Here is a 52,870-nt window from a genome sequence, read left to right as displayed (position 1 = left end):
CTCAAAATACGCCATCTCCGGCGCATAGCCCGCCTCCACCAGAGTCTCAAAGCCAGCCGTTACCAGTGCGGAAACCCCGCCACAGAGCACCGCCTGCTCACCAAAGAGATCGGTCTCCGTCTCTTCGCGGAAATTGGTTTCAATAATACCCGAGCGCCCGCCCCCATTGGCCGAGGCGTAAGACAGCGCCAGGTCTTTTGCCTTGCCTGTCGCATCTTGATAAACCGCAATCAAGGTGGGTACGCCGCCGCCCTCTAGGTAGGTCGATCGAACGGTGTGGCCGGGCCCTTTGGGGGCAATCATAATCACATCCACATCCGCAGGCGGCTCAATCAATTCGAAGTGCACATTAAAACCGTGGGCGAAAGCCAGGGCCGCACCCGACTTCAAATTTGGAGCGACCTGCTCCTTATAAATATTCGCCTGGTATTCATCCGGGGCGAGAATCATCACCACATCGGCATCTTTTACCGCATCGACGACTTCAGCCACCTTCAGGCCCGCAGCTTCGGCCTTCGCCCGGGAGGCCGATCCCTCGCGCAAACCGACAACAACATTCGCTACACCAGAGTCTTTCAGGTTATTGGCATGGGCATGACCTTGAGATCCATAACCAATAATGGCGACTGTTTTTCCCTGAATTAAAGAGAGGTCACAATCTTTGTCGTAATAAACTTGCATCGCTCAATTCCTGCTTTTTGCTCTATACACTTAATACTTTTTCACCGCGGGCAATTCCGGAAACCCCGGATCGCACCACTTCCATAATTGTGTGCTCCCCCAATGCCTGGAGGAACGCATCGAGTTTTTCACCGGTTCCAGCCACCTGTACCGTGTACATGCTGCTGGTCACATCGACGATCTGCCCGCGAAAAATATCGACACTGCGCTTCACTTCATCGCGCTGGGCACCATTGGCTCGCACTTTCACCAACAGCAATTCCCGCTCGATATGGGAGCCCTCCGTGAGGTCCACCAATTTCACAACATCGATAAGCTTGTTTAGGTTTTTGGTAATTTGTTCAATCTTGTGGTCATCGCCAATTGTCACCAAAGTAAGACGCGATAGCGTCGCATCCTCCGTGGGCGCCACAGTAAGGCTCTCAATGTTGTAGCCGCGCTGGGAAAATAAGCCGACAACCCGGGACAGGGCTCCGGGTTCATTTTCCATCAGAACCGAAATTATTCTACGCATCGCCTCCCCCTTTAAGTTCGCTCAGTTTTGCTCAGCCACATGTCACGCATAGAGCCGTTCGGCATCACCTGCATGGGATAAACGTGCTCAGATGGATCGACGTAAACATCGATAAATACTGTGCGATCTTTAATGGCAAAAGCCTCTTGCAACTTATTGTGAAGCTCTTCACGGCGCTCGATTTTCACTCCGACATGACCGTAGGCCTCGGCGAGCTTCACAAAGTCGGGCAGCGACTCCTCGTAAACACTGTTGGACAACCTCCCCTCGTACTGCATCTCCTGCCACTGTTTCACCATGCCCAGGGCCTGGTTGTTGAGACAGAGAATTTTTACTGGCAAGTGGTATTGGGTGGCCGTAGAGAGTTCCTGAATACACATCTGGATACTGCCCTCACCGGTTACGCACACAACCTCTTTATCGGGGTGGGCTATTTTCACCCCCAGTGCAGCTGGCAGACCAAATCCCATGGTTCCCAGGCCGCCGGAGTTAATCCAGCGACGCGGCTTGTCAAAGAGGTAGTACTGCGCAGCAAACATCTGGTGCTGCCCTACATCAGAGGTGACAAATGCATCACCTTCGGTAATGTCATACACCGCCTTGATAACATCCTGCGGCATAATCAGAGCACCATCGGTCTGATAACGGGGGGCGGCATACAGGCCGTGGCGCTCGCGCCAATCATCGATTTGACGCCACCAATCGACAATCGCGGAGTGATCCGGCTGTTCATCGCTGGCTTTCAGCGCTTCGAGCATCTCCCCGAGAACAGACTGAACTGTTCCAACAATCGGGATATCGGCCACTATCGTTTTAGAAATCGAAGCCGGATCGACATCGATATGAATAATTTTGGCACCGGGACAAAATTTGCTCGGGGTATTAGTGACCCGGTCATCAAAGCGCGCCCCCACTGCCAAAATCACATCGGCATGGTGCATGGCCGTATTCGCCTCAAAGGTGCCGTGCATACCGAGCATACCGAGAAAGCGCCGGTCGCTACCGGGAAATGCCCCGAGCCCCATTAAAGTATTCGTCACGGGGTAATTCAGTTGTTTGGCCAGTGCAGTGAGCAGCTCGGCCCCCTCCCCCTGCACCACCCCACCACCGGCATAAATGACCGGGCGGCGAGCAGAGAGCAGCATGGCAACGGCTTTGCGTATTTGACCGCTGTGCCCTTTACCTGCGGGGGTGTAGGAGCGCATGCGCAGCTTTTCGGGATAGCGGTAGGGAAAACGCTCTGCCGGGTTGGTGACATCTTTCGGGATATCGATCACAACGGGACCGGGGCGGCCGGTATTGGCAATAAAAAATGCCTTTTTAACTACCGTGGGAATATCCTCAGCACTCTTGACTAAGAAACTGTGCTTTACGATCGGGCGCGAGCAACCGACCATATCCGTTTCCTGGAAGGCATCCTCACCGATCTTATCCCGGGGTACCTGGCCGGAGATCACCACCATCGGAATAGAATCCATATACGCCGTTGCGATACCGGTAATTGCGTTTGTCGCGCCGGGACCCGATGTCACCAGTACGACGCCCGCCTTTCCTGTGGATCGCGCATAGCCATCGGCAGCATGGGTCGCCCCCTGCTCGTGGCGCACGAGAATATGCTTCATCGACTTCTGCCGAAAAATAGCATCGTAGATATGTAACGCTGAGCCGCCCGGGTATCCAAAAATCAGATCCACCCCTTCATCCTGCAGCGCGCGAACCAACATATCGCCGCCGGAAAGTAATTCCACTTGAGTCTCCTCAATTTTCCTGTTTTGTAGGATAGCCATCACCAGAGAACGTATAAAACACCGAATAGCAAGAATGCCAAACGGCAATTATAGGGGAAAATGGTGACAAATATCAGCCTGTTGCGTGTTTAACTGCCGATTTTTAGGATGAACTGATCGCACATAAACACCTAACCCAAAATGAAGCCGCACGGGTTCACAGTCGGGCTAGCAGGCCTCCAGGGGTGAGGAGGACCACTCAGTGGAATTTCGATGGGGGGTGTCCCACCGGGGTAGACTCAAAACCACGGGTGTGCGGTGAAATCTAGTCACTGAGTAAACCCCCGATTTTGCCAACTGAGCCCTAGCTGTCAATAGGTGTCGGTGAAAGTGTTAAGACAGTTACAGGAAAAGCTGCCAGTATCGGTACAATGGGGAAACGGAAGGAATACCAACACAAGGGGTAACCACCATGCGCATCCTGCTGGCACTATTGATCGCAGTAACAACAACCGCCGCTCACGCCGATGGTATCTATAAATGGGTAGATGAGGATGGCGTTGTCCATTTTGGCGAGCAGCCGCCGGGCAATACTTCGGTGGACGTTATCCAGAAACCCAAGTCTGAGCGCTATAAAAAGTGGGAAGCCGAACAGGAGGCGATCACCGCACACAGCACAAAGGCGCATATCTCTCCAGTAGCTCCACAAGCCGAGCGGTCCAGTGCCGAAGAGCAGCAGCGGCAGCAGCAAGAGGCCAAGGCTAAAGCCGAGGCCGCCGCAAAACGGGCCGAACTCTGTAGTGCCTACCAAAAGAACCTTAAGAGTCTGACCACGCACGCACGAGTGCGCGAAAAAGATAAAGAGGGAAATTATCGCAGACTCGGAGAAGATGAGCGCCAGGAGCGCATAGCCAAGGCCCGCGAACAGATCAAAAAGAACTGCTAGTTCTCCTTCCGGCGCTCGCAGGCCACTCCCCCTACAACTCCCGGTAGGGGGTATCGGTAAATTGATCCAGGCTATAGCGCTCGGTGTAATAGCCGGGCGCAAAGGCGGCATCCCTGGCCATCGGCACCGTCACCCGGGCGATACTCAATTGTTTCACCAGGTAGGGGCCATCCTGCCCAGCGTCGCGAATTAACAGCCCGTAAAACTCCAGCGGAATCCAGTGACGCCCCACCGCCAGCTCTGCGGCATGCTGGGTAGTACCGATCGGAGATTGCTCATCGTTATACAGGGAGCCCTGAAAATAGTAGCGCCCCTCTCTGCTGATCTCGACTTCCGCCTCAACCAGCAGGTTGCCATCGGCGGTAACGGAGTCCCGCAGAGCCCCGGTATAGCTTCCCGTATCCTCAGAGAGGGTAAAGGCTGCCGCATCCCGCAGACCGTCGATATCCGTATCCACAATGACCTTAAAGATACCCGCTTCCAGCACCTGACCATTAAAGGAGCCCGCCTCCATCAGCGCCTCGTAGACCAAGTCTCCATCTGAGTCGCTAAAGGTCAGGGTACCCACAACCTGCTGATCCTCGTAAACCAGCAGCGCTGTCAGGTCAGCATTTACCCGATCTCCATCGCTGTCGGCCTGATAAGCAAAAACCCGGACTGTATCGCCGCGCAAATAAAATTTTTCATCCGTCCAGAGAGTCAGTGAGTCCCCTTCCTCGCTGTGGGTGGTTCTTTCATCCACAGCAAAGGTCTGGGTAATCGGGTCCTGCTCTGGGGTCTTAATCGCCCGATTTTTCGGCGGATAGCGATGGAAGCGGGCCAGATCTGAGAGCATAGACTGGTGTAACTCGGTCTTGTTGGGCAAGGCCTCGATGCCCTTCCAGAGTTTGACCGACTGCTCTTCTTGCGGCTCCGCCTCCAACACCTCAACAGTGTCGGACTTATGGGTCCGGATAGATCTCACTTCCGCCTTAGCTTTGGCAACGACCGCAGGTGCCACCTCCCGATCATCGGACAGGGCCCAGTAGCCCACAATCCCGACAGTAACAGCTAAAACACCCCAGGCTGCCAGCTGAGCCTTTGAGCGACCTTTATTGGATGTGGACATCAACACCTCCGAAGCCTTTTATTTATTGTTAGTTAATTTGTGCAGGCTGAAATTCTTCCCGCGCTATTCTTCCCAGAGCCACAGTCCAACCCATCGGGAATTGAGTCGTAGTCGGGGGATAAAATACCACCGTTGCGCTGCGCATCGTGGTCCGTATGGATACTGGCCAAGTTGTAGGATCGAGCCGTACCCTTGTTGTCGTTGTCACAAGAAAATATCGCACTGTCGTAAGCTACGCCTAGCAGGGTTTCATATTCTTTCAGGTTTGACCACAGGCTGCGCTTGGCAGATCCGGAACAGTTCATTTGCGAGGCCAAATTGATATAGCCGTCATCCTCACCATTTAGCAGCAGAGAAGTTGCACTTTCCAGGCCCGGGAAAGCCGCATAGCCGCCAATGGTATATACCGGCGCAGCGAGATTGTCCCCGATATAATTTCTTACCGTATAGACATCATTAGTCTGCATATAGCGAACTGCCGAGCACTCACGCCCTAAAAAAAGCTCATTGGCCAAATCGTCATACCAACTACCATTACATATCCGGTCAACGCCCTCTGTACCGGTAATTGCGCCCCCGGTAGTAAAGATTGCGGCAACACCACTGATAGCCGAGTCAAAATCTACACCGACTGCGTAACGCTCATTAAGTCCGGCAACTTGAACCTCCTCCTCAACGGTTTCACAGAGCGTACTGCCATACCAAGTTGTAGAGCAGGTCTCAACTTGTTGAATTTCTGTGTTGCTATCAAATTGACTGTAGGCGCGATTGTAGTACGGAGAACCCTCAACAGCGTTGCCGGCGATATACACCATTTGAGCGGCGCCCTGACTGTGGGAAATAACCCAGAAAGTATCGCCCGCTGAGCACTGGTTATCGTGCTCAAAACGATCCCCCCGACCTGCGCGGATCTCTATAATCTGACGAGCAATTTCCCCGGCGGTCTCATCGTGCCAATAGGGGTATTCGCCTTCATCGGTTGAGTTATACCCGACAACACCATAGTTACCGCCATCAACCAGTAACTGCTCAATAAAATCACTGTTTGAATATTCGTCGAAAACCGCCTCACTCCAATAATCCAGTGCCGGCTGCACCAGACTCCCATCACTGTCCACACTCACTGTGTGCCCTTCGACTCCATGTCCATGAACCAGGATATAGCAATTTTCTGCTACCGCTGGTGAAGCGCCAATTATCCCTGAGAAAAAAATTGACAGGCTTAAACCCAGCCGCTTAGACAGAGCCATTGTTGTTTTCCTTAATTGCTTTCGCCAGTAGCAACTCTTGTGACCGAAGAGTTTTGACAATCTAAATAACGCGATGTCGCGCAAACTCAGAAAACTTATCCTCTAGACTCTGTTTTAGAATAGGATTAATGGCGCCATAAGGGGGTCATATCCGCCACGCGAAGCGACCAATTCGTCATATACTGCAAATTGTATTCGTGGTTTAAGGCGCCTTTGCTATGATGCCGACAACGCCACCCGGACGGCCGTAAGTCATGAGAGACCAAAATAAAAATATGTCCGGCCATGCCGGCGTGCCCAAAATTTTTGCCCCCTACTTTGTGGTAGCCGCAGCTAGGCTGGGCATCCCAGCAGAGAGGCTCATCGAGCAATTACCATTCTCATTTAGCTGGCATCCAGAGGAGAGCGAATGGCTCAATTACAGTGAATTCAATGCGCTAATTGAAAGCATCCTGGCCCTGTCCCCCGTGACTTCACCGGGACTTAGCTTTAGTCGCTTTCCCATTATGCTCTGGCTGGAAGAGACCATTATCGAAGCTCAGCCCTCTTTGAGGCGGCCGAGGGAGATTTTTCGCCCCGCTGAAATCGTACTCTCACAGACCCTGGCACCCTTTCTGCGCTTTCAAACTTACCAGCAAGCGGATGCAGAGGTGCTCACTCTCAGCTGGCAGCAAGAGTTATTTAGTGCTCGCGTGAATCACTTTATCGCCGAGATGCTGATGAGCCGTGCCGTCGATCTGTTGCGCACCCTGAACCCGAGGTTTCCCGAGGTACAGGGATTAAAACTGCGCGGTGAAAAGCCAGAGGATGACTCTATCCACCAGAGAATATTTCAGTGTCCGATTGAATTTTCTGCGGATGAAAATGCGGTTATCCTGGCGCCTCAGACCCTGGATTTCCCCATCCCCAGCTACCATAAACTTTTGCGCAACCAGAGCCGAAATATTTTAAAGGCCGTCTTACACAATACATTAAGCAGTTATAATCTGGCCGCCAGCTTGCGCGCCTGGCTCGAAAAGCATCTGCTCGATGAGGAAATCACGATCAAACAGGCCGCTGCACACTTCCGTACCAGTGGCCGCACTTTACAGCGCAGGCTGAGAGAACAGGGGGTCACCTTTCAGCAGCTTAAAGACAGTGTGACCCTCTCGCTCACCAAACAACTACTTCTTTCGACCAAGGATTCTGTCGAAAGCATCGCCGTACAACTTCACTTTGCCGAACGGGCGGTATTTACACGCTTTTTTAAAAAACATGAAGGCGTCACCCCCTCTGAGTTTCGCCGCAGTAATGTCGGCAGGGACGCTTTCGAAGCGTAAACCCCGATAAAAAACTAAGGGCGGGCAAGCCCGTCGGCAAAATCCCGCCCCAGATAGACATACATCACCGGTACGACAAATAAAGTAAACAGGGTTCCTACTGTCATGCCGGTCGCCACTACCAAGCCCATAGCAAATCTCGCCCCACCTCCCGGCCCCGAAGCGATAAGCAAGGGAACCATGGCCAGCACCAGGGATACCGTAGTCATCAGTATCGGCCGCAGGCGAATTGAGGTGGCCTGCTCTATCGCTAAGCGTTTATCCAGTCCTGAAATTTGCAGCTTATTCGCAAACTCCACAATCAGAATGCCGTGTTTGGAGATGACGCCAATTAAAGTCACCAGCCCCACCTGTGTGTAAATATTCAGGGTGGTCAACCCCAGACTGACAAAGATCATTGCACCGCAAACACTCATCGGTACAGTAACCAACATAATCAGCGGATCGCGCCAGGATTCAAATTGCGCCGCCAGGACCAGGTAAATGACGACTAGGGCAAAGAAAAAAGTCACGGTCAACTCAGACCCTTCCGTTTTAAATTGCCGCGACTGCCCCGAATAATCTATAGAGTATTCGATTGGCAAAACTTCTTTGGCCGCATCTTCCAACACCTGTAACGCTTCACCGAGTGTAATACCCGGGCGCGGCACACCGGAAATAGTCACTGAGTTTAACTGCTGGAATCGTTTTAACTGCTGCGGCTCTACCGTTTCTGTAAGTCTCACCAGTGTACTGACAGGGATCAGCTGGTTATTTGCCGCTCGAATATAATATTGGTCCAGCTGTGCTGGCGTAAGGCGCTCTACTCTCTCAACCTGGGGGATCACTTTATAGCTGCGATTATCCAGAGAAAAGCGGTTAACGTAGGCCCCGGATAACATAGCGCCCAGGTCTCGACTCAAGTCCACCATTTTTACCCCCATACTGGCGGCCTTCTCTCGATCAATTTCTATGACAATTTTTGGTTTATCAATTTTTAAATCCGAATCGAGAAAAATAAACTTTCGACTCTCCAGGGCCCGGGACATAATATCGTTCGCTACCAGTGCCAGATTTTCCATAGGCTCTGTAGCACCGACAACAAACTCAACCGGCAACTGTCCCCCCGCTGTCGGCAAGCTCGGGGGGACAACCACAGCTATTTTTAACCCCGCTATTTGCTCGACCTCCTTACTTATCAACTCCTGCATCTCTTCTGTATCGCGATTTCTATCTTGCCAAGGTGCCAGAACAAAACCGGCCACTGCATTGTTAGTGCTACTGCTGAAAGTACCCACGCCATTGAGCAGAAAAATATTCTCGACTTCTGCATATCTATCCGCAATCACTGTGAGCTCGCCACTGTACTGCTCAACATAATCCAATGTTGCATAGGCATCGGCCGTAGAAATGGTCAGAACGAGCCCCCGATCCTCTGTAGGTTCAAGCTCTTGCGGAGATGTTACAAATAGAAAATAACAGCTTATCAACACGATCAAGCCGAAAACCAATATCACCGGGCGCTCATCAAGGGATGCGTGCAGCGACCTCTCAAACTGCATCTGCAAGCGGGAGAATTGACGCTCCAACCAAATCTCAAAGCGCCCCCCACCCCCATCGCGGGATTTTAGAATTTTAGAAGCCATCATCGGTGACAGGGTAAGGGCGACAACCCCTGACAGCAGCACAGCTGCGGCTAAAGAAAACGCAAACTCGATAAATAGTGTGCCGGTTAAACCACCGAGAAAACCAATGGGAATATAAACTGCAATCAGTGTTGTAGTCATAGCAACGACCGGCCATGCCAGCTCGCGCGCCCCAACTATCGCAGCGTCTTTTGGCGACATTCCCCCCTCAATATGCCGATGGACGTTTTCCAGCACAATAATGGCATCATCAACGACAATACCAATTGCCAATACCATACTTAACAGCGTGAGCAAGTTGATGGAAAACCCCATCAGCAACATCAAAAAAAACGCTCCAACCAGAGAGAGAGGCAGTGCGATCGCGGGAATCAGTACACTGCGAATAGAACCGAGAAACAGGTAAATTACCAGAATCACAATCACTACAGCTTCGAGAATTGTCTCCACCACCTCTTTGATAGAGTCCTGAATATATTCAGTACTGTCGTAGGGAATCTCTCCGAGCATTCCCTGCGGCAGCTGGGGAAAAATCTTTTTCTCCAGCTCTTCGCGAACTTTCGTAATAACCTCCAGAGAATTGGCGTCGGGCGCCACTTCAACGGCGATAAAGGTCGCGGACTGTCCGTTAAAGGTAACCGAACTATCATAGGATTCAGCCCCCAGCTCTATCTCCGCAACATCCTCCAAACGCACAAGCCGATCTCCATCAGCTCGAACGATAAGCTGACGAAAATCCAACTGGCGGGCGATATCGGTGTCTGCACGTATTTCCAGTGCCACACGGGTGCCCTTGGTCGCCCCCACCGCCGACAGAATGTTATTCTCTGTCAGCGCGTCGGCAACATCCGCCGGTGTTACTTCCAGGGCCGCCATTTCCGCCGGTTTTAACCAAACTCTCATTGCAAAGGTACTATCGCCCAATAAACGCGCCCGCTGCACACCGGCTATAGTCGCCAGCTTAGGTTGGACCACGCGGGTTAAATAATCTGTAATTTGGTTATTCGCGAGGATATTGGAGGAAAAGGAGAGGTACATGGCAGCCGTGGTTTCTCCCAGCTGCATCTCCACACTGGAATCTTCCGATTCATCGGGCAACTCACTGCGCAATTTGTTAACCTTGGCTACTACCTGGGTTAGCACTTCGTTGGGGTTGTAATCAAAGCGCACGTAAACACTAATCGTCGAGAGCCCCTGCACACTGGTGGACACCATATAATCGATACCATCAGCCGTAGCAATCTCCTGCTCTAATGGCGTTGTTATAAAGCCCTGTACCAAATCAGAATCTGCCCCGACGTACACAGTAGTGACAGTGATTACTGCGTTTTCAAGCTTGGGATATTGCCGTACATTTAATTCGCCGAGCGACCTCAATCCCAATAAAAAAATAAACAAACTGACCACAGAAGCCAAAACCGGTTTGCGAATAAAGATTTCTGTGAAGTTCACAACCTACGGATTCCAACCTCAGCTATTTTCCGGTTTCGGGTTTATATTTTCTGGCGGCTGATTTTGATTGTTAATAATAGCCTTCTCACCGTTACGGAGTTTTAATAGACCACTACTGGCAACCGTATCACCCTCAAGTAATCCCTGGATAATTTCCACCAAATCCCCACGCTCTTCCCCCGTTTTCACAAAGCGCTTAACGGCCAGCATTTGCTTGTCATTTTCACCTGCCTCCAGTACAAACACGGCAACGCCGTAAGGCGCAAAAATTAATGCCGTTCTGGGAACAACAAGCACTCTCCTCTTTCTATCAATTTGTACGGACACCTCAGCAAACATACCTGGCCGCAAATGTCGCTTGGAATTTTTTAGGGTTGCCCGGACCAGAAAGTTTCGACTTGTATTATCGACCTGCGGCTCAACGGCTGTAATTTCCCCCGGGTAAGCGTTTTCAGGAAATGCATCTGTCGTCACGCTAACTGGCAGGTCCAACTCAACACTGGCGTAATTTTTTTCGGGCAAAGAGAAATCAACAAAGATCGGGGCGAGCTGCTGTAGGGAAACCACGTCATCACCAGGACTCACATTCTGTCCCAGGTCAACCTGTCGAATCCCCAGCACTCCACTAAAGGGCGCCACTATGACCCGCTGATTAATCGTAGCCCGCTGCACCTCAATATTTGCCAGGACCTGATCTAAAGTACTGCGTGCAGTATCCAAATCCGCATCAGTTGTCACGCCCTCATTATGTAACATCTTTGTACGAGCATAATTACGGCGAGCCAAACGCAGCTCAGCATCTAACACTTGCAGCTGTGCCCTCTCTGGCTCGGCAAATAGTTCCGCCAGTAAATCCCCTTTTTGTACGTACTGCCCGGACTTGAAGTGAATAGCGCTAACCACACCCTCGGCTTCGGTGGTTACCGCCACACCATTAATGGCCCGTATTGTACCGATCCCGCGTAGATCCTCCTGCCAGTATTGAACCTCCGCAGTCGCCGAAGTTACAGTGGCTGCTGGCACTGGCATATCGTCAAGAAATTGATTCAGCATATGCCTGCCCAATAGCTTAAAAGTGAAAACTCCACCGAAGAGCAAAAGGCACCCCAACAGCATTAGCCACATACGCTTACTGATATACGCCCCCCGTAAGAAGTTATTAATGATGAATTGAAACCGCTGTGAAATGGGAATCTCACTAGAACAACAGTGGCCACAGAGAAATCCATTGCCAACGGATCGGCGCACTTGTGAGTATAGAGGTGGGGAGATGGGTGACAGGACGGCCACAAGGGGTGCAAATAGTTTGCACCCCTTGGCAGTTATTTAGCGGAATACGGCTTTATCACCTTCAACCTCGGCATAAATTGTTGCTCCGGGAGCAAATTTGCCGGCGAGGACATCCTGGGCTAAGGGATTCTCCAGCCAAACCTGTATCGCGCGTTTTAGCGGGCGGGCGCCGTAGACGGGGTCAAATCCCACCTCTGCCAATTTATCCAGCAGATTTTGCGAAACGTCTAACTTCAAATCCCTCTCTGCCAGGCGTCTACAGAGTTGCTGCAATTGAATCTCTGCAATTGAGCGCACTTCCGCCTTATCCAGCGGATGGAAAACGACGACTTCATCGATGCGGTTGATAAACTCAGGCCTAAAGTGATTACCGACAACCTCCATTACCGCGCTTTTCATCTGTCGATAGTGGATTTCGGTATCCAAATCATCGCCATCTTCTACTGTCGCATACTTTTGAATTAAGTCAGAGCCCAAGTTGGAGGTCATCACCACGACCGTATTGCGAAAGTCTACCGTGCGCCCCTGGCCATCGGTCAGGCGGCCATCATCCAGAACCTGGAGAAGAATATTAAAGACATCGGGGTGCGCCTTTTCCACCTCATCCAGAAGCACCACAGAATAGGGCTTGCGCCGCACTGCCTCGGTTAAATAACCGCCCTCTTCATAACCGACATAGCCGGGAGGCGCGCCGATCAGGCGAGCGACGGAGTGCTTTTCCATAAACTCTGACATATCAATCCGCACCATGGCATCTTCCGTGTCAAAGAGGAATTGCGCCAAAGCCTTACAGAGTTCCGTTTTGCCTACACCGGTCGGACCGAGGAACAAAAACGAGCCGTTGGGTCGGTTGGGATCAGCCAGCCCGGCCCTGGAGCGGCGCACCGCATTGGCCACAGCTTCTACAGCCTCTCCCTGGCCAATCACGCGCTTGTGCAGTTCGTCCTCCATCCTGAGTAATTTTTCCCGCTCGCCTTCCAGCATTTTAGACACGGGAATACCCGTCCAGCGGGATACGACTTCGGCCACCTCTTCATCGCCGACCCGGTTGCGCAACAGGCGCGGCTCCTCAGAGACCTCTGCACTGGCGGCACTTTTAAGCTGCTGTTCCAGCTGCGGAATAACGCCGTACTGCAATTCTGACATTCTGGTAAGATCACCGGCGCGGCGGGCGGATTCCATATCGAGCTTGGCCTGCTCAAGCTTTTCCTTGAGATCGTGGCTGCCGGCGAGCTGCGCTTTCTCCGCTTTCCAGACCTCTTCGAGATCGGAGTATTCCCGTTCCAACTGCAAAATTTCATCTTCCAGTTTCGACAGGCGCTTTTTAGTGGCCTCATCACCGGTATCTTTTTTGACGGCCTCCCGCTCAATTTTTAATTGAATTAAACGGCGCTCCAGCTTATCCATAGACTCCGGCTTGGAATCGATTTCCATGCGTATTCGACTGGCAGCCTCATCGATAAGATCGATGGCCTTATCGGGCAATTGCCGATCGGTAATATAGCGCTGTGATAATTTAGTCGCGGCAATAATTGCAGAATCGGTGATATCGACACCGTGATGCACTTCGTAGCGCTCTTTTAAGCCGCGCAGAATCGCAATCGTATCCTCTTCTGTGGGCTCATCCACCAATACTTTTTGGAAGCGCCGTTCGAGCGCCGCATCTTTCTCTATATATTGCCGATATTCATCCAGAGTGGTGGCGCCGACACAGTGTAATTCACCGCGTGCCAGCGCGGGTTTGAGCATATTACCCGCGTCCATTGCCCCCTCAGCTTTACCGGCCCCCACCATGGTATGGAGTTCATCGATAAAGAGAATTATGCGCCCTTCCTGTTTGGATAATTCGTTGAGCACAGCTTTCAAGCGCTCTTCAAATTCTCCACGAAATTTTGCCCCGGCCAACAACGCTCCCAGGTCCAGGGAGAGGAGCCGTTTGTCCTTCAGTCCCTCCGGTACCTCGCCGTTGACAATACGCTGGGCGAGACCTTCGACAATGGCGGTTTTACCAACCCCCGGCTCACCAATCAGTACAGGGTTGTTCTTAGTGCGCCGTTGCAAGACCTGGATCGTCCGCCGTATTTCGTCATCGCGGCCAATCACCGGATCAAGTTTGCCCGCCAGGGCGCGCTCGGTCAGATCCAGCGTGTATTTATCCAGAGCCTGACGCGCTTCTTCCGCATTGGGGTCATCTACTTTTTCGTCACCGCGCACTTTTTTAATCGCTGCCTCTAACTGTTGAATATCGCCATTGGAACTTAAGATTTTAGAAATCTCTCCCGCTGCGGAATCGAATGCCGCCAATAGCACGGTTTCACTGGAAATAAAGCTGTCGCCATTTTTCTGGGCTCGCTTGTCCGTGAGATTCATTAGGCGCATTAATTCCTGCGACATTCCCACGTCGCCGGTGGGAGCCGTGACCCTGGGCAGGCTATCCAATCGCTTGGCCAGATCGTTGCGCAGCCCGTTGAGATTAAATCCGGCCTGGGACAGGAATGCGGGCACACTGCCATTGCTCTGATTGAGCAGGGCCAGAATCAGGTGTTCGGGATAAATTTGATTGTGGTCGCGCCCAACCGCCAGGGATTGCGCATCGGCAAATGCCGCCTGTAGCGGGTTTGTCATTCGGTCAATTCGCATGAACGAAACCTCTTTTACTCGGTTTTTTTGAAGCGCTGTAAAAGTGACGTCGATTTGCCCTTTACATTTGCGCTGCTGTTGAGAAGTAAAATAGGGACGCGGAACCGGTTTTCAATGATTTAAATCAATCGCGGCATTTATTCGATAAAAATTATTTTTGCGGCAATAGAATTGTTATATTTTGGACTGTTTAGTGGGGCGCGGGTCTTGCAATCCCCCACTCGCCCCCCAATAACTACTGGTGGCTTAGCGGATTCGCCCCAGCCACCAGAGCACTCTGCTTAGGGCCCCTCCCGCCAAATGAGCGATGCCATACGGCCGGTTACGCCCTCCCTGCGGTAGGAGAAAAACCGCTCCGATTCCGACAGGGTACAAAAATCGCCCCCGTACACATCAGCCACCCCCATCTCTGCCAGCTCCGCACGCGCCAGGGCATAAATATCCGTTAAAAAGTGCAGCGGTTTCTTTGCGTGCGGACGGAAACAACTGGCGATAGTTTCGGTGTGCCGACTGCTTAAGGCGTTTTCAAAGAATGCCTCAAGGACATCAATTCCGGTCTCAAAAGCCTCTGGGCCTATTGCTGGCCCCAGCCAAACCATCAGTTCCCCCGGATCGCATTCCATTGCCCTGACCGTATTGCGCAATATGCCAGCCGCCAACCCACGCCACCCTGCGTGGGCCGCAGCAACACGGCGACCACGCTTATCGCACAACAGAACCGGCAAACAGTCAGCCGTTAACACCGCGCAGACAATATCCTTTTGCACACTAAAACAGGCATCGGCTGTGCGAACCAAAGCATCATCACTCGCTTCGACCACCCTGTCGCTGTGGATTTGCTCCAGCCACTGCGGCTCCGATGGCAGCTTGAGCTCCTCTCTCAACTGCTGGCGATTGGCGACAACCGCCTGCTCTTTATCTCCCACGTGGGTTGCGAGGTTAAAAGAGGAGTAGTGGCCAGCACTGTGCCCCCCCGTGCGCAGTGTCACCGCCGCCCGCACCCCTGCGGGTGCGGGCCAATTCGGTATCAGGTAATGGTTGCTTGGCATTGAGATATCTTGCGTTACGAAATATTTCCTTTGGGCAACCCGCTATCGGTCCCCAGGCGAATTAAAGGTGCACCTCAGGACTCATCGGTGCGCAGCTGCTCCAGCAGCAGCTGCATATCAGTGGGCATTGGCGCACACCAATGCATGTCCTGTCCACTAGTCGGGTGCACGAGCGCGAGTTCCGCAGCGTGGAGGGCCTGCCGCGGGAAAGAGCGGAGGGCATCGACAAGATCCGCCGAAGCCTCGCGCGGCAGTTTCGGGCGGCCGCCGTACAGTGGATCTCCCACTAGTGGGTGCCGGATATGGGCCATATGTACCCGAATCTGATGGGTGCGGCCGGTTTCCAGTTTGCAGCGTAAGAGAGTGTAAGCGCTGTAGCGCTCCTGTACGCGATAATGGGTAATGGCCTCTTTGCCACCAAAGTCCAAAACGGCCATCTTGAGACGATTTTGGCGATGCCGGCCGATAGGCGCATCCACACGGCCGGCAGCGGTGATATATCCTTGGACCAGCGCATCATATTGTCGACTAACCGTTCTCTGCTTTAATTGGTCCACGAGGTGGGCCTGGGCAGCCAGGGTCTTAGCCACCACCATCAGACCGCTCGTGTCTTTATCCAGGCGGTGCACAATACCGGCGCGGGGGATCAGCTCCTGAGCGGGGTTGTGGTGGAGCAGGCCATTGAGCAAGGTGCCATCGGGGTTGCCGGCAGCGGGGTGGACGACTAAGCCCGCAGGCTTATTGACCACCAGCAGGCAGTCATCTTCGTACAGGATGTCCAGGTCGAGGTCCTGGGCCGCCCAGCTCCCCTGGGGCTCCAGCTCTGCGCGCAGCTGGATCAGCTCGCCGCCAAAGAGCTTTTCTTTGGCCTTGGCCGCCGCACCGTTGAGAGTGAGCTGGCCGCCTTTGATCCACGATTGCAGGCGCGCGCGCGAGAATTCGGGAATTAATTCGGCTGCGGCCTGGTCTAAGCGTCGACCGGCCATACTGGCAGGCACTTGGATATCTAATTTTAGGTGTTCAATCATTAATCAATTGCAAATACTTTGGGCAGCTCCGCGACTGTGGTTAAATGTCCGACGCGCCAGGTTAATACTGGTGGGTAGTTTAATAAGGTAGAGTGTAAGAATGATAGAGCGAGGGGCTATGCAGACTTGGAAAATGCTGTGGCTGGCCTTGGTGTCCGCAATACTGGTTGCCTGCGCCAACACAGATGATTCAGAAGTGGGCTTGCCCACCGGTGCTCGTACAGAGCAGGCCTACTACGAGATGGCCCAGCGACAGCTGCGAACCAGCCAATGGGATCTTGCGATCCGAAACCTGCGGGCCCTGGAGGATAACTTCCCGTTCGGCAACTATGCCGAGCAAGCTCAGCTCGAGCTGATCTATGCCTACTACCGCAACTATGAAAACGACGCTGCCATTGCCGCTGCGGACCGCTTTATCCGCCTGCACCCCCAGCACCGCAATGTCGACTACGCCTACTACATGAAAGGTCTATCCTCCTTCACTGAAGGCACAGGCCTGTTCGAGCGCTTTATGCCAACTGACTTGACCAGCCGCGACCCGGGTTCGGCGCGCGAGTCATTCGCTTATTTCTCCCAGCTGATGGCCCGCTACCCGGAAAGCCGCTACGCCTCCGATGCGCAAAAGCGCATGATCCATCTGCGCAATCTGCTGGCCCGCTACGAAGTCCACGTCGCCAACTACTACTTTAAGCGCGGCGCCTATCTGGCGGCGGCCAATCGCGGCCGCTACATCGTAGAAAACTTCCAGCAGACGCCCGCGATACCGGATGCCCTGGCAGTCATGGTTCAGGGTTACCACCTGATGGAGATGTCTGATCTCGAGGCCAATGCCCTGGACGTGCTGCGCAACAACTACCCCGAACACCCCGCCTTCAATAAAGACGGCACCTTTAACTACAAATTTTACAAGGGCCCCAGCGGTCGCAGCCTGGTACACCGAGCCACCCTGGGTCTGTTTGAGAAGTCCGACCCGCGCGGCTTTGACAGCCGAGAGCTCTACAACCCCGAGTACAACCGCAGTGAGACGCCGCTGCCCCCAGAGCTTCTGTAACCTTTCTATTTCAGCAGAAACGGCGCCACTCGGCGCCGTTTCTAGTTTTAAGCGGGCTAGTCGCCCAGTTTCCAACCATTGGTGATTGGATAGCGGCGGTCCCGTCCAAATCCTCGCTCAGAAATACGCACGCCGACAGCCGCTTGGCGCCGCTTGTACTCATTGCGCCCCACCAACCTGACCACACGTTCCACATCCTGCCTGCGAAAACCCCGATGAATAATCTCCTCGGCACTGCGATCCTGATCCACGTACAGATTGAGGATTTGATCCAGAATTTCATAGGGCGGCAAGCTGTCGGAGTCCACCTGGTCCGGGGCCAGTTCAGCACTGGGCGGGCGGGTAATTACCGTCTCGGGAATCACTTCGGAAATGGTGTTGCGGTAACGCGCCAACTCGAACACCAGTACCTTGGGAACATCTTTCAGGGCATTGAACCCGCCGACCATATCGCCGTATAGAGTGGCATAGCCAACCGCCATCTCGCTCTTGTTACCGGTCGTCAGGACCATAGCGCCCTTTTTATTGGAGATGGCCATCAAAAGCACTCCTCGGGAGCGGGCCTGGAGATTCTCTTCGGTGGTATCTCTCTCGCAACCGGAAAACTCCTCGGCCAGCGCCCCCATAAACGAATCAAAAATGGGCTCGATACTAATTTCCCGGTAGTGAACCCCCATTCTTTCGGCCTGATCGGCGGCATCGCCTTTACTGAGGTCTGAGGTGTAGCGAAATGGCATCATGACCGCTTCGACCCGCTCCTTGCCCAGCGCATCCACTGCAACCGCCAGGGTCAGTGCCGAGTCAATACCACCGGACAGGCCCAGTACGACACCATTGAAACCATTCTTATTCACATAGTCTCGTACACCAAGTACCAGGGCCTGGTACACGGAAGCCAAGTCGCTCAACGGAGAAGCCATCTCCGCTGGAAGTACGGTCAAAGCTTGATCCTGTGGAGAGACAGAAACGGACAATAACTGCTGTGCAAACTCCTCAGCCCTGGCACAGAGCTGGCCCTCGGCATCGACCACAATCGAGCCGCCATCAAACACCAGCTCATCCTGGCCGCCACACCAGTTCACATAGGCAATGGGAACCCCAGCCGCCCTAGCCTGCCTGGAGAGCAGCTCCAATCTCTGCTGGGCCTTGCCCCGGTGGAATGGTGAGGCATTGATATTGAGGATCAGCTGAGCTCCTGCATCCACTGACTGCTGGATCGGCTCTGGATACCAGATATCCTCGCAGACACTGAGCCCTACAGAAATTCCCTTGATCTCTACAACACAGGGGGTTGCGCCGGGCTTAAAATAACGTTTTTCATCGAATACCTGGTAGTTGGGCAACTTCTGCTTGGCATACTCTGCGACCAGCTCTCCCGCAACGATAACCCCCGCCATATTGAACATGCTGCCATCGAGCAATTTCGGGTAGCCCACAACAATGGCACAGGGCAAATCTGCTGCTTTGAGCTGCTCCAATGCCGCATCGATACGAATCTGCATGCTGGGTCGCAACAGGAGGTCTTCGGGCGAGTATCCACACAGGGTCAATTCTGGAAAGAGCACCAAATCAGCGCCTAACTCGCGGTGCGCCCGGCGCGCAGTTTCTATCACCTGTTGGGTGTTGCCGGGAATATCTCCAACCAGGGAATTGATTTGTGCCAGCACTAGCTGCAAAGTAGACATCGTTGAACCTCGGACATGACAGGCCGCTATTGTAACCCTATCGAAGTCACAACCGCAGCGGCTCACCACTACAAGAATACCGGGCACCTACAGTGAGCAGTTCCCAGACATCCCCCTTACAGCACCACGAACTCCTGCGAATTAGCGCAATATACCGGGTCGCAATAGCCCTGGTTTTATTGGGTGTGTTTTTCTCAGATATCGGGGAGGGCTCCCTCGGTGAGCAGTTACCCACCCTGTTTGTCTATACGACATCCGCCTATGCCCTACTCAATACCGGCTGGCTACTGTTTCTGCGCCAAAAAGCCTACCAGACCAATAGCGGTCAGGTCGGCATCATTTTGGGCTGCGATACCCTGGTCTTCCTATTACTCATTGAGGCCAGCGGGGGGCTGAACTCCGGCCTGGGCTACCTGCTTTTGATCAGCTGCTGTATCGGTGCCATTCTACTGGATAGGCGCCTGAGCGTATTTTTTGCCGCTATGGCCAGCCTGGGGGTCATTACCCTCCAGCTCTATCACCTCCTATCCGGCTCCGGCTCCAGTCAGGATATCGTTTCTGCGGGAGGACTGGGCTTACTGATGTTTGTAACCGTCAGTGCGATCCAATATTTGTCCGAGCGCATCCGCAAAGCCAACCTTCGCGCAGATCAACAGAGCCGGCAGGCGGCACACCTTCAGCGTCTCGCCCAGCAAATTATTGAGCGGATGAGCACCGGTGTCCTTGTTATAGGCCCCTCCTACAAGCCGGAATTGATCAACCAAGCTGCGAAGCGCTTGCTAGACAACCAATTAGATACCCCCCACAACCCCCATCGCGAGCTGCGAGAAAAAGTAAGGGAGTGGCGCAAGTACAACAGCCAAAGCAATATCCTGATACCGGCCAAAAGTGGAGATGAATTGCATGCGAGCTTCTCGGAATTGCGCCACGATACAGGTCACAGCACACTGGTTTTCCTCGAGGACAACCGCAAGCTGACAGAGGCCGCCCAAAAGCTAAAGCTCGCCTCCCTCGGCCAGCTCACCGCCTCAATTGCCCATGAAATACGCAATCCCTTAGCAGCGATTAAACACGCCGCACAACTGCTATCCGAGTCCCCCCAGCTTAAAGAGGAGGACCGCCAGCTGACCGATATCATCTGTCGCCAAAGCCAGCGTATTAATCAGATCATTGAAAATGTGATGGAACTCTCTCGCAGACGAGCCAGTTCGACCCAAAAACATGAACTGGGGGCATGGCTCAAGCAATTTCTAATAGATTTCAATGCCGGGCGAACCGATAACACCATAGAGCTGGATATTTCAGAAAAAGCCCTGCCAGTACACTTTGACTCTGCGCAGCTGGCACAAGTTATCACCAATTTAACCGACAATGCCCTACAGCATTCAAAGCTTTCCGCAGGAAGAAACCACGCCACTATTTGCGCTTACTACAATGTAGAGCGGGGCTGTACCGTACTCGACATTAAAGACCTTGGCAGCGGCGTCCCTAAAGAGCTTCTCGATCAGATATTTGAACCCTTTTTCACTACCGGTCAAAACGGCAGTGGCCTAGGCTTATATATTGCCCGAGAACTCTGTCAGGCTAATAACTTAAGCCTCTACCATTGCCGCAGTAGTGATAACAAAAGCTGCTTTAGGGTCGAATTTGCCCACAATGAAGAGGTTTCTTGATCTGGCTCAGAGATTTTTTAACCTCTAAGCCATTATATTTTAGAGAATTCTGACATAATTACAGCCGTACACGACTCAATCACTTCAGCCCAACAGAAGACAGAAAATAATGCGACCGCTGGCACTGGTTGTTGATGACGAACCAGATATTTGCAACTTAATTAGCCTGACTCTTAAGCGCATGGATGTAGACTGCCATAGCGCGGGAACACTCGCGCAAGCTAAGGAGTTACTCAATAACAATAGCTATCAATTTTGTCTCACCGACTTGCGTTTGCCGGATGGTGACGGCTTGCAGCTGGTTGAGTACCTGCAAAAGAACATTGAAACGGACTTGCCCATAGCAGTCATTACCGCCCATGGAAATATGGATAGTGCCATTAAAGCACTTAAGCTCGGTGCTTTTGACTTTGTTAGCAAGCCCGTGGACCTGGAGCGTTTGAGAAACTTAGCTCAACTTGCCCTCCGCTTGAACCAGCAACATATCTCCGAGTCTTGTCAGAGTGACACAGGGCTGCTATTGGGCCAGGCAGACAATATGCAGGCATTGAGGGGACAGCTGGCAAAGGTGGCACGCAGCGATGCGCCTATCTATATCAGTGGTGAATCGGGATCGGGCAAGGAACTGGCCGCTCGCTCCATTCATCAACAAGGTGCCAGAGCAGATAAACCCTTTGTCGCTATTAACTGTGGAGCCATTCCAAAAGAGTTAGTAGAAAGTGAATTTTTTGGCCATAAAAAAGGCAGTTTTACGGGTGCCTATAAAGATAAAGCGGGTCTATTACAGAGTGCCGAGGGAGGCACTTTATTTCTCGATGAAGTCGCAGACCTCCCTCTCGATATGCAGGTCAAATTGCTGAGGGCCATACAGGAAAAATCCATTCGCCCTATTGGCTCAAACCAGGAAGTCCCCATTGATATTCGCATTTTAAGTGCGACCCATAAGGACTTGGCCTGCGAAGTGGCAGAGGGGCGTTTTCGCAGCGACCTCTACTATCGAATCAATGTGATAGAGATTTCCATCCCGCCACTGCGCGATCGCATTGAAGATATCCCCGTCCTAGCCAGGACTATTATGCAAAAGATAGCGAGGAAATCTGGCTTACCCCGCCCCCAGATACATCCCCAGGCCATGGCCGCGCTCAAGAAATTTCATTTTCCTGGCAATGTTAGGCAGCTAGAAAATATTCTAGAGAGGGCTTTCACGCTATGTGAAAACGAAGAAATCAAAGAGGCCGATCTCAAGCTGGAGCAAAACACACCGTCAGATCAAGGCAACCCTGAATCCCCACCCCTCCCCACTACAACTCATTCCCATACAATCCCAAGCCAAGAGCTCTTCGATTCCTCTCAGCACAGTACAATTGATGATTTTTTGCAGGAAATTGAAAAAGAGATTATAGAAAATGCGCTGAGCAAGACCCGCTGGAATAGAACTGCGGCTGCTGAACGGCTCGGTATCAGTTTTCGCTCACTGCGCTACCGTCTAAAAAAGCTCGGGCTAGAGACCTAAGCTGAAAAATGAGTAGCTCCATTGGGAGCTACTCACGCTTGATTAACTCACCAACAATCGCTGCCACTGGAGCCCGTAGCGCCCTTTACACCGGACTGAGTTAAAGAAAAACTGCCACAGTCACTATCTCCAGCCTGCACAGAGCCCGACTGCGGTGCCGCAGTCAGTGTATAAGTTGTCGCTGTTAGAGCACCTGAAATTGAATAGTAATTATTTTCAGTTGCAAGTGTTGCCCCACCACTTATTGCCGTTGCCACAGAGCAGTTTGCATCGTTATAAGCGCTATAAGCGGTAAAGCAGCGCTGTAAGCGCTGCGCCACGTCATTCAGTTCCACTTTTGCTTCGGAACGATTGCTCTTGCGCACAGAGTCCATATAGGATGGGTAAGCAATTGCCGCGAGTATTCCCACTACCGCAACAACAATCATGATTTCAATTAAAGTAAATCCATAATATCTACTGAAACTTGGCTTTTTCATTAGAACCTACCCCCTATAATTGCCGCCAAGATAAACGGGAAGACCCCGCCGATAATTCACCGGGAATATTCCCATACTCCCCCGAAGTATCCGAGTAAGGAATATACACCTTGCGACCGGCAGTAATAACATCCGAATACCCCGTAGTCGCACTGTCCTGTTTTGTATTGGGTTCATCCAAAATACTTTCATTTGCGTAAGTGGCATCACCTGTTGCAATAAGCTCCATGGTCCAACCGCTAGCGCCATAAGCACAGGGGTCCTCTGAGGGGGTCAGTGTCGGGAAAATTAAACGATCGCGGATTAACAGGGGGGTGCTAATAATTCTCTCCCCGGTTGTATCCACATCGGACCCAGTACTGTCACCCGAAACGTCCGCAACTGTCTCGATTGCCCCAAAATCCAAATACCAGCCTTTTTCGCTGGTCCACCAAGAAGTATCGCTATCGCCGGCGACGGTTCTAGAGTCTCCAGATTCAGAAATTGTTTTCTCAAATAATTCCGATCTATCTGTTGAGGTAATGTTGTCAGTGCCATTGTCAATAATGCCATAAAAACTGTGCACCACATCCCCTTCATCATCATCGCTGGTAAACATATAGCTACCAGTGCCGAAGTACACCATGATAATCCCATCCATCTGAGGGTGGGTTCCCAGTGCTGGCGCTGCCGTTATAGGTTGTGCACTCCCATTAATATCATTTGCTGTAAATAGGGGTTCAGGCGAAGAAGTCGTTTCATCTTCATATGCTACCTTCCAACTGCTTAAATCAAACTTCCACATATTCCCATAAATATCACCCGCATAAGCAATTTTCGAAACTCCGTAAACATCGGGTACTAACGACGGCCCGGCCAGACCGTTATTGGTCGAAGTGCCAGTCTCCAATACTGTAATATTGGAAGGAGATGCCAGATCGACAATAACTAAAGAGGCTGTATTATCAATGGAGTTGTACCCATTGCCAAAAATTAACTTCCAACCCGCCGGTGTGGGAGTAATTATGGGCTCGCCCATGATATGACCTATGCTATCTTCATCCGAACTATCCAGTTCAAACAAAACCTCTGGCTCTCCTGGATCAGTAACATCCAGGACAAATAAGCCCTCCGAGCCTGCACCATAGGTACCCACCAACAGGTTGTGCCATGATTCATTAAAGTAAGCATCACTCACATACAGGGGCCCGTCCACAATATATTCGTGGGGGTTAACCTCGGTGCCATAATCTGTAGCGGTTAAATCCGCCAGCTTTGCATAGGCACCAGTTGGGATATAGGCGAACTTCTCAACGCCTGTGGCAGAGTCAAACCCGTGCAACATCCCATCATTAGCACTCACATACAGAATTTCTGTACGACCCTCTTTGGTCTCCAACAAATATTCCGCATAGGTGTCACCGCCAAGGCTCGATGGCAGATACGAATAGTGCATATCACTATTATCCGCCAGGGCGGGACTACTATTAACCACATCGCCCAGCAGGTAAGTGCGGCTGCGCATTCCCGTTACAGTATTTCCCCACAACCAGTTCAGACGCTCCTCGCCGACAGACTCATCATCGCTACCTTGCAGGGCGGATTTTTGTGCGTCGGTCAAGTTATCCCAAAGAAAGTCAACGGTATCTGTACCATCGTAAGTTAATATGGTTCGGCCTGAAGTCGGTATACTGCCGGCAGAAGAGGTGCTCCACTTGGCGGTACTGCTCAAGCTGCCATCGGTATCCATTTCAATGGCCTTGATCTCACCACTCCAATCATTGGAGTCAAACAGGGCCTGGAAAATCAATGTATCTGTGCCGAGGCGAGTAGAGTTGGCGGCAACCGCCGAGGCCGATCCAGCGCGACCGCTAATATCACTTAATACGGCGGTTAGCTGAGCAGCAAAAGTGGCGGAATCACTGGCACTATAGAAACCTCCGCGACTGTTTAGTGAGGCGTGCAATAAATCATCCAGTTTATTTGAATCACTGTTATTCGGATTACCCCAGGAAATAGCAGCGCCCGTATCAATAGCCGCAAAGGCCGTATCCGGGTCGACATTACCGCTTACCCCAAGGGCAACCCCAAATGTCACCATATGCTGCCAGGTAGCGGTATCAATACTGTCTTCAGCTTGATTGACATCATCGGATAAATTGGGGTTGAGATCTGTTTCCCAATAGCTCATGGCAATATCTGCCAGGGTATTCGAAAACGTATCGGAGAATGGGCTGCTATAGTCCCCATCTACATTACCGTAGCCACTGAAATCGTCATAATCGTTACCATAACCATCGGTCATTAAAATGGTGTAACTGGACCGACATGCAACATCCGAACTCGTGCTGCCGCTCTCACCGGGGGTCGAAGACCAAGGGCCCTGGCTGTCGGTCCGACTATAATAATCACCGGCAGCCTCCAGTGCCTCTAACAGCGGGGTGGTCTTTCTCGAGATACTGGTGCCGTATAAATTACTAAAAAAGTCTTCCCTGTCAGTACCGGTAAAAGTACGCACCCCGGTATAAATTACATCGGTAGTTCTGCCATCGACAGACTCGTTATCAGTATTTAATGTACCAAAGCCTACACGCAACCCATCCAGCTGAGTTGAGAATGCCTGCCCAATTCCCGCCCGCGACATCAGTACACGGGATCGATGGTAGCTGTACCAGTTGGCAAAATTTTGTATTTCCTCTGCATAGGTGCAAGCACTGCTATCTACACAATCGGTACGCGCATCGCCACCTACGTAAGTGCTGCCACTCCTAATTTCGACAAAATCATAACTATCAGCAGAGTCAAGATCGCCGCTACCTTTGTAATTAAAATAAGTGGCGGGGTAAAACGTCAGGGTTGCATTGTTACAGAGCTCATTTGGTGTATTAGTTGAATCCGCCGAGGCACCATCTCTAATCCAACACTGTGCGTTTTGCGTATTATCGGTGGTAAGATTTCGCCAACCTTTAGAGATATCATAGGGATTGTGGTAGGCCCTCTCAGGATCTGCATCGCCAAACTCAACACCATTTTCATCTTCTTCAGCCCAGGGAAGATAAAGCACCGTGGGATCATAGTAAGATCTATTGTTGTTTGCGGAGCGATAAAAAGCCGCCCATCTATTGTCACTGTCAAATCCCGGTATAACTTGCCGGTCATTATTCCTGTTCCAATAATCACAGCCCGATGTTGAAGAACCGCTATAAATACAAGCTTCTAATTCTACAGTAGTGCTATCAATTGGCCCCTGAGGAAAAACATAGCGCACCGGATAAGTAGAACTACCTCCTCCGCCGCCTCCGCCGCCTCCGCCCGAAGAAACAACAAAATACCCAGTTATATCTTCCGGTATCACCTCCCACTGCATAGAACCCGAATCATCCAAAATAAACATAATATTTGGATCGACGGAGGTACTTAAAAACATCGGCTGCTGAGAAAAATCGAGGGACATGGCACTATGCGTCAGCCCCAGGCTAAAAAGCGCGGCCGCCAGTGTAGAGGCGCTTTTTGTTTTTTTAACAAGACGAGTCATAATCATTATTCCAAGCGCAATTTATCAAGGAGCAGAAGTTGACTGTAAAATTACTACGGCACTACTGGTACCGCCAACACCGCGACTGGTAATTCGATAGTACACCGGGGCCTCCTCATCAACTGAATTCCCAGCACCAATATCCCCGCCATCGTTTGGATTCCACACCGAGCCTTCAATTCTTTCAATCACGTACATAGGCTGGCTGGCTACACCACTCAAACCGAGGCTTGTGGACACCGCTGCCCCTTCCCAGTCATAGAGCAGCCAAAAATCACTGGCTGAGGAGCCATCCATTTGTTCTACGTAGCCGACGGTATCCCCATCAAAGAGAGTGCTGATAGCCGCTTCGGCTTCCGTTTCCAGCTTCGCCTCAGCAACCCGCAATGCCGCCTCTGCGGCTTGGAACGCCAATTGGCGATCGCGCATATTACCGGCCATTAATTCCTGCATACCACTGCCGCGAATTGCCGCCAAACCAATAAAAGTCATCAACAATAAAATAACCAGTCCAACTAGCAGTGTCGCACCCGCCTGCCTTCGCAGACTTTTGCTATAACCCCTTTTATTCATACTTTTTTACTCCTAGTTATGGCATACGGTTGCGAATTGACATAGTACTCGTAAACACCTGCCTCAGACGCTTATCCCCCGGATTTTGGTCCACCGCGCCATTAAAGCTATACAGCTGCGCTTCCTGTAGAACATTATCATCATCAGAGGCCACCAGTAATTCCACCTTTATACTGGCCAGCTCATCCCAATCCGTAATCTCTGTAGCAGTCTTGTAATTATCTGGCACATCATCGCCATTGGTATCCACTCCATAAGTGATCTGCATTTGCTCGACCCCGGCCAATAATTCTTGAGAATCGCCATTAACCTGTCGAAATAAACTCGGCCGCCCAGACGTGCCCGTATTAATGTAATAAAACGTACTGGAGGTGGTAAAAACCTGTGCATCCGTAAAGAAGTAATCATATTTTTCGGTGACGTTACTACCAGCGGTTGCTATACTATTTCCCGGGGTAAAGCCACTCGCATCAGAGTGCAGCAGTTCAATATGCGCAGAAGTACTCGTCCCCACAAACCCAGTTACCTGAAAAACTCTCGCTTTGCTGCAATCGGCAATTACTACAATATCGTCTTTACAAATACCGCTATATTCATCTTCGCCCACATCACAGCCATTTACTTCTATACCAGTATTTTCAATATAAACACTGTCAGCTTCATTAATAGCGCTTACCATCACAGAAGTGCCATTGGCACTTCTTAACAGCAATACATCTGAGTTACTGTCATGGCTGGGATAGCCTGTCGTGGTCTGATCGCCATCGATTCCCTCTGCGGGAAGGGCAAAGTTATAAAGTGCTGTATTGCTATCATTGAGCCAGTTTCTAAAAGCGTCTGGATCGGTATTTGCCACATTCATACAGCCGACATAACCCGCCATACGAATATCTTCACTGATAAAATCGATCGCAAGACGCCCGGTTTCCTGCACTCTGGCGATAGCCTGCTGGGTGGTAAAGGTGACTTTGCTCGACAAGAAAAGCTGCACAACACCGGCCATCAGCACCAAGCCAACCGTAATAGAGACCATCAGTTCTACAAGAGAGATTCCTCGCTGCTTAAACATTGCGACCCCCATTAAATTCTCGTCATATATTGAAAGCTACTGGTACCGGCATCATTACCACTACCTGTGGAGTCCTCTTCCCCCCACTGGACCGTAACCGTACACACATCGTTTGCATTACAGGTTATTCCTCCAGTTCCAGCGGGAAGGCTAGCGGACAATAACCCTCGCCACTCACCCAAATCCACCTCGGCGCGGCTTGAGCTTGCAGTTGGAGTGGCATCATCGACGGTTAATTCGTATGCCGATAAATTCTCACGATTTGCCCGCAAACGCTCGAAGATATCCTGAGCCAGGATATTGGCCTGGGAGCGCATATAGGCGCTGTGGTTATATTGCAGGGCCTTATTTTGCAGGGCTGCCAAGCCAAGCAAAGAAGTAGAGAGGATCAATACGGTTACCAGAACCTCGATGAGCCCAACCCCGCGTTGGGAATTTAGCGATTTCACTTCGCCCCCTTAGCAGTCTGTTTTTGCTATTGTGATCAGGCCGGCTGCGCCGACCGTTATGGTTCTCGCATTGCTGGCGGTACAGTTAGAGTTTTTCGCCACGACTGAGGTCTGGGTAAAACGCCCCAGTGTGCCCACATCGGTGTAGCGGATAAAATTGGTTGTTCCAGATGTTTGGGTAACTGTGATAGCAGCATTGGAATCGCTAATATCCCACACCCTTATTACCTCGCTGACAACCGGCGTTCCCGCGCTATCGGTAGTAGCGCCATCGGCAAAGACAATCCAGCCCTGGCTCCAGTTATTAGTCGCCCCACAACTCGCTCCATCGCTACTCGCACAGATTGAAACCCGATCACCGCGCCTCACCGCCTCCGAGCGCGTGTAATTCAGGGCCCCAGCGAAGTCCTCAGCCAAAGCGACGGAGCGGCTGTTATTCATCATATCGGTGAAACTCGGCACCGCAATGCTAACAAGTACAGCCAGCACCACCAGTGTGATCATCATCTCTATCAGGGTAAATCCCGCTTGCCGCTGCGCCGGACCCCCCTGGCCAGTATTCCTATATCGCATCTATTTCTAACGCCTGTGCCAATAATTCAGTGTTTACTTTACCGCCAAACACCTAGAAAGAGAAAAAGACCGTGTATATAGTCGCGAAAGTAGCATTTCACCCAGCTTACGCACCACGCCAAACCGACCAGTGGCCATTTCGGCAGATTCAGTGGTCGGAGCAATGAGACCTGCGTCTAAAAATCCCGGGAGGGGACGATGACTCAGCGGGGCCTTACACTACTTGAGCTACTCATCAGCCTGTCGATTCTATCGGTACTTTTGCTGATCGGTCTGCCAAGCTTTACGCAAATCATCGAAAAAACGCAGCTGGAATTAACTGCAGATAAACTTTTTACTGCGGTGCAGCTCACGAGAAATACCGCTATAGAAAAAAATCAGCGGGTCACAATGCGCAACTTCGGCAGCTGGGAGCTTGGCTGGGAAATTTTTATCGATACCGATAACGACGGTACGCGCGATGATAATGACTATTTAATCGTATCTGCAGACAAATTGGATAGGGTTCAAGTACTGGCCAATTCACCGGTCAAAGATTACATTTCTTTTATTGCAACCGGTGAGAGCCGCAATACGGGCTCCCCACAGGGAGCGCTGCAAATGGGGAGCCTCTATATTTGCCCCCTTAATGAGGATTTAGAGGGCCTGGCCCTGATATTATTTCACAGTGGCCGTATGCGGATTGAGACGGCAGGTTCAGACCAGTGTATATAGCCCCGGGAAGCAAAGTGCCTGGGGCTATATGGGGAACTATCTCAACTCTTTAGGCAGGGAAAAACGGATATTTTCAGCCCTTCCATCCATTTCCTCTGGTGCCTTTGCACCGAGCTGTTGCAGGCGGCTGATAACCCCCTGCACCAGAACTTCCGGCGCTGAGGCTCCTGCGGTGATACCGATGGCCGACTTACCCTGGAGCCAATCCGCACTGATATCATCCGCACCATCGATCAGCTGAGCATCTGCACCACAGCGCTCGGCGAGCTCGCGCAGGCGATTGGAGTTAGAGCTGTTCGGGCTGCCGACAACAAGCACCAAGTCGCTCTCCAGGGCCAGCTGTTTCACTGCATCCTGGCGATTCTGGGTTGCGTAACAGATATCATCTTTACGGGGTCCGCGAATTTTGGGAAAGCGCTCCCGCAGGGCATCAATAACGCGGGCGGTATCATCCATGGACAGGGTTGTCTGGGTCACATAGGCGAGATTGCTCTCATCTTTTACCGCTAACTTGGCCACGTCCTCTTCATCTTCCACCAAGTAAATGGCACCGCCGGCAGAACTGTCATACTGCCCCATGGTGCCCTCTACCTCCGGGTGCCCGGCGTGACCGATAAGTATGCACTCCGCACCATCGGCGCTGAACTTGCTCACCTCGATATGCACCTTGGTAACCAGCGGGCAGGTAGCGTCGAATACGCGCAAACCGCGCTCCTCGGCTTGGCGCTGCACCGCCTTGGAAACACCGTGAGCACTGAAGATAACGATAACATCATCGGGCACTTCATCGAGTTCATCGACAAAAACTGCGCCGCGCTCTTTCAGGCTCTCCACCACAAACTTATTGTGTACCACTTCATGGCGGACATAGATTGGCGCCCCAAATACATCCAGGGCGCGATTCACAATATCAATTGCCCGGTCGACACCGGCACAAAAGCCCCGGGGGTTGGCCATTCGGATTTGCATGTCTACTTCGGTACTCTACTTGCTACAAAGGGGGGAATCCGATCCTATTGGATCGAATCCACCGCAATAATTTTCACATGGAAATTTAAGGTTTGACCGGCCAGCGGATGGTTAAAGTCGACGATAACCTCGTCCTCACCAATCTCGCTGATCACTCCGGGCAACTCACCACTGCCATTATCAAAAGAGACGACCAGGCCGGGCTCCAGTGCCATATCCGGGGAAAAAGTATCCCGGCGCACCTTTTGCAGGTTTTCCGGATTGCGTTGACCAAAGCCTACCTCAGGCGGTATCTCGATCTCGGCTTCATCCCCCGCCTGCAAACCAAAAAGTGCTTTTTCGAAACCCGGCAGCAAGCTGCCATCGCCAACACTGAAGGAGGCGGGGTCACCTTTGAAAGTTGAATCCACCTCAGTGCCATCGTCCAATTTAAGGCTAAAGTGCAGTGTCACCCGGCAGTGTTCGCCAATAACGACATTACTCATAGTTCGTTAAACTTCCACGTTATTTTTTGCTTTGCCACTGTCTTTTTCCGCAAAGAAAAGTAGCTCAATAACCAGCATTGCAGCGCCGATACTAATTCCCATATCCGCAACATTGAATACCGGAAAGTGCCAGCTGCCGTAATAGACCGAAATAAAATCTCTGACGTAACCCAGCAGCACGCGATCCCACAGGTTGCCCAAGGCCCCCCCAAGAATCAGCGCCAGGGCGCAGGGTTCCCAGCACTTTGTCGCCGGCAAGCGCCACAACCAAACAATGACAACGACGCTAAAGCTGAGGGCAATAATTCCAAAAAACCAGCGCTGCCAGCCCCCCGCATCGGACAGGAAACTAAAGGCGGCACCGTAGTTTTCCGCATAAGTAAATTGCAGCAGGCCCGGAATAATCTGCATCGACGGGCCGTGCATAAACATATCCACAGCCCAGACTTTGCTGGCGATATCGAGGACAACCACTATCAGCGCCAGCCAGTACCAGCGCCATGGATGCCCCCAAACAGGATTGAAACTAGGCATAGTGCCTCACTTCTCCTTCACCAGAGACATTATCCACACAGCGTGCGCAAATATCTGGGTGCTCTGTTGATACACCCACATCGGCGCGGTAGTGCCAGCAGCGCGCGCATTTCGGGTGATCCACTTTGCTCACGCTCACTTTCAGCCCGTCCAGCTCGGTGGACTCGGCACCGGCGGCATCGCTGAGCGGCTGTACCGAAGTGGAGGAACAAATCAGCACAAAGCGCAGCTCATCTTCCAGCTCCAACAGCTTCTCGCGCAGGTCATCTTCGGCGAACAGAGTCACCGCCGCTTGCAGGGAGCCGCCGATGGCACCGGCTCCGCGCTGCTCTTCAAGTACCTTGTTTACCGCAGTTTTTACTTCGGCGATAGCAGCCCAATAGTCCGCACCTTTAACCGACTCCGCCGGCAGTTTCGGCAGCGAATACCACTCTTCGATAAAGATGCTGTCCGCTTTGGCACCGGGAATAAACTGCCACAACTCCTCTGCGGTAAAGCTCAGGATAGGCGCGATCCAGCGGACAAATGCCTGAACAATATGGTAGAGCGCAGTTTGCGCAGAGCGGCGTGCAGTGCTGTCCTCTTTGGTGGTGTACTGGCGATCTTTAATGATGTCCAGGTAGAAGCCACCCATTTCCACGACACAGAAATTGTGCAACTTCTGATAGATCTGGTGGAACTGGTAGTTATCGTAAGCCGCGATAATTTCATCCTGTAGACGCGCCGCCTTATCCAGGGCCCAGCGATCCAGCGCCAGCAGTTCACCCTCCGGCAGCAAGTCTTTTTGCGGGTCAAATCCAGCCAGATTGGACAGGAAGAAGCGTGCGGTATTGCGCAGGCGGCGGTAAGAGTCCGCTGTGCGTTTCAGGATCTCATCGGACACCGCCATTTCACCGCTGAAGTCAGTGGCGGAAACCCACAGGCGCAGTACATCTGCACCCAGTTTATTGATCACATCCAGCGGCGCCACGGTATTACCGATGGACTTGGACATTTTTCGTCCCTGGGCATCTACCGTGAAACCGTGGGTCAACACTTGCTTATAAGGGGCACAATCGTTGATAGCGATGGAGGTCTTCAGTGATGACTGGAACCAGCCTCGGTGCTGATCCGAGCCCTCAAGGTACAGATCTGCCGGGAAACGCAGGCCGTTGCGGCGCTCCAGTACGGCGTAGTGAGTCACACCGGAGTCGAACCAGACATCCAGGGTGTCGGTCACCTTTTGATATTGGTCCGCCTCATCACCGAGCAGCTCCTGCGGGTCCAGATCGAACCAAACGTCCATTCCCTCGGCATCGACCTTTTCAGCCACTTTGTCCATCAAAGCGGGGGTATCCGGGTGGATTTCGTGGGTCTCTTTGTGAACAAACAAAGCGATGGGCACACCCCAGGTACGCTGGCGGGAAATACACCAATCCGGGCTGCCGTCCAGCATGGCATCAATGCGGGCCTTGCCCCAACCGGGGATCCACTGAACTTCATCCGCTGCCTTCTGTGCATTCTCCAGAAGGTCATTCTGCTGCATGCTCACAAACCACTGCGGAGTTGCGCGGTAAATAAGCGGCGTCTTGGTGCGCCAGCAGTGGGGATAGCTGTGCTCCATCTTGCCCTGGTGCAGGAGTACACCGCGCTCCTGTAACAGAGCCACGATCTTGTCGTCCACCTTGTAGACGTGCTCACCGGCAAACAGCGGTACCATATCGCGGTACACGCCGTTGTCATCGATATAGTTCAGGGTGTCGATGCCGTAGCGCTTGCCCACCTGGAAGTCATCGGGGCCGTGATCCGGCGCTGTGTGTACACAACCGGTACCCGCATCGGTGGTGACGTGATCGCCGAGGATCATCGGCAACTGCTTGTCGTAGAAGGGGTGGTTGAGCTTCAAGTGCTCCAGGGCGGCACCGCGAATTCGGCCGACCACTTCGCCCTCGAGCCCCGCCTTTTCTAATACTGCATCCTTGAGTGCCTCGGCAACGAGCAAGCGGCGCCCAGCGGTTTGCACCACAACGTATTCCAGCTCGGCGTTGACCGAAACCGCCTGGCTGGAAGGGAGGGTCCAGGGCGTTGTGGTCCAGATAACCACCGATAGCGGGCCCTCACCGGCGTGCCCACCTGCGGCGTCGGCAATCGCCAGGGACGTCTCTTCCGTCGCCGAGTAGCAGACGTAAATGGAATAGGAGATCTTGTCTTGGTACTCCACTTCCGCTTCCGCCAGGGCCGAACCGCCCACAACGCTCCAGTACACCGGCTTAAAGCCCCGCGCCAAATGGCCGTTTTTGACCACTCGTCCGAGCGAGCGAATAATGTCGCCTTCGAACTGGAAATCCATGGTGCGGTAGGGGTTATCCCACTCACCGAACACCCCCAGGCGGACAAAGTCTTTCTTTTGCCCATCCACTTGCTTGGCGGCGTACTCGCGGCACTTCTGGCGGAACGTTTTGTGGTCCACCTTGGCGCCAGCCTTGCCGATCTTTTTCTCGACGCGGTGCTCAATCGGCAGGCCGTGGCAATCCCAGCCCGGCACGTAGGGGGCATCGAAACCACTCAGGGTTTTCGACTTGATAATAATATCTTTGAGAATCTTGTTGACCGAGTGACCTATATGAATATCCCCGTTAGCGTAGGGAGGGCCATCGTGCAGGATAAACTGCTCGCGTCCCGCCCGCGCCTCGCGGATTTTTTCGTAGAGCTTGGTTTCCTGCCACTTTTTCAAAATAGCCGGCTCGCGCTGGGGCAGATTGCCGCGCATAGGAAAGTCGGTCTCAGGCAGGTTTAAGGTCACTTTATAATCAGTCATTGGATGTCTACTTCAGCTCTAGTAGAGAATAATTCATCGTCTGTATAGCGGTTAGCGCCCCTTGGGGTTGTGCACAAACCAGTCTTTAGCATCGTCAATATCCTGGGCGATGCGGGCTTTGAGGATTTCCAGGGAGGCAAACTTCTCTTCATCGCGCAGTTTGTGGCAAAACTCTACCGCTAACTCCCTTCCGTAGAGATTGCCATCGAAATCAAACAAGTTGACTTCCAGTAGTGGCCGGGCGCCCTCCCCTTCAACCGTCGGGCGAAACCCCACATTGGCCACACCGTCAATTTCCCGCCGCCCGCTTGCCAGTGCCGTTCCATCCGCAGCCGTGGTGCGCACGGTGTAAACACCAACCAGCGGGGAGCGGTAGCGATGCAGGCGTACATTCGCGGTGGGCGCACCCAGTTGCCGGCCCAAGGCGCGGCCGGGGGCGACCCGCCCGGTAATACTGTAAGGCCGTCCGAGCAAGGTCTCAGCCAACTCAAATTCGCCCCGCTGCAATGCTTCGCGGATACGGGTACTGCTCACTCGGGCTGCGCGAATCTCAAGCGTAGCCGTGTCTTCCACCGTGAATCCATTTTCGACTCCGGCGCCCTGGAGGAATCGGTAGTCGCCACTGCGATCACAGCCGAAGCGGAAATCGTCCCCCACGACTAAGTGGCGAATTCCAAGGCCGTCTACCAGAATGCGGCGCACAAAGGCATCCGCACTGAGGCTGCGCAGCTTCTCGTTAAATTGCAGGCACAGCACCCGGTCGGCACCGGCATCAAATAGTGCCAGCACTTTCTCTTTAAAGCGCATCAGGCGCGCCGGCGCCTTCTCCCCGGAGAAGAACTCGTGAGGCTGGGGCTCAAAGATAATCGCCACTGAGGGCAGATTGTGCTCCTGTGCGCGCTGCTTGAGCTGCGCAACAATCGCCTGGTGACCGAGATGCACACCGTCGAACGAGCCGATCGTCGCCACGCTTCCCCGATGGCGGGGGCGCAGGTTGTGTAACCCGCGAATTAGTTCGCACTCCTGGGTCAAAGCGATTTTCCCATCCTCATAAAAACGAGCCGCACAGTATAGCGGATTCCCACTGGGCGGCCAGGGGCCATCTTTATCCAGATAGCCCGCTAAAAACTAACTAGTCGCGCGGAAGTGCCGGGGGCGCAAGCCGGAAGCCAGCAGGACTGACAGATAAGTGGCCCCACCGGCAGCCACAATCAGACCCATACGCCAGGCGCGGTCATACCAAGCCCACTCGCTCCACTGTGACCATAGGTGCAAGGCCCCCAACAAAATCGCGACCATCGCCAAGTTCGCCAGAAGCAACCTGACTAGGTAAGCCCCCCACCCCGCTTCGGGCTTATACACATCATCGCGGCGCAAGCCCTTATAGAGCAGCCAGGCGTTGATCGCCGCTTGGCAAGCCGTGGCCAGCGCCAAGCCCATATGGCCGAGCTTAAAGTAATAATTGAGCGGTATTACAAACAGAAGGCTCAATACCATTTTTGCCGCTATTGCGATCAGGCCAAAACGCACAGGGGTATAGGTGTCCTGGCGGGCAAAATAGCCCGGTGCCAACACCTTAATCAGCATAAACGCCAATAACCCCATGGCATAGGCCCGCAGGGACCAGGCGGCCATTTGCATATCGCGCGGCTGCATCTGCCCGTACTGGAACAGTGTCGTCAGAAGCGGCTCCGCCAATACCACCAGGGCAACCGCCGCTGGCAGGGAGATAAGCGTAACACTGCGCAGGGCCCAGTCGAGGGTGTGACGGAAGCGACGGGGATCTCCGTCGCTGTGTTGCCGCGACAAGCTGGGCAAAATCACAGTAGCCACTGCGACCCCAAATACCCCCAGGGGCAACTCGGTGAGGCGGTCGGAGAAATAGAGCCAGGAAACACTGCCGCTGGGCAGGAATGAGGCCAACAGTGTGTCCAGTACCAGGCTGATCTGGGTCACTGACACGCCAAAAATGGCCGGTGCCATCAGGCGCAAAATTTTGCGCACCCCCCGGTGCTGCCAGTCCCATTTAGGGCTCGGCAACAGCCCTTCACGGGCGAGAAAGGGCAGCTGAAATAGCAGCTGCACCACCCCCGCCACAAGAACCCCCCAGGCCAGCGCCATAATGTGTGGGTCAAACCAACCTGTCGCGACAGTCGCCGCAGCAATCAAAACCAGATTGAGCAGCACCGGCGTCAGCGCCGGAATAGCAAAGCGGTCGAAAGTATTGAGTATTGCCCCGGTAAATCCCGCCAGGGAAATCAACATCAAATAGGGAAAGGTGATCTGCAACATATCGGTGGCGAGATCAAATTTCTCCCGCTCACTGCCGTCCCACCACCAGCCAAAAGCAAAAATACCCGTGACCAGCGGAGCGCAGAGAACACCAAACAGGGTAACCAACAAAAGTACGCCGCCGAGAGCACCCGCGACCCGATCATTTAATTCCCGCGCAGCCGCCTTGCCGCCCTTTTGGCGATACTCGGCCAGCACCGGCACAAAGGCCTGGGCAAATGCGCCCTCGGCAAATAGGCGGCGGAAAAAATTGGGAATTTTAAACGCGACAAAAAAGGCATCGGCGGCATCCCCCGCACCGGCAAAGCGAGCCAGCGCCACATCGCGCACCAGCCCGGCCACTCGCGACAACATGGTGGCCGCGCCGACAACGGAACTGCCCCGCAGTAACCTGGAGGCACCAGATTTTTCGACTGCCTGTTCCTGAGCTTGGGGTGACTGTGGCAAAACTCGGGCTCCTGGCGAAATTTGAAACTTATTGGCCGGCAAGTCTACCGCAAAATCCGGGGGTATATGGGGTCATCAACCCCGTTAGAGCCTGCTGCGGGGGGGAGCGCGAGCCTATACTAAGAGCGAGCTAGCCGCGCCACCGATGGAGCGGGCGGCGCGGGGAAATAAGGGATGGCCATTAGCGCTTTGATTATTGCCCTGGCTCTTACAATTGTGCGGGATATAGCAGTCGTTGATGGCCCCGGCCCCGCCTGTCCATCCACGCTCTGCGGTAACAGCCGTCGCCCCCCCCCCTGCCAGCTCCCGAGCTGATATTTGGAGCGACCGCCATATTTCGCCACAATTGAGCCGCTGTTTGTCACAGCCGCGCCACGCCAGCGCCTCCTTGCCGCTGTTTAATAACACTCAAACGGGCCACAACAGAACAGGCCCAAACGAGTAAGAAAAAAGCCGCTAAGGAGCACAACAATGAAAAAAGTAATGATGGCCGTTGCCCTGAGTTCTCTGATTGCCACTGGAGCCCAGGCCAAGGAGCACAGCGAACCCAATTTGACTCCGGCCAAGCAGGCCTCAGTCTTTACCGGTTCCGCAATAGCCGGTGCAGCTCTGGGTGGACCCGTTGGCTTTATCGCCGGAGCGCTCGGCGGAGCCTGGCTCGGAGAGCAGATCAAGCAAGCAGACGAGGCAGATATGCTGGCAACACAACTGACAGAGAGCCGTGCAGAGCTCAGCAACCTGGCACAGCAATTGGATGCGGCTCAACTGTCCGCGAACGACGCCGGCCAACTGGCTCTGGATTCACTGCAATTCCAAATGCTGTTCACCACCGGGGAGGATGAGCTTCAAGAGGGACAAATAAACCAGCTGAGCGCCATGGCTGACTTTCTCAAGCGCCACCCCCACCTGCAAATTCACCTGGAGGGGCACGCAGACCCCCGCGGCAGTGACGGCTACAACAATGTGCTGTCCGATCAACGCGCCCTGAGTGTGGAAGAGGCCCTGGTAGCGCTGGGAATCGACGCAGAGAGAATCAGCCGCAGCGCACTCGGCTCCACCTATTCCCAGGCAACCCGGGGCGATGTAGACGCCTACGCCATGGAGCGCCGCGTCGACATCCGCTTCTCCCTGCCGGAGTCCATGGCGGGAAACTTCTAAGCTCAAGGGGCACTGCGGACAGCAAATCCGCAGCCCCAGCTTCAAGCGCTATTAGATAAGCGCGAGTGGACTCCAAATCCACTCGCACAGCTCCGAACGGATAAAAATCCTGTTGTATTTGCGGGCGCCTTGCGCCCGCCTTTTTGCCTAACCCCTGCAACTTCGTGCATGATTCCCCGCCTGAAAGGAATTAAATCGGGATTTGTCATGAGTGCAACCATCGCCATTGTCGAAGATGAACGCGCTATCGCAGAAAATTACCGCGATGCCCTGCGCCGCCACGGTTATCGGGTCGATTTATACAGTGCCAGGATTGAGGCTATGGAAGCTTTTCGCCAGCGGCTGCCGGACCTGGCCGTAATTGATGTGGGCCTCGGCAGCGAAGTGGAGGGAGGCTTTGAGCTCTGCCGCGAGCTGCGCGCTATGGCACCGAGCCTGCCAATATTATTTCTCACCGCCAGGGACTCAGAGCTGGATATTATTTCCGGACTGCGCCTGGGCGCTGATGATTACCTCACCAAGGATATCTCCCTACCCCATATGCAGGCGCGAATTAACGCCCTACTGCGCCGCGTCAGTGTATTGCGGGACCAGAGCGATGAAGGCGAGAGCTTAACCCAGGGAAAATTGTGGCTGGATATCTCCAGGCTTCACTGCCACTGGGATGACCAGCCTGTGGATCTGACCGTGACCGAATTCTGGATTGTCCACGCCCTGGCCAAAAGGCCCGGCCATGTTAAATCCCGCAGCCAGCTTATGGAGGCGGCCCGCGTGGTATTAGATGACAACACCATCACCTCTCACGTCAAAAGAATCAGGCGCAAATTCCAAGCGCTGGACACAGAATTTAATGCCATAGGAACCGCCTACGGCATGGGCTATCGCTGGCAGCTGTAAGCCGCCGCCGAGCGAGCAATATCAAAACCTTAAGTATGAACCTACGCCGCCAACTCTTGCTCGTCAGCCTGATCGCACTCACCCTGCCCTGGGCCGGCTGCCAGTACCTCCGCCAGGTGGACGCCGCCCTCGCACAGGGCCAAATTCAGGCAATCGAAGCGACTGCGGCGGCAATTGCCGCGCGCCTCGCCAGCGCCCCCCAACTTATCGCCCCAGACCCCCAGCGGTTATCGCGTCCACCTGGAGCCCAGCTCTACCTGCACCCCTTATCACAGGCGCCGAGAATTGACGGCTATGGCGATGAATGGCGCACACAGGGGCTGGAGCCCAGAACACTGCTGGACGAGCAGCTATCCCCCTTAGCCCAGATGACACTGGGGCAGCTAAATCAGCAAATCTACCTGCTCCTCACGGTTGCCGACTCAACACCCGCCTACCGGGACCCACGCACGGGCCTAATCGCTGGCGGCGACACGGTAGAACTGTTCACCGCCGACCGCCACTACACTCTGCCCGTGGCCAGCCAGGGCGCCGCCAGTGCCCTGTGGCACAACCCGCGAGAGGGCCGCTACGAGCGCGAGCTGCGCCTGCGGGGCCGCTGGACAAGATCCGCCAAGGGGTATCAATTGGAACTGACCCTGCCCCGGGCCCTGACCGGTGGCGCCCTCGCCATCCGCATTCGCGACAGGGTCAACAGCGACGGCTCCCCACCGGCACACAGCGCCAATACCCTGCCAGCAGATGGTCGCCCGGGGCGCCTGGTAGGCCCTCTACCAGAACTCCAGGCGGAGCTGGACCACTTTGCGCGCCCGGGGCTACACCTCGCGGTTGTGGACAGCGAGGGATTTCTTCTCGCCAGCAACGGGCAACTGCACCTGACCGAGCCCCAAACCGATTCCTGGCTGCAAAGCTGGGCTTACCGCAAATTACTCGCCCGAGAGCATTTGCCACAGCTGCCGGAAAATAATTTGCCACTCCCAGCCCCCGGCAGGCGCACTACTCGGGAGCAGTGGTACTCAGGGCCTCTGCAATCCCGCATTGGCGTAGTCAGTGTGCCCGTAATCACCCGGGTCGATGAAGTGGTTGAGCGCCCCCTCCTGGGACAGGTGCTGGTTCTGCAATCCGGCGAGGCGATGCAATCGGTAACGGAGGGTGCCGCTCACCGCCTGTGGTTAATCAGCTGCACCGCTGCCGCTATCGCCCTGCTTTTTCTTTTGGGCTATGCCAGCTGGCTTTCCTGGCGCGTACGCAAGCTTCACCAGGCCGCCCGCAACGCGGTAGATTCCAGTGGCAAGCTGCGCGGTAACTTTCCCCGCTCGAAAGCCGGCGATGAGCTGGGGGAGCTAAACCGGGCCTTCGCCAGCCTGCTCGGCGAGCTGGACCAATACCACCAGTACCTGCGCACTCTCGCCAGTAAGTTGTCACACGAGCTGCGCACCCCCCTGGCCGTAGTTCGCTCCTCCCTGGACAACCTCACCGCCGGGGAGCTCGACGAATACAGTCGCCGCTATGCCGAGCGGGCCATGGACGGCAGCGCGCGGCTGTCAGGCATTCTCAACAGCCTCTCCGCCGCCAGCAATCTTGAAACCAGCATCCACCAGGCGGAGCGGGAGCCCTTCGACCTGGCAGACCTGCTTGAAGTTATGACACAGTGCTATGGCGATGCCCACAGCGGACACCGATTCGCCCTGAACAAACCCGCAGGGGAACTGCCCTGCCACGGCGCAGCGGAGCTATTGGCACAGCTGCTCGATAAACTGGTAGATAACGCCTGTAGCTTTGCCCCCACGGGCAGTGAAGTCCGCCTGTCAGTGACAGCGAATAGCAATAAGTATCTGATCACCGTGGGCAATGACGGCCCCCTGCTCCCGGACGGCTACGCCCACAAGCTGTTCGACTCGCTCGTATCCGTGCGCAAGCAGGGCGATAACGCCGGCCACCTGGGGCTGGGGCTGCATATCGCCAAACTGATTGCCGACTTTCACGGCGGTACCTTAAAAGCCCGCAACCGCAGCGACGGCAGCGGTGTAGAGTTCAGCCTGGAGTTGTCGAGCGGGTGACCGCGACCGCAGATTGACAACATATCTGCACCGAGGCGCCCGCGATGGTTGACAAACAACCAACTGTAGCGATAATGTCGCGTCCCGATCGGGCCCCAGGGCCTGTTAGTTACAGATTTATAGATTCCAGACAGGAGCAACCGGTGGCCAACTCACCTCAAGCGAAGAAACGCGCGCGCCAGAACGACAAGCGCCGCATGCACAACGCCAGTCTGCGCTCCATGGTGCGCACCTACATCAAGAAGGTAGTTGCGGCCATCGATGCCGGCGATGCGGAAAAAGCAAAAACTGCGTACGCAGAAGCAGTTCCCGTTATTGACCGTATGGCAGACAAAGGCATTATTCACAAGAATAAAGCCGCTCGTCATAAGAGCCGTCTGAACGCTCAGATCAAAGCTCTGGCCGCCTAACCCCTTAGGCAGCAGACACAAAAAAGCCCCGCATTGCGGGGCTTTTTTGTATTCGAAACCTGCCAATTCAGAGCAGGATCAGGTTATCGCGGTGAATCAATTCATCGTCATCCCGATACCCCAAAAGGTCGGCAAACTTCTCCGATGGCTGCCCCAGAATCCGACCACTCTCACTACTGTCATAATTGACCAGGCCCCGCGCTATCTCGCGACCTTCAGTATTCCTGCAAGACACCAGATCCCCCCGCCGGAAACGCCCCTCAACGGCGGTCACCCCTACCGGCAACAGACTGCTACCACTGCCGCTCACAGCCGCTTCGGCACCGGCATCCACAGTCAGGGTTCCGCGCACTTGCAACTGCCCCGCCAGCCAGCGCTTGCGCGCCGCCAGGGGGTCCGCCTCTGGCAGTAACAGGGTGCCCAGCTGCTCGCCGGCACAGACTTTATCTATCACCGCCTCCAGGGCACCGCCAGCGATCACTGTGCAGGCTCCTGAGCGTGCTGCCAGCTGCGCTGCGCGCACCTTGGTGGTCATACCGCCGCGACCCAGACCGCTGCGAGAGTCTCCCGCCATTTCCAGCAGCCTGGGATCAAGCGCAGAGGCCTCACCAATTAGCTCCGCCTCAGGATTGTCGCGGGGGTCTTCGGTAAACAGCCCGTCCGCATCGGTCAAAATCAGCAGGGCATCCGCCTCAACCAGGTTCGCCACCAGCGCCGCCAGGGTATCGTTGTCACCGAAACGTATCTCGTCAGTCACCACCGTGTCATTTTCATTCACGATAGGCACAGCCCCCAGAGACAGGAGTGTGCGCAAAGTGCTGCGAGCATTCAGGTAGCGGGTGCGATTGGAGAGATCGTCGTGATCCAGCAGGATCTGAGCGCTGCGAATATTAAAGCGGTTAAAGGCCTGCTCATAAACCTGTACCAGATGGCTCTGCCCCACGGCAGCGGCCGCCTGCAACTGGTGGATAGACTCGGGCCGGCGACACCAGCCCAATCGGTCCATACCAGCCGCAACAGCGCCGGATGACACCAGAACGACTTCGATTCCTCGACGGCGCAAATCAGCCATCTGCGCCACCCAGGCAGAAATGGCAGCGGTATTCACACCTCGACCATTATCTGTCAGAAGGGCGCTACCGATTTTTATCACCCACCGCTGGGCCTTGGTCAACGCCTGCCGGGACACTGTTGCGGAGTCCATGCTTCCCCCTCAGGACAAGGTAACTATTGAGCGAGCCGGGCTAACTCAGCAACTGCTCGCTCCATGCCATTTAAGAGCGATACTCGACATCCACATCGTGGTCGTCGTCATCATCCCAATCCTCATCGTCATCCACCTGCCCTTTGGCCGCTTTGCGCTTGGCGCGATGACTCTCTCTCAACTCTTCGATACGCTCGCGAGCTTCGCGCTGCATTTGACGCTGCGCTTCCAGCTCCGCCACAGCCAAGTCGGGATCTCGCGCCTCGATTTCCTGACGCTCTTCCAGGTAATCCATCAGGCGACCGCCGAGGGCATCGGTGCCCTCCTTGCGAATAGCCGCCACACGGAATACAGGCCCCTCCCAACCCAGGGCATCTACTACCGCCTGACAGCGCTCTTCCAGCTCCGCAGCGGGCACCAGGTCGGTCTTGTTCAATACCAACCAGCGCTCACGCCCGGCCAGGGTCGGGCTAAAGGTGGACAGCTCGCGCTCAATGGCTCGGGCATTCTCCACCGGATCAGAGCCATCAAAGGGAGCCAAGTCAACCAAGTGCAGCAAAACCCGACAGCGAGTTAAGTGCTTGAGGAAGCGAATCCCCAGGCCCGCCCCTTCGGCTGCACCTTCAATCAGGCCGGGAATATCTGCAATCACAAAGCTGCGATGCTTCTGCACTTGCACCACCCCCAAATTTGGCACCAGGGTGGTAAAGGGGTAGTTGGCCACTTTCGGCTTGGCCGCAGAGACGGCGCGAATAAACGTGGATTTGCCCGCATTGGGCAGCCCCAACATGCCCACATCCGCCAGAACCTTCAGTTCGAGCTTGAGGCTGCGCATCTCGCCTTCAGTGCCGTGGGTGGTCTGGCGCGGCGCACGGTTAGTACTGGATTTGAAGCGGGTATTGCCCAGACCGTGGAAGCCCCCCTGGGCCACCAGCTGGCGCTCACCGGCTTCGGTCATATCGCCGAGTGTCTCGCCGGTATCCACATCAATGATCGTGGTGCCCACCGGCACCTTAAGGACCAGGTCCTCACCCTTGGCGCCAGTACAGTTGCGCCCCCGGCCCGGCTGACCGCTCTCAGCGGCATAGCGGGGCTGGTAGCGATAATCCACCAGGGTATTCAGGGAATCGTCGGCCTCCAGGTAAACGGAGCCGCCGTCACCACCGTCGCCGCCATCCGGGCCGCCCTTCTCAACAAACTTTTCCCGGCGAAAGCTCAGGCAGCCATTGCCGCCCTTACCTGCCTGCACAAAGATGGGCGCCTCATCGACAAACTTCATAATCACTCCACCGCCACAGCGGTTGTCTCATCCGGTGCACACATGCGCGCACCCCTATCATCATACCAGCCGACAAGCCGCCCCCTGTGGGCAACTGCCACCCTAACTTCCCGTCGCGGCTTTTCTGCGACGTTTCCAACAAAAAAGCCCCGCAATAGCGGGGCTTTTTATGAAGCTTGGGCTAATGACCGCTTAAGCAGTTTCGATAGAAACGAACTTGCGGTTGTTGGGGCCCTTAACTTCAAACTTCACAACGCCGTCCGCAGTGGCGAACAGGGTGTGGTCTTTGCCCATACCAACGTTAACACCGGCGTGGAACTTGGTGCCACGCTGACGAACGATGATGTTGCCTGCTGCTACAGACTGGCCGCCAAAGCGCTTCACGCCCAGGCGTTTACTCTCGGAATCGCGACCATTTCGCGTACTACCGCCAGCTTTCTTATGTGCCATGAGTCGTTACTCCTCTCTTATGCCTTGATGCCAGTGATTTTAACTTCGGTGTACCACTGACGGTGGCCCTGGCGCTTCATGGAGTGCTTACGACGACGGAACTTGATGATTTTCACCTTCTCGCCGCGACCGTGACTTACCACTTCAGCAGTTACTTTAGCGCCATCTACAACAGGAGCGCCAATGCTGATCTTGTCGCCATCGACAACCATGAACACTTTATCAAAATCGATGGATTCGCCAGTTGCTACTTCCAGCTTCTCCAGGCGAAGTACTTCGCCTTCTTCTACACGGTGTTGCTTGCCACCGCTCTCAAAAACAGCGTACATATTTCTATGCTCCGGTAAGGACGACACGAAGCAGCGGGAGGACCATTAAGTCACTGCTCCGCATTTCGGGAGCTTGCGCCGTGTGTTTAACATCTATTCGCCAAAGGCTCCAATAGCGACTCAATAGCCGCAAAGAGCCCGCAATTGGCGGGGCGCAGATTCTAATCAATTCGCCGGGTTGATACAATAGCGCCCCTTCGCCCTCCGGCCCCCGGAAGGCCCCTGTCTAGTCGTATAAGGAACTCTCACATGCTGCCTTTTCACCGGGTCGCCGCCGAAGACTTTGCTGCGGTTAATCAGCGTATCCTCGACCAACTGCACTCGGACGTTCCCCTGGTGGAAAATATAGGTCACTACCTGGTTGAGGCCGGGGGTAAACGCCTGCGCCCGCTACTGGTACTGCTCTGCGCCAAGGCCTGCGGTTACCGGGGCCAGAACCATATTGATCTCGCCACCATTATTGAGTTTATTCACACTGCCACCCTGCTGCACGACGACGTCGTGGACACCTCTGACATGCGTCGCGGCCGCCTCACCGCCAATGCCAAGTGGGGCAATGCACCCAGTGTGCTGGTGGGGGACTTCCTCTATTCCCGCGCCTTCCAGATGATGGTTGCCCTGGAAGATATGAGTATCATGGCAATTCTCTCGGAGACCACCAACACCATCGCAGAGGGCGAGGTTCAACAGTTGGTCAACGCTGGAGACCCGGCGGTAAGCGAAGAGAACTACTTTACCGTTATCCACAAAAAGACCGGCGCTCTGTTCGAGGCCGCCTGTGAGACGGCGGCCGTATTAGCCAGCTGTTCAAGCGAGGAGCAAACCGCACTGAAGCTCTACGGCCGCCATCTGGGGCTCGCCTTCCAATTGGTTGACGATGCGCTCGACTACCGTGGCAACCCCGAAGAGCTGGGTAAAAATGTCGGTGACGACCTGGCGGAAGGCAAACCCACCCTGCCCCTGATTTACACCATGGCCAATGGCAGTAAAGAGCAGGCATTGCTGGTAAAAACGGCGATCGAGCAGCGCAGCGCGGAAAAACTCACAGAAATCGTGGAGGCCATTGAGGCTTGTGGTGCACTGGACTACACCATGGAGCGCGCGCGAGCCGCCGTGGAAGATGCCAAAAAACAGCTGGCCTTTATGCCCACCAGTGAACAAAAAACCGCCCTACAACAATTGGCGAACTTTGCCATAGAGAGAAACGTCTAAAAGTAATTGCTGCCCGGGCTATCGCAATAGCTCGGGCAAATTAAATATTCCCAAGAGCAAATCCCCCTAGCTGCGCCGCAACTGAGCAGCCCTAGCGCAGATGTTCCTGACCAAGTAACGAGCTTTATTCGCACCTATTTTCCACTAAGCACCCAACTTTGGGTACGATTTGTCCTGCTTGTCATTTTAGGCGTCAATTTTAATTCCACAGAGGCACAAAATAACAAGCGCACAAGTAATTAGCATAGAGAGACCAGGATATGAAAAGCTCTACTGCGCTTTATCAGCTAAAAAATTACCCGGAAATATTCTTGGGCAGTAATCTCATAAAAATTACCGGCAGTAAAAAAACCGAAGTTATGGATTATCAATTCGGGACCTATACCATGAATATGGGCGCGTCCGGTGACGATAAACCCAACGAGTTATTTGCTTTTGACCCCAATGGGACTTTTATCGAAGACCCACAAACAGTCAAAGTTCACCATATTCGCATGATCGACTGGAGTGAAAAACTTTCCCTAGATCGCATTGAACCCTATCAAATGCGCAACGGTGCCGACATTATGGTTACCGGCCAGCTCAGTGACTGCTGTTTCTGTATAGGCGGGCACAACGCAAATATGCCGGTCGTTGCCCATATTCGGCCGAGAAAAAACCAGGGGCTTAATGGCAAAGCCACGCACAATGCCGTTATCAATCAGGGGAAATTCTGGGTTTTCGGCGGGGTGCAAAAATCCCTTGGCCGCTCAGCTCTAAAACCCCACCACCACAACTACACCGACTACGCCTCTGTCGTTGGAGTGCGGATTGACAACCAGTGGCAAATCTACGCCCAGCACTTAAAAACCCCCAAAGGGCCAATCCAGGCTGTTACCCGACTCCTGTAAACAGACAGCCCTCAAACAAAAAAGCCCCGCATTTGCGGGGCTTTTTATACGAGAAAAAAGGCATCAGCCGATCAGCTGAAGAAGCTCCTCTGTTTTTTCCCGCATCAACACCTCATCTCCCCGGGATTCAACATTCAAGCGAACAACCGGCTCAGTATTTGACATACGCAAATTAAAGCGCCACTCGGGATAGGCAACGCTCAGCCCATCTACGTGCTCAACACTGTCAGCTGCGGGGCCATACTTTTCTTCCGCCGCCCTTAACAGCGCTGCGGCATCCTCAACTTTAGAGTTGATCTCTCCCGAGCAGGGAAAAGCAGCCATGCGCTCGCCGACGAGCTGAGATAGCGATTTACCACTGCGGCTCACCAACTCCGCAACTAATAGCCACGGGATCATACCGCTATCACAATAGGCAAAATCGCGGAAATAATGATGCGCACTCATTTCACCACCATAAATGGCGTCTTCCTTGCGCATACGCTCCTTAATAAAGGCGTGACCGGTTTTACTCTGCACCGGCTCCCCGCCCGCAGCCTGGACAATATCCTCGGTATTCCAGAGCAGGCGCGGATCATGTACGACTTTGGCGCCACTGTTTTTTACCAGGAAAGCCTCCGCCAGCAAGCCAACAACATAGTAACCTTCGATAAAATCGCCATTTTCATCGAAGAAAAAGCAGCGATCAAAATCACCGTCCCAGGCGATGCCAAAATCAGCGCCACTTTCACGCACGGCCTTAGCGGTTGAGTGGCGATTCTCGATCAGTATTGGGTTGGGGATTCCATTGGGGAAGTTGCCGTTGGGCTCGTGGTGAACACGCACAAATTCAAATGGCAGCTGCGGAGCCAGCACATCCACAACAGCACCTGCACCGCCATTACCGGCATTCACCACCAATTTTAGTGGCTTCAGTGCGGTGCTATCGATATATCCCAGTAAGTGCTGTACGAAATCAGCGCGGTGCTCGAAGCGCTGCAAACTCCCTCGCTGCTCAACGGCGGGGAAATTGTTCTCTTCGGCCAGGCGCTTGATATCCAGTAAACCGGTATCACCGCTGATCGGACTGCTCCCCTCACGCACAAACTTCATACCGTTGTAGTCCATAGGGTTGTGGCTGGCAGTCACACAAATACCGCCGTCAAAGTCCCCATGGAAATTGGCAAAGTACACTTCTTCGGTACCGCACTCACCGATATGGAATACATCGGCGCCGGCATCGCGCAAACCATTCACCAATGCGTCGGTGAGTTCGCCGCTGGTCAAACGAATATCATGTCCCACCACAACGCGGCGGGCCCCCAGAAACTGGGCAAAGGCGCGGCCCACCCGATAGGCAACGTCGGAGTTGAGCTCATCGGGGACACGGCCGCGAAGGTCGTAAGCCTTAAAGCAAGTCAGCTCATTCATTGGCCCTTACCCCCCTCTGCCTGCTCTGGCAGATACACGTTTTCATAAACGTGGTTAGTCGCGTCGATAAACCCTTCTACAGAGCCACAATCAAAGCGGCGCCCCTTAAAGGCATAGGCCAGCACACAGCCCTGCTGGGCCTGCGCCATCAGCGCATCGGTAATTTGAACCTCACCATTTTTACCCGGTGGAGTATCGCGAATCAGATCAAAGATATCCGGTGTCAGAATATAGCGACCGATAATTGCCATATTGCTGGGGGCATCTTCTGCGGCGGGCTTCTCGACCATATCGGTAACCTGGTACAAGTCAGGTTTAATTTCGTTACCTGCAATAACTCCAAATTTATGGATATGCTCCTTTGGCACCTCCTCTACAGCGACAATACTGCAGCGGAACTGCTTATACAGCTGGACCATTTGCGCCAAAACACCCATATCCTCATTCAGGCACAGATCATCCGCCAGCACGACTCCGAAGGGCTCGTCACCAACCAGGCGGTGTCCCTGTAAAATTGCGTCTCCCAGGCCCCTCATTTCCCCCTGGCGCGTATACGAGAAACTCGCACTGTCGATTACTTGGCGCACGGAATCCAGGTAGCGCTCTTTACCGGTACCGGCAATTTGCTGTTCCAGCTCGAAATTGGTATCAAAATGATCCTCAATGGCACGCTTACCACGCCCTGTAACAAAGCCGATCTCGGTCAGCCCGGCCTCGATAGCCTCTTCGACACCGTATTGAACCAGGGGCTTGTTAACCAGCGGCAACATCTCCTTAGGCATAGCTTTGGTGGCAGGAAGAAAACGAGTGCCGTAACCGGCGACAGGAAATAGGCATTTTTTGAGCATTATGCTCCCCCAATCAATGTTTTATCAGCGCGCCCCCGCGCAGGGATGGCAACTTATCATAGCGCCGCTATGCGAACACTTACACACGAACCCGATAAACTTGCCCCAAAGTGTGAATTTCCCGAAGGTAAAGCCAAAATTCAACAAACCAGCAAAGGGAGTTTATAAGCTAAATAGGCAGTAGTTGTGAAGGCAACACTGGCGCCAGTCACAAAAATTGCCCTGACTGACTGGACAAGCGATACACAGCCCTTAGAATGCCCGCTCTTGCAAAAATGTCCATTGTCAATTGCATAACCACCCATTAGCGGGGAAATGATGAGTAATTTTGTACAAAAAAGTGAGTACTCCAGAGAGGAGCTCCTGACCTGCTCTCGCGGCGAGATGTTCGGCCCAGGCAACGCCCAGTTGCCGGCTCCCAATATGTTGATGCTGGACCGGATCACTCACGTCTCCAAAGATGGCGGCGCATTTGGCAAGGGAGAGCTGATTGCCGAACTCGATATTCACCCCGATCTGTGGTTCTTTGACTGCCACTTCCCCGGTGACCCCGTAATGCCCGGGTGTCTGGGCCTGGACGCCATGTGGCAGCTGCTGGGCTATTTCTTAGCCTGGAAAGGCAATCCCGGTCGCGGCCGCGCACTGGGCTGTGGTGAGGTTAAATTTACAGGCCAAATCCTGCCCACCAGCAAAAAGGTGACTTACCATATCCAAATGAGCCGGGTTGTTGAGCGCAAACTTGTTATGGGAATTGGCGACGGCAGTGTCTCTGTGGATGGCAGGGAGATTTACATCGCAAAGGATCTTCGCGTAGGCTTATTTACCCGCACGGATAATTTTTAAACTCGTTTAAGACTAATACCGGTAGAAACCATCTGTCCTCTGCCGACAAGTTATGCTGGAGATCACTATGCGTCGGGTCGTCATTACCGGAATGGGCATCACTTCCTGTATCGGTACCAACATTCAAGCAGTCACCGAGTCACTAAAAACTGGCCGCAGCGGTATTCGCTTCCAAGAGGAATACCGGGAACTCGGCCTGCGCAGCCATGTGGCTGGACCTGTGGACATCGATTTCAAAGAGCATATCGATCGCAAGCAACTGCGCTTTATGGGCGATTCAGCCGCCTATGCCTACATAGCCATGCGCGAAGCTATCGAGATGTCCGGCCTCGAAGAGACCGATGTATCCAACCCGCGCACCGGCATTGTGATGGGCTCCGGGGGCACCTCCACCCAGCAGATTATTGACGCCGCACATACCCTGAAGGAGAAAGGTGTGCGCCGCGTCGGCGCCTACCGCGTCCCCCAGGTAATGGGCAGTACCGTATCCGCATGCCTCGCAACCCCCTTCAAAATTAAAGGGGTCAACTACAGTATTTCCTCTGCCTGTGCCACCAGCGCCCACTGCATTGGCCACGGCGCCGAGCTAATCCAAATGGGCAAGCAGGATGTAGTCTTTGCCGGTGGCGGTGAAGAACTCGCCTGGAGCCTTACCCACCTGTTTGATGCCATGGGCGCCCTGTCGAGCAAATACAACGACAACCCAACCCACGCCTCCCGCCCCTACGATGCCGATCGCGATGGCTTTGTGATCGCCGGCGGCGGTGGCTGCCTGGTACTGGAAGAAATGGAGCACGCCCTGGCGCGCGGTGCGACTATCTATGCGGAGTTGACCGGTTACGGCGCAACTTCCGATGGCTACGATATGGTTGCACCGAGTGGTGAAGGCGCCGCCCGCTGCATGCAACAGGCCCTGGCCGGCATGGATGGCAAAGGTCTGCAAGGCGAGGTGGACTACATCAACACCCACGGCACCTCTACGCCCGTGGGCGATATCGCCGAATTAAAAGCCATGCGTGAGGTCTTTGGGGATAAGGTTCCAGCATTTGCCTCCACCAAGTCGCTTACCGGCCACTCCCTGGGAGCTGCGGGGGTTCAGGAAGCTATCTACAGCCTACTGATGATGCAGAACAACTTTATTGCGGCATCAGCTAATGTAGAGAACCTCGACCCTGCTGCCGAGGGAATGGACCTGGTCAGCGAGCTTCGCGAGACAGAGGTGAAGCGGGCTATGTCCAACAGCTTCGGCTTTGGCGGCACCAATGCCTGTCTGATATTCGATAAAATCTGAGCAAAATAAAAAGGGCGCCTCAAGGCGCCCTTTTTACTGGCCGTGTAACAGCAATCACACTATTCCGCTGCCGCGTGCAAGCGCTCCAGCCACAGCTCAACTTGACGTGTCAGTCCCTGTCGCCAACTGCGCTGCTGAATGCCAAAGACATCCCGCAACTTGCCACACGAAAGTACAATACTGCGATCCCGCTTTTCATCCTCACCCCCAGGTGCCGCGAATTGGGCCAGGCGCTCTTCGTCGTAAAAAGCCTGGGCGCGCTCGACAACCTCAAGGGCAAACTCTATCTCTGTACAGCTGTCTGAGCTGCCGTAGTGGAATACGCCTGTGGCAGTAGCGCCGCTGGCAAGCTGCTGGGCAACGGCCACGGCAACACGGGCCATATCCACTACCGTCACCGGATTGCCGCTGTCGCTCCCATCCAGGGCCAGGGGCTCAGCGGAGACAAAATCCCGCAAAATGCGCCCCAGCAAAGCATCGGGGCCACTATCCACCATCCAGCCAAAGCGCAGAATCGTCAGGTTTTGCAACCCACTAAACGCCTCTTCACACGCCAGCCACTCGCGCCCACTCAAAGACTGGGGCTCCGCCGGTTCATCCTCGTCATAGCGGCGGCGCTCACCGCCGGAGAATACCCGGCAGGATGAGAGGTGAATAATATGCTCACAGGGCGCCGCACAAAGCTGCTCACTCACCTGTAGCGACTCCGACATACCCCGATTATCGGCGCAGGCAGAGGCATTAATCACTATTGAGCCGGGTCTCAACTGGTCGATTTCCCCGGGAGCCAGCTGCTGGATGCGAAAGCCCGCGCGCTGCAATCGCTTCTGCAACGCGCCGTCAATCTCATTGCCCGCAGTGATAATGGCGACGGTATCCGGCATATAGCCTGTATTCAATTCAGACACAGGTCAATCCAGTTCTCAGAAGGGAATATCGTCGTCAAAGCTATTATCGAAACCACCGGCAGGGGCCTGGTTTGGCTGTTGCTGGGGCTGCTGGTTAGCTGGTGCCATCGGTGCGGGAGCGGTACGCCCCTGCTGTCCGTAAGCGTCCTGGCCGCCCTGCTGCTGGTAGCCACCCTGGAAACCGCCGCCCTGCTGGTCAAAACCTCCAGAACCACCCATGGACTGGCCACCCATC

General features: G+C 54.0%; 45 protein-coding genes (2 of these 45 only partly in view). 14 read left to right on the top strand and 31 right to left on the bottom strand.

Annotated features, from left to right (window positions below):
• The 3 genes in view from ilvC to ACJJIF_RS17750 are tightly spaced (at most 22 nt apart) and all read right to left on the bottom strand, a layout consistent with a single transcriptional unit that may run on beyond the window.
• On the bottom strand, nt 1-681 hold the 5' portion of the coding sequence (gene ilvC, locus ACJJIF_RS17760) for a ketol-acid reductoisomerase (protein WP_444929619.1). It extends 345 nt beyond the left edge of the window; only the first 681 of its 1,026 coding nucleotides appear in the window; it begins with the start codon at nt 679-681; the stop codon falls past the left edge of the window.
• A gap of 22 nt (nt 682-703) precedes the next feature.
• Nucleotides 704-1,195: an acetolactate synthase small subunit gene (ilvN, locus tag ACJJIF_RS17755; protein WP_282934340.1), complete on the bottom strand. Its 492-nt coding sequence runs from the start codon at nt 1,193-1,195 to the stop codon at nt 704-706.
• 11 nt (nt 1,196-1,206) lie between these two features.
• Entirely contained in the window at nt 1,207-2,943 is a 1,737-nt protein-coding gene (locus tag ACJJIF_RS17750; protein ID WP_444929618.1) for an acetolactate synthase 3 large subunit, read from the bottom strand.
• 451 nt (nt 2,944-3,394) lie between these two features.
• Here ACJJIF_RS17750 and ACJJIF_RS17745 point away from each other — a divergent pair, with 451 nt between their 5' ends.
• Nucleotides 3,395-3,868, top strand: coding sequence for a DUF4124 domain-containing protein (locus tag ACJJIF_RS17745; protein ID WP_444929617.1), 474 nt, complete (start codon nt 3,395-3,397; stop codon nt 3,866-3,868).
• 31 nt (nt 3,869-3,899) lie between these two features.
• Here the strand turns inward: ACJJIF_RS17745 and ACJJIF_RS17740 are convergent, their stop codons facing one another.
• Complete coding sequence (locus ACJJIF_RS17740; RefSeq protein WP_444929616.1) at nt 3,900-4,976, bottom strand: DUF4785 family immunoglobulin-like domain-containing protein; 1,077 nt, start codon at nt 4,974-4,976, stop codon at nt 3,900-3,902.
• Between the two features lie 32 nt (nt 4,977-5,008).
• On the bottom strand, nt 5,009-6,100 hold the full coding sequence (locus tag ACJJIF_RS17735) for a hypothetical protein (RefSeq protein WP_444929615.1): 1,092 nt from the start codon (nt 6,098-6,100) through the stop codon (nt 5,009-5,011).
• A gap of 380 nt (nt 6,101-6,480) precedes the next feature.
• Here ACJJIF_RS17735 and ACJJIF_RS17730 point away from each other — a divergent pair, with 380 nt between their 5' ends.
• Nucleotides 6,481-7,545 (top strand): helix-turn-helix domain-containing protein, encoded by a 1,065-nt coding sequence (locus tag ACJJIF_RS17730; protein WP_444929614.1) that lies wholly within the window; start codon nt 6,481-6,483, stop codon nt 7,543-7,545.
• Between the two features lie 14 nt (nt 7,546-7,559).
• On the opposite strand, the gene ACJJIF_RS17725 is transcribed toward ACJJIF_RS17730, so the two are convergent.
• The 5 genes from ACJJIF_RS17725 to rluD all read right to left on the bottom strand — a co-directional run bounded on the left by ACJJIF_RS17725 (nt 7,560) and on the right by rluD (nt 16,629).
• Nucleotides 7,560-10,622, bottom strand: a complete 3,063-nt coding sequence (locus tag ACJJIF_RS17725; protein ID WP_444929613.1) for an efflux RND transporter permease subunit — start codon at nt 10,620-10,622, stop codon at nt 7,560-7,562.
• Nucleotides 10,623-10,640: 18 nt separating this feature from the next.
• Nucleotides 10,641-11,675 (bottom strand): efflux RND transporter periplasmic adaptor subunit, encoded by a 1,035-nt coding sequence (locus ACJJIF_RS17720; RefSeq protein ID WP_444929612.1) that lies wholly within the window; start codon nt 11,673-11,675, stop codon nt 10,641-10,643.
• Between the two features lie 273 nt (nt 11,676-11,948).
• A complete protein-coding gene (gene clpB, locus ACJJIF_RS17715; protein WP_444929611.1) occupies nt 11,949-14,552 on the bottom strand; it encodes an ATP-dependent chaperone ClpB in 2,604 nt (867 codons plus the stop codon).
• A gap of 281 nt (nt 14,553-14,833) precedes the next feature.
• The gene (gene pgeF, locus ACJJIF_RS17710) at nt 14,834-15,601 is read right to left on the bottom strand and encodes a peptidoglycan editing factor PgeF (RefSeq protein WP_444929610.1); all 768 of its coding nucleotides are present in this window, start codon (nt 15,599-15,601) and stop codon (nt 14,834-14,836) included.
• 74 nt (nt 15,602-15,675) lie between these two features.
• Nucleotides 15,676-16,629, bottom strand: a complete 954-nt coding sequence (rluD, locus tag ACJJIF_RS17705; RefSeq protein ID WP_444929609.1) for a 23S rRNA pseudouridine(1911/1915/1917) synthase RluD — start codon at nt 16,627-16,629, stop codon at nt 15,676-15,678.
• A gap of 118 nt (nt 16,630-16,747) precedes the next feature.
• On the opposite strand from rluD, the gene ACJJIF_RS17700 reads away from it, so the two are divergent.
• A complete protein-coding gene (locus ACJJIF_RS17700) occupies nt 16,748-17,680 on the top strand; it encodes an outer membrane protein assembly factor BamD (protein ID WP_444929608.1) in 933 nt (310 codons plus the stop codon).
• Nucleotides 17,681-17,736: 56 nt separating this feature from the next.
• Here the strand turns inward: ACJJIF_RS17700 and ACJJIF_RS17695 are convergent, their stop codons facing one another.
• Entirely contained in the window at nt 17,737-19,365 is a 1,629-nt protein-coding gene (locus tag ACJJIF_RS17695) for an NAD+ synthase (protein WP_444929607.1), read from the bottom strand.
• Nucleotides 19,366-19,457: 92 nt separating this feature from the next.
• Between ACJJIF_RS17695 and ACJJIF_RS17690 the strand changes: the two genes are divergently transcribed.
• The gene (locus ACJJIF_RS17690; RefSeq protein ID WP_444929606.1) at nt 19,458-21,038 is read left to right on the top strand and encodes a sensor histidine kinase; all 1,581 of its coding nucleotides are present in this window, start codon (nt 19,458-19,460) and stop codon (nt 21,036-21,038) included.
• A gap of 109 nt (nt 21,039-21,147) precedes the next feature.
• On the top strand, nt 21,148-22,551 hold the full coding sequence (locus ACJJIF_RS17685) for a sigma-54-dependent transcriptional regulator (protein WP_444929605.1): 1,404 nt from the start codon (nt 21,148-21,150) through the stop codon (nt 22,549-22,551).
• 47 nt (nt 22,552-22,598) lie between these two features.
• Here ACJJIF_RS17685 and ACJJIF_RS17680 read toward each other — a convergent pair whose 3' ends face one another.
• Genes ACJJIF_RS17680 through ACJJIF_RS17655 form a run of 6 tightly spaced genes read right to left on the bottom strand, consistent with a single transcriptional unit; the run spans nt 22,599 to nt 29,208 of the window.
• A complete protein-coding gene (locus ACJJIF_RS17680) occupies nt 22,599-23,030 on the bottom strand; it encodes a type IV pilin protein (protein WP_444929604.1) in 432 nt (143 codons plus the stop codon).
• 13 nt (nt 23,031-23,043) lie between these two features.
• Nucleotides 23,044-26,544, bottom strand: a complete 3,501-nt coding sequence (locus ACJJIF_RS17675; protein ID WP_444929603.1) for a pilus assembly protein — start codon at nt 26,542-26,544, stop codon at nt 23,044-23,046.
• Between the two features lie 24 nt (nt 26,545-26,568).
• Complete coding sequence (locus ACJJIF_RS17670; RefSeq protein ID WP_444929602.1) at nt 26,569-27,117, bottom strand: pilus assembly PilX family protein; 549 nt, start codon at nt 27,115-27,117, stop codon at nt 26,569-26,571.
• Between the two features lie 16 nt (nt 27,118-27,133).
• Nucleotides 27,134-28,186, bottom strand: a complete 1,053-nt coding sequence (locus tag ACJJIF_RS17665) for a PilW family protein (RefSeq protein WP_444929601.1) — start codon at nt 28,184-28,186, stop codon at nt 27,134-27,136.
• Between the two features lie 11 nt (nt 28,187-28,197).
• Complete coding sequence (gene pilV, locus ACJJIF_RS17660; protein WP_444929600.1) at nt 28,198-28,635, bottom strand: type IV pilus modification protein PilV; 438 nt, start codon at nt 28,633-28,635, stop codon at nt 28,198-28,200.
• Between the two features lie 9 nt (nt 28,636-28,644).
• Nucleotides 28,645-29,208 (bottom strand): GspH/FimT family pseudopilin, encoded by a 564-nt coding sequence (locus ACJJIF_RS17655; RefSeq protein ID WP_444929599.1) that lies wholly within the window; start codon nt 29,206-29,208, stop codon nt 28,645-28,647.
• A 198-nt stretch (nt 29,209-29,406) separates the two neighbouring features.
• On the opposite strand from ACJJIF_RS17655, the gene ACJJIF_RS17650 reads away from it, so the two are divergent.
• A complete protein-coding gene (locus tag ACJJIF_RS17650; RefSeq protein WP_444929598.1) occupies nt 29,407-29,922 on the top strand; it encodes a GspH/FimT family protein in 516 nt (171 codons plus the stop codon).
• 36 nt (nt 29,923-29,958) lie between these two features.
• Here ACJJIF_RS17650 and ispH read toward each other — a convergent pair whose 3' ends face one another.
• From ispH to murJ, 6 genes are all read right to left on the bottom strand, one after another.
• On the bottom strand, nt 29,959-30,891 hold the full coding sequence (gene ispH / locus ACJJIF_RS17645) for a 4-hydroxy-3-methylbut-2-enyl diphosphate reductase (protein ID WP_444929597.1): 933 nt from the start codon (nt 30,889-30,891) through the stop codon (nt 29,959-29,961).
• Nucleotides 30,892-30,935: 44 nt separating this feature from the next.
• A complete protein-coding gene (locus ACJJIF_RS17640) occupies nt 30,936-31,376 on the bottom strand; it encodes an FKBP-type peptidyl-prolyl cis-trans isomerase (protein WP_444929596.1) in 441 nt (146 codons plus the stop codon).
• A 6-nt stretch (nt 31,377-31,382) separates the two neighbouring features.
• Complete coding sequence (gene lspA / locus ACJJIF_RS17635; protein ID WP_444929595.1) at nt 31,383-31,910, bottom strand: signal peptidase II; 528 nt, start codon at nt 31,908-31,910, stop codon at nt 31,383-31,385.
• Nucleotides 31,903-34,707: an isoleucine--tRNA ligase gene (gene ileS, locus ACJJIF_RS17630; protein WP_444929594.1), complete on the bottom strand. Its 2,805-nt coding sequence runs from the start codon at nt 34,705-34,707 to the stop codon at nt 31,903-31,905. Before ileS ends, lspA begins: the two co-directional genes overlap by 8 nt.
• Before the next feature lie 51 nt (nt 34,708-34,758).
• Complete coding sequence (gene ribF, locus ACJJIF_RS17625) at nt 34,759-35,739, bottom strand: bifunctional riboflavin kinase/FAD synthetase (protein ID WP_444929593.1); 981 nt, start codon at nt 35,737-35,739, stop codon at nt 34,759-34,761.
• Between the two features lie 96 nt (nt 35,740-35,835).
• Nucleotides 35,836-37,446 (bottom strand): murein biosynthesis integral membrane protein MurJ, encoded by a 1,611-nt coding sequence (murJ, locus tag ACJJIF_RS17620; RefSeq protein ID WP_444929592.1) that lies wholly within the window; start codon nt 37,444-37,446, stop codon nt 35,836-35,838.
• 471 nt (nt 37,447-37,917) lie between these two features.
• On the opposite strand from murJ, the gene ACJJIF_RS17615 reads away from it, so the two are divergent.
• The 4 genes from ACJJIF_RS17615 (at nt 37,918) to rpsT (ending at nt 41,971) form a co-directional block, all read left to right on the top strand.
• On the top strand, nt 37,918-38,604 hold the full coding sequence (locus ACJJIF_RS17615) for an OmpA family protein (protein ID WP_444929591.1): 687 nt from the start codon (nt 37,918-37,920) through the stop codon (nt 38,602-38,604).
• A 207-nt stretch (nt 38,605-38,811) separates the two neighbouring features.
• Nucleotides 38,812-39,501, top strand: a complete 690-nt coding sequence (gene pdsR / locus ACJJIF_RS17610; RefSeq protein ID WP_444929590.1) for a proteobacterial dedicated sortase system response regulator — start codon at nt 38,812-38,814, stop codon at nt 39,499-39,501.
• Between the two features lie 35 nt (nt 39,502-39,536).
• A complete protein-coding gene (locus tag ACJJIF_RS17605) occupies nt 39,537-41,561 on the top strand; it encodes an ATP-binding protein (protein ID WP_444929589.1) in 2,025 nt (674 codons plus the stop codon).
• Between the two features lie 143 nt (nt 41,562-41,704).
• Nucleotides 41,705-41,971, top strand: a complete 267-nt coding sequence (gene rpsT, locus ACJJIF_RS17600) for a 30S ribosomal protein S20 (RefSeq protein ID WP_108731693.1) — start codon at nt 41,705-41,707, stop codon at nt 41,969-41,971.
• A 67-nt stretch (nt 41,972-42,038) separates the two neighbouring features.
• Here rpsT and proB read toward each other — a convergent pair whose 3' ends face one another.
• From proB to rplU, 4 genes are all read right to left on the bottom strand, one after another.
• Nucleotides 42,039-43,175, bottom strand: coding sequence for a glutamate 5-kinase (gene proB, locus ACJJIF_RS17595; protein WP_444929588.1), 1,137 nt, complete (start codon nt 43,173-43,175; stop codon nt 42,039-42,041).
• A 70-nt stretch (nt 43,176-43,245) separates the two neighbouring features.
• Nucleotides 43,246-44,454 carry an Obg family GTPase CgtA gene (gene cgtA, locus ACJJIF_RS17590; protein WP_444929587.1) on the bottom strand — a complete coding sequence of 403 codons (1,209 nt, stop codon included), beginning with the start codon at nt 44,452-44,454 and terminating at the stop codon, nt 43,246-43,248.
• Nucleotides 44,455-44,646: 192 nt separating this feature from the next.
• Nucleotides 44,647-44,904 (bottom strand): 50S ribosomal protein L27, encoded by a 258-nt coding sequence (gene rpmA / locus ACJJIF_RS17585; RefSeq protein WP_073277572.1) that lies wholly within the window; start codon nt 44,902-44,904, stop codon nt 44,647-44,649.
• A 17-nt stretch (nt 44,905-44,921) separates the two neighbouring features.
• Nucleotides 44,922-45,233: a 50S ribosomal protein L21 gene (gene rplU / locus ACJJIF_RS17580; protein WP_282934588.1), complete on the bottom strand. Its 312-nt coding sequence runs from the start codon at nt 45,231-45,233 to the stop codon at nt 44,922-44,924.
• 249 nt (nt 45,234-45,482) lie between these two features.
• Between rplU and ispB the strand changes: the two genes are divergently transcribed.
• Together ispB and ACJJIF_RS17570 are read left to right on the top strand one after the other, a co-directional pair.
• A complete protein-coding gene (gene ispB / locus ACJJIF_RS17575) occupies nt 45,483-46,445 on the top strand; it encodes an octaprenyl diphosphate synthase (protein WP_444929586.1) in 963 nt (320 codons plus the stop codon).
• 260 nt (nt 46,446-46,705) lie between these two features.
• A complete protein-coding gene (locus ACJJIF_RS17570; protein WP_444929585.1) occupies nt 46,706-47,335 on the top strand; it encodes a hypothetical protein in 630 nt (209 codons plus the stop codon).
• 63 nt (nt 47,336-47,398) lie between these two features.
• On the opposite strand, the gene ACJJIF_RS17565 is transcribed toward ACJJIF_RS17570, so the two are convergent.
• On the bottom strand, nt 47,399-48,745 hold the full coding sequence (locus ACJJIF_RS17565; protein ID WP_444929584.1) for a phosphohexomutase domain-containing protein: 1,347 nt from the start codon (nt 48,743-48,745) through the stop codon (nt 47,399-47,401).
• A complete protein-coding gene (gene galU, locus ACJJIF_RS17560) occupies nt 48,742-49,593 on the bottom strand; it encodes a UTP--glucose-1-phosphate uridylyltransferase GalU (protein WP_444929583.1) in 852 nt (283 codons plus the stop codon). Before galU ends, ACJJIF_RS17565 begins: the two co-directional genes overlap by 4 nt.
• 318 nt (nt 49,594-49,911) lie before the next feature.
• On the opposite strand from galU, the gene fabA reads away from it, so the two are divergent.
• Nucleotides 49,912-50,436: a 3-hydroxyacyl-[acyl-carrier-protein] dehydratase FabA gene (gene fabA / locus ACJJIF_RS17555; RefSeq protein ID WP_444929582.1), complete on the top strand. Its 525-nt coding sequence runs from the start codon at nt 49,912-49,914 to the stop codon at nt 50,434-50,436.
• 67 nt (nt 50,437-50,503) lie between these two features.
• Nucleotides 50,504-51,727 carry a beta-ketoacyl-ACP synthase I gene (gene fabB / locus ACJJIF_RS17550; RefSeq protein ID WP_444929581.1) on the top strand — a complete coding sequence of 408 codons (1,224 nt, stop codon included), beginning with the start codon at nt 50,504-50,506 and terminating at the stop codon, nt 51,725-51,727.
• Between the two features lie 59 nt (nt 51,728-51,786).
• Here the strand turns inward: fabB and ACJJIF_RS17545 are convergent, their stop codons facing one another.
• A complete protein-coding gene (locus ACJJIF_RS17545) occupies nt 51,787-52,635 on the bottom strand; it encodes a sugar nucleotide-binding protein (protein ID WP_444929580.1) in 849 nt (282 codons plus the stop codon).
• Between the two features lie 15 nt (nt 52,636-52,650).
• On the bottom strand, nt 52,651-52,870 hold the final stretch of the coding sequence (gene ssb / locus ACJJIF_RS17540; RefSeq protein WP_444929579.1) for a single-stranded DNA-binding protein. The gene runs 404 nt beyond the window's last position; 220 of the gene's 624 nt are visible here — the last part of the coding sequence; its start codon lies beyond the right edge, outside the window; it ends in the stop codon at nt 52,651-52,653.

The organism is Microbulbifer regidiadema (SeqCode) (genome assembly GCF_052467605.1).
This window is presented reverse-complemented; position numbering and strand designations above follow the sequence as displayed.

Coding starts and splice junctions, on each gene's coding strand:
- ilvN (WP_282934340.1), bottom strand. CDS start 1,195: ATGCGTAGAATAATTTCGGTTCTGATGGAAAATGAACCCGGAGCCCTG.
- ACJJIF_RS17745 (WP_444929617.1), top strand. CDS start 3,395: ATGCGCATCCTGCTGGCACTATTGATCGCAGTAACAACAACCGCCGCT.
- ACJJIF_RS17740 (WP_444929616.1), bottom strand. CDS start 4,976: ATGTCCACATCCAATAAAGGTCGCTCAAAGGCTCAGCTGGCAGCCTGG.
- ACJJIF_RS17730 (WP_444929614.1), top strand. CDS start 6,481: ATGAGAGACCAAAATAAAAATATGTCCGGCCATGCCGGCGTGCCCAAA.
- ACJJIF_RS17720 (WP_444929612.1), bottom strand. CDS start 11,675: ATGCTGAATCAATTTCTTGACGATATGCCAGTGCCAGCAGCCACTGTA.
- clpB (WP_444929611.1), bottom strand. CDS start 14,552: ATGCGAATTGACCGAATGACAAACCCGCTACAGGCGGCATTTGCCGAT.
- pgeF (WP_444929610.1), bottom strand. CDS start 15,601: ATGCCAAGCAACCATTACCTGATACCGAATTGGCCCGCACCCGCAGGG.
- rluD (WP_444929609.1), bottom strand. CDS start 16,629: ATGATTGAACACCTAAAATTAGATATCCAAGTGCCTGCCAGTATGGCC.
- ACJJIF_RS17700 (WP_444929608.1), top strand. CDS start 16,748: ATGCAGACTTGGAAAATGCTGTGGCTGGCCTTGGTGTCCGCAATACTG.
- ACJJIF_RS17695 (WP_444929607.1), bottom strand. CDS start 19,365: ATGTCTACTTTGCAGCTAGTGCTGGCACAAATCAATTCCCTGGTTGGA.
- ACJJIF_RS17685 (WP_444929605.1), top strand. CDS start 21,148: ATGCGACCGCTGGCACTGGTTGTTGATGACGAACCAGATATTTGCAAC.
- ACJJIF_RS17680 (WP_444929604.1), bottom strand. CDS start 23,030: ATGAAAAAGCCAAGTTTCAGTAGATATTATGGATTTACTTTAATTGAA.
- ACJJIF_RS17675 (WP_444929603.1), bottom strand. CDS start 26,544: ATGACTCGTCTTGTTAAAAAAACAAAAAGCGCCTCTACACTGGCGGCC.
- ACJJIF_RS17670 (WP_444929602.1), bottom strand. CDS start 27,117: ATGAATAAAAGGGGTTATAGCAAAAGTCTGCGAAGGCAGGCGGGTGCG.
- ACJJIF_RS17665 (WP_444929601.1), bottom strand. CDS start 28,186: ATGTTTAAGCAGCGAGGAATCTCTCTTGTAGAACTGATGGTCTCTATT.
- ACJJIF_RS17655 (WP_444929599.1), bottom strand. CDS start 29,208: ATGCGATATAGGAATACTGGCCAGGGGGGTCCGGCGCAGCGGCAAGCG.
- ACJJIF_RS17650 (WP_444929598.1), top strand. CDS start 29,407: ATGACTCAGCGGGGCCTTACACTACTTGAGCTACTCATCAGCCTGTCG.
- ispH (WP_444929597.1), bottom strand. CDS start 30,891: ATGCAAATCCGAATGGCCAACCCCCGGGGCTTTTGTGCCGGTGTCGAC.
- ACJJIF_RS17640 (WP_444929596.1), bottom strand. CDS start 31,376: ATGAGTAATGTCGTTATTGGCGAACACTGCCGGGTGACACTGCACTTT.
- lspA (WP_444929595.1), bottom strand. CDS start 31,910: ATGCCTAGTTTCAATCCTGTTTGGGGGCATCCATGGCGCTGGTACTGG.
- ileS (WP_444929594.1), bottom strand. CDS start 34,707: ATGACTGATTATAAAGTGACCTTAAACCTGCCTGAGACCGACTTTCCT.
- ACJJIF_RS17615 (WP_444929591.1), top strand. CDS start 37,918: ATGAAAAAAGTAATGATGGCCGTTGCCCTGAGTTCTCTGATTGCCACT.
- pdsR (WP_444929590.1), top strand. CDS start 38,812: ATGAGTGCAACCATCGCCATTGTCGAAGATGAACGCGCTATCGCAGAA.
- ACJJIF_RS17605 (WP_444929589.1), top strand. CDS start 39,537: ATGAACCTACGCCGCCAACTCTTGCTCGTCAGCCTGATCGCACTCACC.
- proB (WP_444929588.1), bottom strand. CDS start 43,175: ATGGACTCCGCAACAGTGTCCCGGCAGGCGTTGACCAAGGCCCAGCGG.
- cgtA (WP_444929587.1), bottom strand. CDS start 44,454: ATGAAGTTTGTCGATGAGGCGCCCATCTTTGTGCAGGCAGGTAAGGGC.
- rpmA (WP_073277572.1), bottom strand. CDS start 44,904: ATGGCACATAAGAAAGCTGGCGGTAGTACGCGAAATGGTCGCGATTCC.
- rplU (WP_282934588.1), bottom strand. CDS start 45,233: ATGTACGCTGTTTTTGAGAGCGGTGGCAAGCAACACCGTGTAGAAGAA.
- ispB (WP_444929586.1), top strand. CDS start 45,483: ATGCTGCCTTTTCACCGGGTCGCCGCCGAAGACTTTGCTGCGGTTAAT.
- ACJJIF_RS17570 (WP_444929585.1), top strand. CDS start 46,706: ATGAAAAGCTCTACTGCGCTTTATCAGCTAAAAAATTACCCGGAAATA.
- ACJJIF_RS17565 (WP_444929584.1), bottom strand. CDS start 48,745: ATGAATGAGCTGACTTGCTTTAAGGCTTACGACCTTCGCGGCCGTGTC.
- galU (WP_444929583.1), bottom strand. CDS start 49,593: ATGCTCAAAAAATGCCTATTTCCTGTCGCCGGTTACGGCACTCGTTTT.
- fabA (WP_444929582.1), top strand. CDS start 49,912: ATGAGTAATTTTGTACAAAAAAGTGAGTACTCCAGAGAGGAGCTCCTG.
- fabB (WP_444929581.1), top strand. CDS start 50,504: ATGCGTCGGGTCGTCATTACCGGAATGGGCATCACTTCCTGTATCGGT.